The sequence below is a fragment of the Microbacterium sp. LRZ72 genome (assembly GCF_033792225.1).
Lineage (GTDB): Bacteria > Actinomycetota > Actinomycetes > Actinomycetales > Microbacteriaceae > Microbacterium.
This window is the reverse complement of sequence record NZ_JANGEX010000010.1, coordinates 1-57124: the sequence shown is the minus strand read 5'-3', so window position 1 is coordinate 57124 and position 57124 is coordinate 1. Positions and strand designations below refer to the sequence as shown.

At 70.9% G+C, this 57124-nt stretch carries 53 protein-coding genes and 1 tRNA gene (1 of these 54 cut by a window edge); 13 read left to right on the top strand and 41 right to left on the bottom strand.

Features of this window, described 5'->3' with window-relative positions:
• Positions 1–646 carry the end of an alanine/glycine:cation symporter family protein gene (locus M4I32_RS11335; RefSeq protein ID WP_319034577.1) on the top strand. 851 nt of this gene lie to the left of the window's left edge, so only the last 646 of its 1497 coding nucleotides appear in the window; its start codon lies off the left edge, out of view; its stop codon occupies positions 644–646.
• A gap of 24 nt (positions 647–670) precedes the next feature.
• Complete coding sequence (locus M4I32_RS11330) at positions 671–1477, top strand: DUF1206 domain-containing protein (protein ID WP_319034576.1); 807 nt, start codon at positions 671–673, stop codon at positions 1475–1477.
• Between the two features lies 1 nt (position 1478).
• Here the strand turns inward: M4I32_RS11330 and M4I32_RS11325 are convergent, their stop codons facing one another.
• The 5 genes from M4I32_RS11325 to M4I32_RS11305 all read right to left on the bottom strand — a co-directional run bounded on the left by M4I32_RS11325 (position 1479) and on the right by M4I32_RS11305 (position 7847).
• On the bottom strand, positions 1479–3320 hold the full coding sequence (locus M4I32_RS11325; protein ID WP_319034575.1) for a lipase family protein: 1842 nt from the start codon (positions 3318–3320) through the stop codon (positions 1479–1481).
• 76 nt (positions 3321–3396) lie between these two features.
• A complete protein-coding gene (locus tag M4I32_RS11320) occupies positions 3397–5163 on the bottom strand; it encodes a proline--tRNA ligase (RefSeq protein ID WP_319034574.1) in 1767 nt (588 codons plus the stop codon).
• A 25-nt stretch (positions 5164–5188) separates the two neighbouring features.
• On the bottom strand, positions 5189–6172 hold the full coding sequence (locus M4I32_RS11315; RefSeq protein ID WP_319034573.1) for a hypothetical protein: 984 nt from the start codon (positions 6170–6172) through the stop codon (positions 5189–5191).
• Positions 6173–6346: 174 nt separating this feature from the next.
• Positions 6347–7477 carry a flavodoxin-dependent (E)-4-hydroxy-3-methylbut-2-enyl-diphosphate synthase gene (gene ispG / locus M4I32_RS11310; RefSeq protein WP_319034641.1) on the bottom strand — a complete coding sequence of 377 codons (1131 nt, stop codon included), beginning with the start codon at positions 7475–7477 and terminating at the stop codon, positions 6347–6349.
• Positions 7478–7544: 67 nt separating this feature from the next.
• Positions 7545–7847, bottom strand: a complete 303-nt coding sequence (locus M4I32_RS11305; RefSeq protein ID WP_319034572.1) for a 2TM domain-containing protein — start codon at positions 7845–7847, stop codon at positions 7545–7547.
• Positions 7848–8027: 180 nt separating this feature from the next.
• Here M4I32_RS11305 and M4I32_RS11300 point away from each other — a divergent pair, with 180 nt between their 5' ends.
• Positions 8028–9938, top strand: coding sequence for an anthranilate synthase family protein (locus M4I32_RS11300; protein WP_319034571.1), 1911 nt, complete (start codon positions 8028–8030; stop codon positions 9936–9938).
• A gap of 13 nt (positions 9939–9951) precedes the next feature.
• On the opposite strand, the gene M4I32_RS11295 is transcribed toward M4I32_RS11300, so the two are convergent.
• Positions 9952–11268, bottom strand: a complete 1317-nt coding sequence (locus tag M4I32_RS11295; RefSeq protein WP_319034570.1) for a M50 family metallopeptidase — start codon at positions 11266–11268, stop codon at positions 9952–9954.
• Between the two features lie 90 nt (positions 11269–11358).
• Between M4I32_RS11295 and M4I32_RS11290 the strand changes: the two genes are divergently transcribed.
• The 3 genes from M4I32_RS11290 to M4I32_RS11280 all read left to right on the top strand — a co-directional run bounded on the left by M4I32_RS11290 (position 11359) and on the right by M4I32_RS11280 (position 14564).
• On the top strand, positions 11359–11994 hold the full coding sequence (locus tag M4I32_RS11290; RefSeq protein ID WP_319034569.1) for a hypothetical protein: 636 nt from the start codon (positions 11359–11361) through the stop codon (positions 11992–11994).
• An 84-nt stretch (positions 11995–12078) separates the two neighbouring features.
• Complete coding sequence (locus M4I32_RS11285) at positions 12079–12804, top strand: YcnI family protein (protein ID WP_319034568.1); 726 nt, start codon at positions 12079–12081, stop codon at positions 12802–12804.
• A gap of 167 nt (positions 12805–12971) precedes the next feature.
• Complete coding sequence (locus tag M4I32_RS11280) at positions 12972–14564, top strand: UDP-N-acetylmuramoyl-L-alanyl-D-glutamate--2,6-diaminopimelate ligase (RefSeq protein WP_319034640.1); 1593 nt, start codon at positions 12972–12974, stop codon at positions 14562–14564.
• Here the strand turns inward: M4I32_RS11280 and dxr are convergent.
• Both dxr and M4I32_RS11270 read right to left on the bottom strand, forming a co-directional pair.
• Entirely contained in the window at positions 14552–15640 is a 1089-nt protein-coding gene (gene dxr, locus M4I32_RS11275) for a 1-deoxy-D-xylulose-5-phosphate reductoisomerase (RefSeq protein ID WP_319034567.1), read from the bottom strand. The two genes, M4I32_RS11280 and dxr, sit on opposite strands and share 13 nt — an antisense overlap.
• Before the next feature lie 42 nt (positions 15641–15682).
• Positions 15683–16633, bottom strand: coding sequence for an FKBP-type peptidyl-prolyl cis-trans isomerase (locus M4I32_RS11270; protein WP_319034566.1), 951 nt, complete (start codon positions 16631–16633; stop codon positions 15683–15685).
• 187 nt (positions 16634–16820) lie between these two features.
• Between M4I32_RS11270 and M4I32_RS11265 the strand changes: the two genes are divergently transcribed.
• On the top strand, positions 16821–17537 hold the full coding sequence (locus M4I32_RS11265) for a lysophospholipid acyltransferase family protein (RefSeq protein WP_319034639.1): 717 nt from the start codon (positions 16821–16823) through the stop codon (positions 17535–17537).
• A 51-nt stretch (positions 17538–17588) separates the two neighbouring features.
• A complete protein-coding gene (locus M4I32_RS11260; RefSeq protein WP_319034565.1) occupies positions 17589–18578 on the top strand; it encodes an asparaginase in 990 nt (329 codons plus the stop codon).
• Between the two features lie 11 nt (positions 18579–18589).
• On the opposite strand, the gene M4I32_RS11255 is transcribed toward M4I32_RS11260, so the two are convergent.
• The 4 genes from M4I32_RS11255 to M4I32_RS11240 all read right to left on the bottom strand — a co-directional run bounded on the left by M4I32_RS11255 (position 18590) and on the right by M4I32_RS11240 (position 24187).
• Entirely contained in the window at positions 18590–21439 is a 2850-nt protein-coding gene (locus M4I32_RS11255; protein ID WP_319034564.1) for an FtsK/SpoIIIE domain-containing protein, read from the bottom strand.
• A gap of 104 nt (positions 21440–21543) precedes the next feature.
• Positions 21544–22371 carry a PP2C family protein-serine/threonine phosphatase gene (locus M4I32_RS11250; RefSeq protein WP_413466819.1) on the bottom strand — a complete coding sequence of 276 codons (828 nt, stop codon included), beginning with the start codon at positions 22369–22371 and terminating at the stop codon, positions 21544–21546.
• A gap of 226 nt (positions 22372–22597) precedes the next feature.
• Positions 22598–23581 carry an aldo/keto reductase gene (locus M4I32_RS11245; RefSeq protein ID WP_319034562.1) on the bottom strand — a complete coding sequence of 328 codons (984 nt, stop codon included), beginning with the start codon at positions 23579–23581 and terminating at the stop codon, positions 22598–22600.
• Positions 23582–23650: 69 nt separating this feature from the next.
• On the bottom strand, positions 23651–24187 hold the full coding sequence (locus M4I32_RS11240; protein WP_319034561.1) for a DUF5684 domain-containing protein: 537 nt from the start codon (positions 24185–24187) through the stop codon (positions 23651–23653).
• 208 nt (positions 24188–24395) lie between these two features.
• On the opposite strand from M4I32_RS11240, the gene M4I32_RS11235 reads away from it, so the two are divergent.
• Positions 24396–24860, top strand: a complete 465-nt coding sequence (locus tag M4I32_RS11235; RefSeq protein ID WP_319034560.1) for a DUF4282 domain-containing protein — start codon at positions 24396–24398, stop codon at positions 24858–24860.
• A gap of 29 nt (positions 24861–24889) precedes the next feature.
• Here M4I32_RS11235 and M4I32_RS11230 read toward each other — a convergent pair whose 3' ends face one another.
• The 13 genes from M4I32_RS11230 to prmC all read right to left on the bottom strand — a co-directional run bounded on the left by M4I32_RS11230 (position 24890) and on the right by prmC (position 36141).
• A complete protein-coding gene (locus M4I32_RS11230) occupies positions 24890–25645 on the bottom strand; it encodes a YaaA family protein (protein WP_319034559.1) in 756 nt (251 codons plus the stop codon).
• Between the two features lie 105 nt (positions 25646–25750).
• Positions 25751–26011 (bottom strand): F0F1 ATP synthase subunit epsilon, encoded by a 261-nt coding sequence (locus tag M4I32_RS11225; protein ID WP_319034558.1) that lies wholly within the window; start codon positions 26009–26011, stop codon positions 25751–25753.
• 2 nt (positions 26012–26013) lie between these two features.
• The gene (gene atpD, locus M4I32_RS11220) at positions 26014–27465 is read right to left on the bottom strand and encodes a F0F1 ATP synthase subunit beta (protein ID WP_319034557.1); all 1452 of its coding nucleotides are present in this window, start codon (positions 27463–27465) and stop codon (positions 26014–26016) included.
• Positions 27466–27488: 23 nt separating this feature from the next.
• Positions 27489–28388, bottom strand: coding sequence for a F0F1 ATP synthase subunit gamma (locus M4I32_RS11215; protein ID WP_319034556.1), 900 nt, complete (start codon positions 28386–28388; stop codon positions 27489–27491).
• Positions 28389–28408: 20 nt separating this feature from the next.
• Entirely contained in the window at positions 28409–30049 is a 1641-nt protein-coding gene (gene atpA / locus M4I32_RS11210) for a F0F1 ATP synthase subunit alpha (RefSeq protein ID WP_319034555.1), read from the bottom strand.
• Between the two features lie 81 nt (positions 30050–30130).
• A complete protein-coding gene (locus M4I32_RS11205; protein WP_319034554.1) occupies positions 30131–30922 on the bottom strand; it encodes a F0F1 ATP synthase subunit delta in 792 nt (263 codons plus the stop codon).
• Positions 30922–31488 (bottom strand): F0F1 ATP synthase subunit B, encoded by a 567-nt coding sequence (locus M4I32_RS11200; protein ID WP_319034553.1) that lies wholly within the window; start codon positions 31486–31488, stop codon positions 30922–30924. Before M4I32_RS11200 ends, M4I32_RS11205 begins: the two co-directional genes overlap by 1 nt.
• Positions 31489–31516: 28 nt before the next feature.
• Entirely contained in the window at positions 31517–31753 is a 237-nt protein-coding gene (atpE, locus tag M4I32_RS11195; protein ID WP_319034552.1) for a F0F1 ATP synthase subunit C, read from the bottom strand.
• Positions 31754–31799: 46 nt separating this feature from the next.
• Entirely contained in the window at positions 31800–32588 is a 789-nt protein-coding gene (atpB, locus tag M4I32_RS11190) for a F0F1 ATP synthase subunit A (RefSeq protein ID WP_319034551.1), read from the bottom strand.
• A gap of 274 nt (positions 32589–32862) precedes the next feature.
• Positions 32863–33363 carry a hypothetical protein gene (locus tag M4I32_RS11185; protein ID WP_319034550.1) on the bottom strand — a complete coding sequence of 167 codons (501 nt, stop codon included), beginning with the start codon at positions 33361–33363 and terminating at the stop codon, positions 32863–32865.
• A complete protein-coding gene (locus M4I32_RS11180) occupies positions 33360–34520 on the bottom strand; it encodes an MraY family glycosyltransferase (RefSeq protein ID WP_319034549.1) in 1161 nt (386 codons plus the stop codon). The genes M4I32_RS11185 and M4I32_RS11180 overlap by 4 nt, the downstream gene beginning before the upstream one ends.
• Positions 34517–35194: an L-threonylcarbamoyladenylate synthase gene (locus tag M4I32_RS11175; protein ID WP_319034548.1), complete on the bottom strand. Its 678-nt coding sequence runs from the start codon at positions 35192–35194 to the stop codon at positions 34517–34519. The genes M4I32_RS11180 and M4I32_RS11175 overlap by 4 nt, the downstream gene beginning before the upstream one ends.
• A 50-nt stretch (positions 35195–35244) precedes the next feature.
• A complete protein-coding gene (gene prmC / locus M4I32_RS11170) occupies positions 35245–36141 on the bottom strand; it encodes a peptide chain release factor N(5)-glutamine methyltransferase (protein WP_319034547.1) in 897 nt (298 codons plus the stop codon).
• A gap of 176 nt (positions 36142–36317) precedes the next feature.
• Here prmC and cysK point away from each other — a divergent pair, with 176 nt between their 5' ends.
• Positions 36318–37256 (top strand): cysteine synthase A, encoded by a 939-nt coding sequence (cysK, locus tag M4I32_RS11165; RefSeq protein WP_319034546.1) that lies wholly within the window; start codon positions 36318–36320, stop codon positions 37254–37256.
• 2 nt (positions 37257–37258) lie between these two features.
• Entirely contained in the window at positions 37259–37837 is a 579-nt protein-coding gene (gene epsC, locus M4I32_RS11160; protein ID WP_319034545.1) for a serine O-acetyltransferase EpsC, read from the top strand.
• Between the two features lie 15 nt (positions 37838–37852).
• On the opposite strand, the gene M4I32_RS11155 is transcribed toward epsC, so the two are convergent.
• The 12 genes from M4I32_RS11155 to M4I32_RS11100 all read right to left on the bottom strand — a co-directional run bounded on the left by M4I32_RS11155 (position 37853) and on the right by M4I32_RS11100 (position 52545).
• Complete coding sequence (locus M4I32_RS11155) at positions 37853–38614, bottom strand: hypothetical protein (RefSeq protein WP_319034544.1); 762 nt, start codon at positions 38612–38614, stop codon at positions 37853–37855.
• Positions 38615–38725: 111 nt separating this feature from the next.
• The gene (locus tag M4I32_RS11150; protein WP_319034543.1) at positions 38726–39151 is read right to left on the bottom strand and encodes a phage holin family protein; all 426 of its coding nucleotides are present in this window, start codon (positions 39149–39151) and stop codon (positions 38726–38728) included.
• Between the two features lie 134 nt (positions 39152–39285).
• Positions 39286–40254, bottom strand: coding sequence for a hypothetical protein (locus M4I32_RS11145; protein ID WP_319034542.1), 969 nt, complete (start codon positions 40252–40254; stop codon positions 39286–39288).
• 325 nt (positions 40255–40579) lie between these two features.
• On the bottom strand, positions 40580–41659 hold the full coding sequence (prfA, locus tag M4I32_RS11140) for a peptide chain release factor 1 (protein WP_319034541.1): 1080 nt from the start codon (positions 41657–41659) through the stop codon (positions 40580–40582).
• Between the two features lie 18 nt (positions 41660–41677).
• Positions 41678–43951, bottom strand: a complete 2274-nt coding sequence (rho, locus tag M4I32_RS11135) for a transcription termination factor Rho (protein WP_319034540.1) — start codon at positions 43949–43951, stop codon at positions 41678–41680.
• 151 nt (positions 43952–44102) lie between these two features.
• A complete protein-coding gene (thrB, locus tag M4I32_RS11130) occupies positions 44103–45053 on the bottom strand; it encodes a homoserine kinase (RefSeq protein ID WP_319034638.1) in 951 nt (316 codons plus the stop codon).
• A gap of 2 nt (positions 45054–45055) precedes the next feature.
• Positions 45056–46144, bottom strand: coding sequence for a threonine synthase (gene thrC / locus M4I32_RS11125; RefSeq protein WP_319034539.1), 1089 nt, complete (start codon positions 46142–46144; stop codon positions 45056–45058).
• Position 46145: 1 nt separating this feature from the next.
• Entirely contained in the window at positions 46146–47456 is a 1311-nt protein-coding gene (locus M4I32_RS11120; protein WP_319034538.1) for a homoserine dehydrogenase, read from the bottom strand.
• A complete protein-coding gene (lysA, locus tag M4I32_RS11115; RefSeq protein ID WP_319034537.1) occupies positions 47453–48859 on the bottom strand; it encodes a diaminopimelate decarboxylase in 1407 nt (468 codons plus the stop codon). Before lysA ends, M4I32_RS11120 begins: the two co-directional genes overlap by 4 nt.
• A 129-nt stretch (positions 48860–48988) precedes the next feature.
• Positions 48989–49825: a DUF2993 domain-containing protein gene (locus tag M4I32_RS11110; RefSeq protein ID WP_319034536.1), complete on the bottom strand. Its 837-nt coding sequence runs from the start codon at positions 49823–49825 to the stop codon at positions 48989–48991.
• A gap of 2 nt (positions 49826–49827) precedes the next feature.
• A complete protein-coding gene (argS, locus tag M4I32_RS11105; protein ID WP_319034535.1) occupies positions 49828–51510 on the bottom strand; it encodes an arginine--tRNA ligase in 1683 nt (560 codons plus the stop codon).
• 192 nt (positions 51511–51702) lie between these two features.
• Complete coding sequence (locus M4I32_RS11100) at positions 51703–52545, bottom strand: transglutaminase family protein (RefSeq protein ID WP_319034534.1); 843 nt, start codon at positions 52543–52545, stop codon at positions 51703–51705.
• Between the two features lie 72 nt (positions 52546–52617).
• Here M4I32_RS11100 and M4I32_RS11095 point away from each other — a divergent pair, with 72 nt between their 5' ends.
• Both M4I32_RS11095 and M4I32_RS11090 read left to right on the top strand, forming a co-directional pair.
• The gene (locus M4I32_RS11095; protein ID WP_319034533.1) at positions 52618–53403 is read left to right on the top strand and encodes an SGNH/GDSL hydrolase family protein; all 786 of its coding nucleotides are present in this window, start codon (positions 52618–52620) and stop codon (positions 53401–53403) included.
• A 63-nt stretch (positions 53404–53466) separates the two neighbouring features.
• Positions 53467–53539: transfer RNA gene (locus M4I32_RS11090), tRNA-Arg, on the top strand.
• A gap of 42 nt (positions 53540–53581) precedes the next feature.
• Here the strand turns inward: M4I32_RS11090 and M4I32_RS11085 are convergent.
• The 4 genes from M4I32_RS11085 to M4I32_RS11070 form a co-directional block, all read right to left on the bottom strand.
• Complete coding sequence (locus M4I32_RS11085; protein ID WP_319034532.1) at positions 53582–53995, bottom strand: SRPBCC family protein; 414 nt, start codon at positions 53993–53995, stop codon at positions 53582–53584.
• A gap of 85 nt (positions 53996–54080) precedes the next feature.
• Entirely contained in the window at positions 54081–55115 is a 1035-nt protein-coding gene (locus M4I32_RS11080; RefSeq protein ID WP_319034531.1) for a hypothetical protein, read from the bottom strand.
• The gene (locus tag M4I32_RS11075) at positions 55112–56257 is read right to left on the bottom strand and encodes a hypothetical protein (protein ID WP_319034530.1); all 1146 of its coding nucleotides are present in this window, start codon (positions 56255–56257) and stop codon (positions 55112–55114) included. Before M4I32_RS11075 ends, M4I32_RS11080 begins: the two co-directional genes overlap by 4 nt.
• Before the next feature lie 10 nt (positions 56258–56267).
• A complete protein-coding gene (locus tag M4I32_RS11070) occupies positions 56268–56903 on the bottom strand; it encodes a response regulator transcription factor (protein ID WP_319034529.1) in 636 nt (211 codons plus the stop codon).
• Between the last annotated feature and the right edge of the window lie 221 nt (positions 56904–57124).

Here is a 57124-nt window from a genome sequence, read left to right as displayed (position 1 = left end):
GGCGCCGAACGCCGGCGCGAGCGCCGCGGTCACCCACCCCGTCAAGCAGGGCCTCGTGCAGACGCTCGGCGTGTACTTCGACACGTTCCTGGTGTGCACGATCACCGCGTTCATCATCCTCGTCTCGGCGCCCGATCTCACGGCGGCCGAGCGCGGCATCGGCCTGACGCAGGGGGCTCTCGTCACGTCGCTCGGCGGATGGGCGAACGTCGTGCTCAGCATCGTCATCTTCCTGCTCGCCTTCAGCTCGATCCTCGGCAACTACTACTACGGCGAATCGAACATCGAGTTCATCTCGTCGCGGCACGCGGTTCTGGTGGGCTATCGCATCCTGGTCGTTCTCGCCGTGCTCGCCGGATCCGTCGCAGCCGCCGAGCTCGTGTGGAACTTCGCCGACGGCGTGATGGGGCTGATGGCGCTGACGAACCTGATCGCGATCGGACTGCTGTCGGGCCTGGCTTTCCGGCTGCTCAAGGACTACACGCGCCAGCGACGCGAGGGCCGCAACCCGGTGTTCACCCGATCCCTGATGCCCGACGTCGACGGGATCGAGTGCTGGGAGGATGAGCTCTCGGTCACCGGCCCTCTCGACGTGGTCACCGGCACGCGCGAGTCGCGAAAGCACCGCGACCACCTGCGCAGCTGACACACCGACGAGGACGATGACCCCATGAGCAGTCCCTCCCCGCGCCGGGGCGCCCGCAAGGCCGCCCAGAGCCGAGGCTTCCGCGTCCTCGCCCGCATCGGGTACGTCGCGCTCGGTGCCGTGCACGTGCTGATCGGCGGACTCATGCTCGTCGTGGCGGGCGGCGGCTCGGGCGAGACCGACCAGAACGGCGCGATGCGCGTGATCGCGGACGCCCCCGCCGGTTTCGCGGCGCTGTGGGCGGTGGCCGCGGGTCTGTGGGCGCTGGCGGCGTGGAAGATCGTGGAGGGCACGCTCGTCTGGGCACGGTCCGGCGCCAAGAAGTGGGGGCGGCGGGTCAGCCGGTGGGCGCAGGCCGTCGCCTATGCCGCGATCGGCGGGGTCGCCGCATCCGTCGCCCTGGGCTCACGCTCGGACGGGGACACGACGACCGAGAACGCCAGCAGCGGTCTGCTCGCCCCGCCGGGCGGAGTGTTCGTGCTCGGGGCTATCGGGCTCGGCGTCGTCGGCATCGGGGTGGGCTTCGTCATACTGGGCGCGAAGCGGTCGTTCCGCAGCAAGATCGCGGCTCCCGCCGGACTCGTCGGCGCCGCGGTCGACGTGATCGGCACGGTCGGGTACATCGCCAAGGGCATCGCTCTCGGAATCGTCGGGGGCCTTCTCGTCACGGCGGCGGTCCGGCATGACGGCGACGCCGCCGGCGGCCTCGACGAGGCTCTGCACACCCTGCTGGGCGTGGCGTTCGGACCGTGGCTCGTCGCGTTCGTCGGCGTGGGTTTCATCGCCTACGGCGCCTTCTGCGGATTCCGCGCGCGCTACGCCCGCTTCTGATTCACGGGTCGAGCCGGGCGCAGTCGTCGCCGCGCGTCGGCTCGCCGTCGAAGCGCTCCTGGGTCCAGGCGATCAGGGTGGGCAGGAACGGCGAGCCCGGCAGCATCACGCCGGTGTGATCGACACCGTGGTAGTCGTACCACTCGAGCGTGGCGCCCGCGGCGCACTGCTCCGCGATGTACTGCTCGTAGAGGCGCTCCGGGATCACCTCGTCATCGCTGCCCCACGCGATCATCACCGGAGAGTCCCACGGACCGCGGGCGGCATTCTGCGCCAGCCGCTCGCCGAGCGGGCCGGTGCCCAGGTTGGCGTCGTACAGGGGCCGATCGGCCGAGACACCCAGCGCGGCGAGCACCGACACCACGACGCCGGGTTCCGTCGGACACCGCTGGGTCATCTCCCGCACGATCGATCGCCCGCCGGGTGCGACATAGTCGTCGATCACGACATCCGGGTAGGTGTCGGCGTAGGGCACGAGAACCCACGAGATCAGCACCGAGAGCATGGCCGATCCGCGCGGCCCGCTCAGCTCCTCCGCGAGCGCGAGCGGATCGGCCGCCGGCGAGATGGCCGCCGTGCCCAGGATGTCGTACTCCGGCGCGTACTCCGCAGCGATCTGGGTCGTCCACAGCGCCGCGTGCCCGCCTTGGGAGTGTCCCCAGACGACCACGTCGTCGCCCAGCCACAGATCATCGATCTGGTCGGCGGCGCGCAGGGCGTCCAGAGACGAGCGCGCTTCGCCCTCGCCGATCAGGTAGGGGAACACGCCCTCGGCGCCCTGCCCCGTGTAGTCCGAGGCCACGACGGCCCATCCGCGCGCGATCGCCTCGTTGACATCCGGAATCGCCCACCGGGTGGCGTAGCTGTCGGTCAGGCTCGGGGCGCATCCGCGGGCGACGCCGGTCGTGCCGTGATTCCAGAGCACGACCGGGAGCGCCGCCAGGGGCCGGTCCTCCGGATAGATGACGAGGCCGCTCGCCGTCGCCCGCCGTCCGAACGAGTCCGTCGTGGAGTAGAGGATGCGGCGCACCTGCGCGCCCTCGGGGATGCGGCCGGTGTAGGCGTCATCGCGCAGCAGGGTGCCCGGCGCCTGGGGCGCGACATCCGGTGCGTCGTAGAACGCGTCGATGACGGGCGCCCCGTCCTGCAGCCACGAACTCGCCGCCCACGACCCTCCCGCGGCGACCAGCAGCAGCACGGCGAGGGCGAACCGCGCGGCATCCGCCCCCGCTCTCCGACGCCGCGTGGCCCCCTCGCCGAGGCGCTCTGGACGACCCCGGACGCGCCGCGACGAGCGCAGCACGATCGTGGCGCCGAAGATGATCGTGCGCACTCCGAAGAACACCGCGACGACGAGCAGCGTGACATCGGGCCAGACGAGAGCGAGCGTGCCGAAGACGATCTGGGCCACGCCGGATGCCGCTGCGAGCACACGCTCGCTGAGGCGCCCGCGCACGATGCCGCCGAAGGATGCGAGACCGCCGACCACGAGCAGCGCGGCGATGATGTCAGGCAGCAGGTCGAGGTTGCCGCCGACGAACACGAGCACGACGAGACCGCCGACGATCCACACCCAGGCGGCGACGCGGGTGAACCATCGCGGCGCACCCCGCGGAGCGGCGAGCTCGATCGCGCCCGAGGCGATCGCGCTGAGTCCGACGTACAGGGCGAGCACCCAGAGCGAGGTCAGCGGACGCGTGACGATGAAGATGCCGAGCAGCATCAGGGCAGCGCCGACCCCGATGCCGACACCCGCCGGAGCCCGCTCGATGAGCCGGCGCACGGCGCCGCGGCGCGGAAGCGCCGTCGTCCGCGGAGGGCGGGACGGCGGCGGGGCGTTCACGCGCGCCATGCTAGATCGTCTTCCCGTCAGGCGGCCGTATGCCGGGCCCGACACTCGCGGGGCGCCGCGGCCGCGGCTACGTCGACAGCGCCTCGATGGCGTCGGCGACGGCCATCGTCTCCCGCTCGCCCGTGCGTCTGTCCCAGAGCTCGACGAGACCGTCGGCTGCACCCCGGCCGACGACGAGGATGCGCGGGATGCCGACGAGCTCCGCATCGCCGAACTTCACTCCGGGCGACACCTTGGGCCGGTCGTCGTACAGCACGTCGAGGCCGGCGGTCTCGAGCTCGGCACTGACGCGCGCGGCGAGCTCGAACGCGGCGGCATCCCGGCCCGCTGCCACGACATGCACGTCGAACGGCGCGACCGTGGCGGGCCAGATCAGCCCCTTGTCGTCGTTGCCGAGCTCGGCGAGGATCGCGAGGATGCGGGTGACGCCGATGCCGTACGAGCCCATCGTCACGGTGACGAGCTTGCCGTTCTCGTCGAGCACCTTCAGCCCCAGCGCGTCGGCGTACTTGCGACCGAGCTGGAACACGTGGCCGATCTCCATGCCGCGCGCCAGCGCCACCGGACCAGAACCATCGGGCGACGGGTCGCCGTCGCGCACGTCCGCGACCTCGACGATCCCGTCGGCGGTGAAATCTCGCCCCGCGATGAGGCCACGCACGTGCTTCTCGTGCACGTTCGCCCCGGTGATCCACGCGGTGCCGTCCACGACACGGGGATCGACCAGGTAGCGGATGCCGCTCGCCGACTCCTCACCGAGCACCGCGCCCTCCGCGGACCAGGGGCCGATGTACCCCTTCACGAGCAGCGGGTGACGGGCGAAGTCCTCTTCCGTCGCCGCGGTGACCTCGGCCGGGGCGAACGCCACCTCGGCGCGCTTGTCGTCGATGTCGCGGTCACCCGGGATGCCGACGACCACGAGCTCGCGGGCGCCGTCGAGATGCGTCAGCGCGAGCACCACGTTCTTGAGGGTGTGCGCTGCGCTCCACACGCCTTCGGCGGGCGCCGGCAGATGCTCGTTGGCGTGCGCGACGAGCGTGGCGATCGTGGGGGTGCCCGGTGAGTCGTAGATCACCGGCGCGGGGGCGTCGTCGAACGGGATCGGCTCGGGCGCGGGCGTCGTGTAGGCCTCGACATTGGCGGCGTAGCCGCCTTCGGAGCGCACGAAGGTGTCCTCGCCCACCGGGGTGGGATGCAGGAACTCCTCGCTGCGCGATCCGCCCATCGCTCCGGCATCCGCGTGCACGATGGCGTACTCCAGACCGAGTCGGGTGAAGATGCGCTCGTACGCGTCACGCTGCGCCTGATAGGACGCCTCGAGACCCATATCCGTGTAGTCGAAGGAGTAGGCGTCCTTCATCGTGAATTCCCGTCCGCGCAGGAGCCCGGCGCGGGGACGCGCCTCGTCGCGGTACTTGTCCTGGATCTGATAGATCGTCAGGGGCAGGTCCTTGTACGACGAGTAGAGGTCCTTCACCAGCAGCGTGAAGACCTCCTCGTGGGTCGGCGCCAGGAGGTAGTCGGCGCCTTTGCGATCCTGCAGGCGGAACAGCGCGTCGCCGTACTCCTCCCACCGGCCGGTGATCTCGTAGGGCTCACGCGGCAGGAGCGCGGGAAAATGCACCTCGTAGGCCCCGGCGGCCGCCATCTCGTCGCGGATGATCGCCTCGATCTTCCCCTTCACGCGCAGTCCGAGCGGCAGCCAGGCGAAGACTCCGGGGGCCTGGCGCCGGATGTAACCGGCCCGGACGAGGAGCCGGTGGCTGGTGACCTCGGCGTCGGCCGGGTCTTCGCGGAGTGTGCGGAGGAAGTAGTGCGACAGACGGGTGACCACGAGGGTCAAGTCTAGGCGCCTGCGCTCAGCGCAGAGCCACCAGGAGCCGGGCCGCCATCTCCTCCAACGGCACCGGAGCCTCCTGAACGGTCACGATGTTCGTCCCATCGCTCGCGACGAGCACCGATGTTCCGTACTGATCGATGTACGCCGCCGCGCTCGCCCCGTCGACCTCCGCAACGGATGCCGCTGATGCTTCGACCCCATCCCACTGGAAGCCGGCACCGGGGTAGGCGTTCAGCCATATCCCCCCACGCTCGTAGGAGTACCAGGGGCACCACGCGACGACCCCTTCCTCCTCGAGGAACGTCGACACCGGGTGCGGCGCGAAGCCCGTGGGATACCCCTCGTAGAACTCCGCCCCGTCGAAGAGCCCGGCGACGTCGGCGTCTGATCCGAGCTGCGCGCAGTCCACGTCCCACCACGCGGCAGAGCGTGACGCCGCGTTCGGCACCGGTGACGAAGACGCGTTCCCGAGAGCCTCGGCGAGAGCGGGAGCCAGGTGCGGATCCTCGCTTCGCTCGTCGATCGCCGAGGTCGTGACGATGATCCACGTGCCTTCGGCGGCGCCGGCCAGATGACAGTCGATCGTGTCGTACGACGGCTCGCAGGTGACATCCGTGTAGGCCTGGGCGAGGTCGGCGGGCACGGCCGCCTCGGGAAAAGCGTAGACAGACAGGACGTGTCCTCCCCCCGCGCTGTCGTTCCAGCCGCACGAGATCCCCCCGAGCGTCGTCACGCCCGACGGAGGAAAGCGGGGGCTCGCCTGGGCTCCCGGAAGATAGAGCGCCGGATCTGCGAAGACGTTGTCGCAGTCGTCCCCGAACGCGACGACCGCGACCTCCGGATCGGAGGCGGGATCGGATGCCGGATCGGCGGTCTCGGCGACGGCGGTGCCGGATGGCGAGGCCGCGGGCGAAGCGGCCGCGGCGCATCCGCTGAGCGAGAGGGCGATGCCCAGCGCGAGCGCCGCCAGCGACATCCGGTCACCGCGGATCCGTGGTCGCATGCACGAATGCTATCGGCGGGGCGACCTCGTGGGTAGGCCGACTTGTCGAGGACGCGCAGGTCACCTCCTGCCCGCGTCCGGCGTCGGGGATGAGCCGAGCGTCGGTCGAGACCGCGCGTCGGTTCCGACGTCGGGCACGTTTCCGACCCTCGAGGCGGCCGCTGCCCCGTTCGGCTAGGCCGTGACGACCTGCGCGGTGCCGGGGGCCGCATCGGGACCCATCTCGTCGGCGATGCGGTTGGCCTCTTCGATCAGCGTCGCGACGATCTCGGACTCCGGGACGGTCTTCACGACCTGCCCCTTGACGAAGATCTGGCCCTTGCCGTTGCCCGAGGCCACGCCGAGGTCGGCGTCGCGGGCCTCGCCGGGGCCGTTGACGACGCAGCCCATCACGGCGACGCGCAGCGGGACGGTCATCTCTTTGAGACCCTCGGTGACCGAGTCTGCCAGGGAGTAGACGTCCACCTGCGCCCGCCCGCACGAGGGGCACGACACGATCTCGAGCTTGCGCTCGCGCAGGTTCAGGGACTGGAGGATCTGATGGCCGACCTTGACCTCCTCGGCCGGCGGGGCCGAGAGCGAGACGCGGATCGTGTCGCCGATGCCCTCGCCGAGCAGGATGCCGAACGCCGTCGCGGACTTGATCGTGCCCTGGAAGGCCGGTCCCGCCTCTGTCACGCCCAGGTGCAGCGGCCAGTCCCCCCGCTCGGCGAGAAGCCGGTAGGCCTGCACCATCACGACGGGGTCGTTGTGCTTGACCGAGATCTTGAAGTCGTGGAAGTCGTGCTCCTCGAACAGCGACGCCTCCCACACGGCGCTCTCCATGAGCGCCTCCGGTGTGGCCTTGCCGTACTTCTCGAGCAGGCGCTTGTCGAGCGAGCCGGCGTTCACGCCGATGCGCAGCGACACGTCCGCGGCCTTGGCCCGCCGCGCGATCTCGCCCACCTGGTCGTCGAACTTGCGGATGTTGCCCGGGTTCACACGAACGGCGGCGCAGCCGGCATCGATCGCCTGATAGACGTACTTGGGCTGGAAGTGGATGTCGGCGATCACCGGGATCTGGCTCTTCGCCGCGATGATGTGCAGCACGTCCGCGTCGTCCTGCGACGGCACGGCGACGCGCACGATCTCGCATCCGGATGCCGTCAGCTCGGCGATCTGCTGCAGCGTGGCATTGATGTTCGTCGTGGGAGTCGTGGTCATCGACTGCACGCTCACGGGCGCATCACCGCCGACGAGCACCTTGCCCACCTTGATCTGGCGACTCTTGCGGCGCGGGGCGAGGGTTTCGGGGACCTTCGGCATCCCGATGTTCACAGCTGGCACGTACGTCAGCCTACGCGAGGCGCGGCGGACCGGGCCCGCGCGGCGGTCACTCGGACAGCCTCTTCATCTCGGCCTGGATCTGACCCTCGGTGGGTCCGCCGGCGCCCTTGCCGAACGTGCGGAACGCCGTGACGACGACCCCGAGCCCGATGCCGAGGATCGGCCAGATGGGCCAGAAGCCGTCGATGCCATCGGTCGTCCCGCCCGAGACGGCCCAGATGATGATGAAGAAGACCGCCAGGGCGATCCAGATGAAGAACAGCTGCCAGAAGTGGCTCCGGGCCTTCAGCCGAGAGATCGCCCGGGCCCGCACATCGTCGCCCATCGCACCCATGCCGTCGTCGCTCATGGCCCCATGCTAGGGCAGGCATGCGGGCGCGCATATGGTAGTTTCGCGCCATGCCCGCGAACCGCACTTGGTGGCCCGTCTGACCAGACGGTGAGTTCGCGTTCGACGCATCCAGACCGTCCCCCGGGGCGGTCTTCTTCATTCGGACACCTCGGGGCCGACCCCGAAGAAGGATCCACGATGACCGGGCAAGCCCCCGACCCTGACACAGACGGCGTGCGTCTGTTGCGTAGCCTGTCCGCAGGTACGGAGCCCCTCGTGCTGATCGCCCGAGAGGGCGGTGACGTCGAGGTCATGACCGGCGAGGTCGTCGATGTCGACGCCCTCGCGGACATCCCGCTGCACGCGACGGACGGGACCCCCCAGCAGGTTCTCGCACTGGTGCCGTTCCGCCAGGTGCGCGAGCGAGGCTTCGTCTGCCACGACGACGACGTGCCCCTGCGCTGCGTCATCGTCCGCCAGTCGGGACGCGTCGCGCGCGACGAGGTGCTGCGCTCGCTGCCAGCGGAGCCCGTCCCCCTCGAGGACGCCGGGTTCGACATCGCCGACGAGGATTACGCTCAGACGGTCCGCCGGGTGATCGACGACGAGATCGGCCGGGGCGAAGGCGCCAACTTCGTCATCCGGCGGGACTTCGTCGCGCGTGTGGATGCCGATCCCCGGCTCGCCGCCCTGACCTGGTTCCGCGCCCTGCTGGAGCACGAGCGCGGCGCGTACTGGACGTTCGCGGTGATCACCGACGGGCACGTCGCGGTGGGGGCGAGCCCCGAGGCGCACGTCAGCGCTCAGGGCGGCGTCGTCACGATGAACCCCATCTCGGGAACCTTCCGTCATCCGGCGGGCGGGGCGACGGCGCCTTCGCTGACCGAGTTCCTCGAGAACACCAAAGAGACCGAAGAGCTGTTCATGGTGGTCGACGAGGAGCTCAAGATGATGAGCGCCGTCTGCTCCGACGGCGGGCGGATCACCGGGCCGCATCTCAAGGAGATGTCGCGTCTGACGCACACCGAGTACATGCTGCGCGGCCGCAGCACTCTCGACCCCCGCGACATCCTGCGCGAGACGATGTTCGCTCCCACCGTGACGGGGTCGCCCATGCAGAACGCGTGCGCCGTCATCGCCCGGCACGAGACCACGCCGCGCGGGTACTACTCCGGCGTCGCCGCGCTGTTCACCCCCGCGCCGGGCCCGGGTGCGTCGCACGATCTGGACGCGCCGATCCTCATCCGCACCGCCTACCTGCGCGACGGCGGCCTGCGCGTCCCCGTCGGAGCGACCCTCGTGCGTCACTCCGACCCGTACGGGGAGGTCAGCGAGACGCACGGCAAGGCCGCCGGCGTGCTCGGAGCGATCGGGGCGATCCCGCGCGACGCGCGCGTCGATTCGGACGCCCCGAGCGGCGAGCGGCGACCACTCGCGGACGATCCGGACATCGCCAGCCTGCTGAGTTCGCGCAATGCCCGTCTGGCTCCCTTCTGGCTCGAGCCCCAGGGCACCGAGGAGGGACCGCTCTCGGGGCGGCGTGCGATCGTCGTCGACGCGGAGGATCGCTTCACGACGATGCTCGCCCACCAGCTGCGCCACCTCGGCCTCGACGCCCGGATCATGGCCTGGAACGAGGTGCAGGACGACGACATCGATGCCGCCGAGCTGCTCGTCGCCGGGCCGGGACCCGGTGATCCGCTCGCGGCGCTGAACCCCCGCATGAGCCGGATGCGGCAGATCGTCGCTCGTCGGCGCGCTTCCGGCCTGCCCCTGCTGGCCGTCTGCCTGAGCCATCAGGTGCTCGCCGCCGAACTCGGGATCCCCCTCGTGCCCCTGCCGCACCCCCATCAGGGCGTGCAGCTCGATGTCGACCTGTTCGGCGAACGCGCGTCGATCGGTTTCTACAACACCTTCACCGGGCACGTCGAGCCCGGGACCGAGCGCATCGGCGGCGCCGAGGTGGCCGCCGACCCTCGCAGCGGCGACGTCTACGCCCTGCGGGGACCGCGGTACGCCTCGGTGCAGGGCCACCTCGAGTCGATCCTGTCGCGCGACGGCATCCGCACCCTGCACCGGCTCGTGACGCACGCCCTGGCGCCGGCCTGACGCGCACGCCGGTTCAGGGCAGCAGCTGGATCGGGTTGACCAGGTCGGCGATGATCAGCAGCGCCGCCATGCCGACCAGCAGCACCACGACGACGAACGTCACCGGCACCAGCTTTGTCGCATCGACGGGTTTCGGCGGTGGTCGGTGCAGCAGCTTCGCGCCTCGCCGTTTGATGCCGTCCCAGAGCGCCACGGCGATGTGGCCGCCGTCGAGGGGCAGCAGCGGAATCAGGTTGAACACGAACAGCGCGATGTTGAGCGACCCGAGGAGGCCGATGATGGCCACCGCGCGGTTCAGGATCGGCGCCTCCACCGCCGCGACCTCGCCGGCCAGACGCCCCACGCCGACGACCGAGAGCGGCCCGTTGGGGTCGCGCTCGGCCCCGCTCACGAGCGAGGCCGCGGTGTCGTACAGCTTCGCCGGCAGCTGACCGATGATGCCGACCACCGCGCCGACGTTCTCGGCCGCCGCCGCGGGTCCGGCCCAGATGGGCTGTCGCACGTAGTCGCTGGTGGGCGAGAACCCCACGAACCCGACCTCCTGCGTCACGGTCTCGCCGTCGTCTTCCACGACGGGCCGCTCGGCGAGCATCGGCGTGACGCGCAGGTTCTGGATGCTGTCGTCGCGCTCGACCTCGAGGTCCAGGCTGCGACCGGGGCTGTCGCGGATGATGGCCGACGCCTCGTCGAAGTCGGCGACCGGCGTCCCGTCGATCGAGAGGATGACGTCGCCGGGTTGCAGTCCCGCCTCGGCGGCGGGACTGGTGGGATCGGCGGCGGTGCATTCGGACTGCGTCGAGGAGGCGGGCACGACGCACTCACTGATCGACGAGACCGTCGTCGTGGCCTGCTGGACGCCGATGCCGCTGAAGAGCAGGCTGAACAGGACGATCGCCAGCAGCAGGTTCATGATCGGCCCGCCGAGCATGATCACGACGCGTTTCCACACGGGCAGGCGCCAGAAGACGCGACGGTCGTCCTCGCCCACCATGGTGTCGGCGTTCGCAGCCCGGGCATCCTGCACCATCGTCGCGAAGAAGCGCCCGCGCACGCGGGCCTCAGCGCGGCGGTCGTATCCGCCGTCCTCGCTCGCGGGGGGATACATGCCCGCCATCGAGATGTATCCGCCGAGAGGGACGGCCTTGACCCCGTACTCGGTCTCGCCGCGGCGACGGGACCACAGTGTGGGACCGAAGCCCACCATGTACTGCCCGACCCGCACGCCGAACTTCTTGGCGGGCACGAGGTGACCGATCTCGTGGAGGGCGATCGAGACCGCCAGGCCCACCACCATGATGAGGATGCCGATGACGAATGCGAGCGCGGTCACCCGCCCCACGCTACCCGGGTGATTCTTTGTAGCGGCCGGGAACGCGCGGCGGCACAGACGGGTAGATTTGTCCTCGGCGAAGGAGGGCCCGTGACCGCACGTTCGACGCGCGCTGCGCGCGGTGCCGGTGCGACGGCGGTCGCGGTGATCCTCGGGTCCGTCTCGCACACGATCGGGGGCGGGGTGGCTCCCTCTCCCCTGCTGATGCTCGCCGTCGCCATCCTCGCGTGGCCGCTGGCCACCGCCCTGATGGGAACCGGCGCACGTCCCAGCGATACGATGCGACGGTTCTTGCGCACCATCGGCCTGGCGGCGAGCGTTCTGCTCGCTCAGCTGCTGCTGCACGTCGTGTTCGCCCTCGTCGGAACCGGAACGGGAACCGGCGGCGCAACCACCTTCGGCCACGTCCACGGCGCCCCACTTCTTCTGCCGGATCCCGCCCCGCTCACCGCCGCGCCCTCGGTGGATGCCGCGATGCTCGCCTGCCACCTCGCCGCTGCCGCCATCGCCTTCGCGCTGCTCAGCCGCGGCGAGGCGGTGCTCACGCGCATCGGCGCGTGGGTTCTGGCCGTCGCATCGCGCGCGCTCGCGGGAGACGCGCGTCCGCGAATCGGCGCCGGCGTCACCCCCGGCGCGCCGGCCGCGCTGGCCCCGCTCGTCGTCGCCCTCTCCAGTCTGTCCCGTCGCGGCCCACCGCGGCTCTCTCGCGGCGCACGCGCCGCATGATCCTGCGCCCGGCCGACTGTCCGGGCGTCTTCACCGGATGGCGCGCGCCGGCGATCGCCCGCGCGCGGGAATGAGAGAGAACCGATGAGCTTCACCCCTGACACCACGCCCTCCCCCGCCCGTGCCCCTCGGCGGCGCCGCGGCGGCCGCCTGCTGGCGGGATCCGTCCTGGCGGCCGGCCTCGTGCTAGCCGCGCCGTTGGCCGCCCAGGCGCACGTGACGGTGTCGCCCGACCAGACCGCGACCGCCGGCAGCTACGGCGTGCTGACGTTCGCCTTCAGCCACGGATGCGACGGCTCCCCGACCACCGCACTCGAGATCGAGATCCCCGACGGACTCGCCTCGGTCACCCCCACGATCGAACCCGGGTGGCAGCTCGAGATCGAACGCGACGGAGAAGACGGCCCCGTCTCTCGTGTGGTCTACACCGCGGACGAGCCGGTCGAGAGCGGACTGCGGGCCACCGTCGAGCTCGGCGTGCAGTACGCGGAAGACGCGGCGGGCCAGACTCTCGCCTTCCCCGTGAACCAGGTCTGCGAGGTCGGCAACACCTCGTGGAGCGAGCTCGCGGAGGAGGGCGAGGACGCGCACGAACTCGATGCGCCCGCTCCGCTGGTGACGGTGTCGGATGCGGCGGCCGCCGATGACGCGCACCACGATGACAGCGGCACCGCGGCCGACACGGCGGATGCGGCATCCGCCGACGACACCGCGGCCCCGGTGGCCGGAATCGTGCTGGGCGCCGCGGGGGCGGTGCTGGGCGCGGTCGCACTGGTGGTCGCCATCCTGGCACTGCGTCGGCGCAGCTGACAGACGCTCAGCTGACCCACGCTCAGCTGATGCCCGCCACGCCTCGGCGTAACGGCCGGTCGCACATCGCGCCGCTGCCGTGCGCCGAGGCGCGGTTCTGGTTGAATGGACGAGCCATGGCCCCGTCCGTTCCCGAGCCCCCGCGGCCCGCCGCGTCCGCGTCGCGGATGCCGCCCGTGCTGCGCCCCGAGCGCCCGCCCGCGCGTGCCCTGGCCGAGCTGGCCGAGCGCTTCGCGCGCGACGTCGTGGGCGAGATCGGGACCGCCCGGGTGTCGGGAGTCACACTCGCGACCTCCGATCTGCGGCCGGGCGAGGTCTTCGTCGCCATCCGCGGCGTCAACCGTCACGGCGCGGAACTGGCCGCCGACGCCGCCGCACGCGGAGCCGTGGCGGTGATCACCGATGCCGACGGCGCGCAGCTGGCTCGCGGGTGCGGGCTCCCCATCCTCGTCGTCGACGATCCCCGCGCGGTGCTGGGCGACGTGTCCGCATGGGTCTACGGCACCGGTCGCGAGGACGACCTGCCCCTCCTGCTGGGGACGACGGGCACGAACGGCAAGACCAGCACGTCGCACCTGCTCGCGGGCATCCTCGATCAGCTCGGGGTCACGACCGGCCTCAGCTCCACGGCGGAGCGGCACATCGCCGGTGAGGTGATCGTGTCGCGGCTGACGACCCCCGAGGCATCCGAGTTCCACGCCCTGCTCGCGCTCATGCGCGAGCGCGGGGTCGAGGCCGTCGCCGTCGAGGTCAGCGCCCAGGCGCTCAGCCGCCACCGCGTCGACGGGCTCGTCTTCGATGTGGCGTCGTTCACCAATCTCAGCCACGACCACCTCGACGACTACGCCGACATGCGCGAATACCTCGAGGCCAAACTGCCCCTCTTCCAGCCGGACCGGGCGCGGCGCGCGGTCGTCGCCCTCGACTCGTCCGCGGCCCACGAGGTCGTCGCCCGCGCCGGTGTGCCCGTCGTCACCATCGGCACTCCCGCCATGGCGACCGACCCGGATGCCGCGGCCGCCGCGGATTGGGTCGTCGACATCCACGACGAGACCCAGACCGGCACCGCGTTCACTCTGCGCGGACCCGCGGGACGGCTGACCACCGTGGTGCCCGTCATCGGGCCGCACATGGCCGCGAACGCCGGCCTCGCGATCGTGATGCTCCTCGAGGCCGGGTACGACTGGGATCGGATACGCTCCGCGCTCGAACGCGACGGCGGCATCCACGCCTACCTTCCGGGGCGCACCGAGCGGGTCTCTGGCGATCACGGTCCCGCCGTCTACGTCGACTTCGGGCACTCCCCCGATGCCTTCGCCAAGACCCTGGCAGCCGTGCGCCGTGTCACGCCCGGCACCGTCGTGATGCTGTTCGGTGCCGACGGCGACCGCGATGCGACCAAGCGCCACGACATGGGGGCGATGGCCGTGCTCGGCAGCGACATCCTGATCGTGACCGATCACCACCCTCGTTTCGAGGACCCGGATGCGATCCGCGCGACCCTCATCGAGGGGGCTCGCCGCGCCCGGCCGGACGCGCAGATCCACGAGTCCTCACCGCCCGAGCGCGCGATCGTCGAAGCGGTCGCGATGGTCGGCGACGGCGACGCCATCCTCTGGGCGGGTCCCGGACATCAGGACTATCGCGACATCCGCGGGGAGCGCACGCCCTACTCGGCGCGCGAGCTCGCCCGACGGGCGCTGCGCGATGCCGGCTGGCCGGTGCCGGAGCCGCACTGGCCGGTGCCCTATCCGGACTGACCCGCGATCGTCCGGTCGGCGCGGTCGCGCGCCCACGCTTCGGCCTCGGCCAGGTTCTCGCGCGTCAGCCGCGTCGGCGCGTCGTGCGCATCGACCACGCGCGCGACGGTGTCGGTGATGCCGGTGAACGGCAGTCGCCCCTCATGGAACGCATCGACGGCCTGCTCGTTGGCCGCGTTGAACACGGCGGGATAGGTCGCACCCGCCCGGCCGACGTGCTTGGCGAGGTCCACGGCGGGGAAGGCGTCGGCGTCGAGGGGCTCGAACGTCCACGAGGACGCCCGGGTCCAATCCAGCGGCGCTCCGACGCCGGCCACGCGCTCGGGCCAGGCCAGACCCAGCGAGATGGGCAGACGCATGTCGGGGGGCGAGGCCTGCGCGAGCGTCGAGCCGTCGGCGAACTCGACCATGGAGTGGATGATCGACTGGGGATGGACGACGACGTCGATCCGGTCGTATCCGACGCCGAAGAGCAGGTGCGCCTCGATGACCTCGAGGCCCTTGTTCACGAGGGTGGCGGAGTTCGTCGTGACGACGCGGCCCATGTCCCACGTCGGATGGGCGAGCGCCTCTTCGGGCGTCACACCGGCGAGCTGAGCGCGCGATCGCCCACGGAAGGGGCCGCCGGAAGCCGTCAGCACCAGTCGGTCGACCTCGTCCGCGCTTCCGCCGCGCAGGCACTGGGCGATGGCGGAGTGCTCCGAATCGACGGGGACGATCTGCCCCGGCGCCGCGAGGGCCGTGACCAGCTCTCCCCCGACGATGAGGGATTCCTTGTTCGCCAGGGCCAGCGTGCGCCCGGCCTCGAGCGCGGCAAGCGTCGCGCCGAGACCCACCGATCCCGTGATCGCATTGAGCACGACGTCGGCCGGCACATCGCGCACGAGCTGTTCGGCCTCCGCCGCGCCCACGGCGGTGTGCTCGACGCCGAACCTCTCGGCCTGGGCCCGCAGCGTCGCGCGGTCGCGTCCGACGGCGAGTGCCACGACCTCGAAGCGGTCGGGCGCCGCTGCGATCACCTCCAGCGCCTGCGTCCCGATGGAGCCGCTGGAGCCGAGGATGATGACGCGTCGCACCCCGCCAGCCTATCGATCCGGCCGATCGGGGCGCCCCGCAGCCTACTCGGTCGGCACGTGCTGGGTGCCCAGGATGTCGACGACGAAGACCAGGGTCTCGTCCTGCAGCTCGTGATCCTCGACGTCGCCGTAGCCGAACTCCGGCGGCACGACGACGAGCACCTGCGAGCCCACGGTGTGACCCTCGAGAGCCTGGCGGAAGCCGTCCACGACTCCGGTCGTCGCGAATGCGGCGGCCGCCCCGCTCTCCCAGCTCGAGTCGAAGACCTCGCCGTCGGACCAGGTCACGCCCGTGTACTGCACGAGCACGTTGTCACCGGGCTCGACCTCGGCCCCGTCACCGACCTTGAGCTCCGCCACCTGCACCTCGTCCGGCGCCTCGGCGTCGGGGATGGTGATCGTGGGCGAGCCGTCCTCGGCGAGCTCGACGGTCGGCATCCCTTCGACCGGCGGCTGATCCTCGCCCCAGGCCTGGGTGGGCGCGACGTCGAGGACGTCGACGATGTAGACCTCGGCGCCGGCGGATTCGGATGCGGGGAAGGTGACGACCATTCGCGATCCGACCGATGCGCAGCCCATGATCTGCCCCAGACTCGTCTCGGCCGACACGGCGGCGGGCAGCACCTCGCCCTCGACGTAGCCGATGTCGCCGACCTTCTCGGCGCTGTCGGCCGAGAAGGCGGTGAGCGCGTACTCCACATAGTCGCCCTCGGCCAGCGCCTCGCCGTCGCCCTCGGTGATCACGGTGCGCTGCAGCTCCTCGACCTCGAGGCCGGCGTCGAACGAGGCGGTGGAGGCCTCACCCACCTCGCCGTCGACCGTGACGGCCTCGGAGGCGGCGCCCGACGGCGCCGCGGCCGCGCAGAGACCCTCGTCGGTCGCGGCGCTGCCGTCGGGCTCGCCCGATCCCGTGCAGCCGGCGAGCGCGAGCGCGGACAGGGTGAGGGCGGACAGGGCTATCAGGGGGCGGGCGATGAGCGGGCGGGTGCGCACGGAAGAACCTCGATGTGTCGAAAGCGGAACCACTATCGTGGCGGATTTTCCTTTGTTCCGCCTGTGTGCCGCGCCCGCGCCCATAGCCGACCGCGCATGGGTCGGGCGATACCCTCGGGGGATGAGTGCAGAGGGGGCACAGCCGGCCCGGGACGCGACGTCCGCGCAGGCCCAGAGCGCCTCGTCGATGCGCTGGGCCTACGGTGTCGGCCGCTTCCTGATCACCCCCCTGGCCCGGGCGATCTACCGGCCGATCGTCGAGGGGCGGGACCTGGTTCCCCGCAAGGGCCCGGTCATCTTCGCCAGCAACCATCTGTCGTTCATCGACTCGATCGCCATCCCCGTCGCCGCCCCACGTCCGGTGCACTTTCTCGCGAAGTCCTCCTACTTCGAGGGCACCGGCGTCTCCGGGTGGGTCTCGAAGCGGTTCTTCACCTCGATCGGAGCGATCCCCGTGCGCCGCGGCGCCGGACAGGCCGCGCTCGATGCGCTCGAGCAGCAACGCGCGCTGCTCGAATCGGGCAGCGCCGTGGCGCTCTACCCGGAGGGCACTCGCTCCCTCGACGGGCGGCTGTACCGCGGTCGCACCGGGGCCGCGTTCCTCGCCCTCCAGACGGGTGCGCCGGTGGTGCCGGTCGGCCTCTCGGGCACGGATGAGGTGATGCCGGTGGGCGCGCGGATGCCGGCTGTGAACAAGCGCATCCGCGTGCGCTTCGGCGATCCGATCGATCTCTCCGCGCACGGCGCCGCCCCCTCGGGCCGCGCGCGCCGGGCAGCCACCGACGAGATCATGGCGGCGATCCACGCGCTGACGGGGCAGGAGCTGGCGCACGCGTTCAACGAGTCCCCCGCCCACGGCACGGTCGACCGCATCCGACAGGCGCTGCCGCACGAGCGACTCTGACTCGTGCGCTCGCCCGCGGCCGTCGCGCCGGCGCCCGAGTAGGCTGTTGCGGTGCCGCAGACGTTTTCCGCCTCCGACGCCGTCGAGCTCGCCGTCGTCGAACGCGATGGTTTCATCGAGTCCCGTCACACGGGCAGTGCGATCGTGCTGGCCCCGGACGGATCCGTGCACGCGTCCTTCGGCGCCCCCGACGCGCTCATCCTCCCGCGCTCGGCGCTCAAGCCCCTGCAGGCGGTCGGGCTGCTCTCGGCGGGGGCGAGGCTGGCGGGTGTGCACCTCGCGCTGGCATCGGCGAGCCACTCCGGCACGAACCCGCACGTCGCGGCCGTGAGCGAGATGCTCGCCGGCGCCGGTCTGACCGAGGATGCGCTCGCGTGCCCCGCGGCGTGGCCCACCGATGCCGCGACCCGGCGCGAGATGATCCGGGACGACCGGCCCGATGCGCGGGTGTGTCACAACTGCTCCGGCAAGCACGCCGGCATGCTCGCCGCGTGCGTGCAGAACGGCTGGCCGACCGAGGGATACACCGATCTCGATCACCCCCTGCAGGTGCACCTGCGTGAGGTGATCGAACGGTTGACGGGCGAGAAAGTCGCGATCAGCGTCGCGGACGGCTGCAGCGCACCCGCACACGCCCTGTCGCTCGCCGCCCTGGCGCGCGGGGTCCACCGCATCGGCACGGCGTCCGAACGTTCGCCGTTCGCTCTGCACCGCCACGCCGCCGCGGTGCGCCTCGCCGCGCTCGCGGAGCCCTGGGCGATCGCCGGTCCCGGCGCGTCCGACACGGTGCTCCTGGAGCGCGCCGGGGTGTTCGCAAAGCTGGGCGCCGAGGGCGTGCAGGTCGCCGCGGCGCCCGACGGCACCGTCGCGGCGGTCAAGGTGCTCGACGGGGGCGGTCGCGCGGCGCCCGTCGTCGCGCTGCGTCTGCTCGTCGCCGCGGGCGCGATCTCGCCGGCGGCGTACGGCGACGCGGCGAGCGAGCTCGATCTGGAGGTGCGCGGTGGCGACGCGGTGGTCGGCCGCGTGCGCGCGACCGTCTGAGTGCGGGGCCGTCAGACCGCTCCCGGCACCAGCCGTACGCGGCGCGGTGGGCGTCCGGGCTCGCACCACCACGCCCGCCCGAGACCGGCGTGGACGTACGGCGCGATCGCGCGGTGACCCGCCAGGACGCGCAGCTCGCTCGGGCAGTCGGCGTCGATCACGAGGGTGCCGTGCGTGCGCAGCCGACTGAGGGTCGACCACGCCGCCTGCCAGGCATCGCCGTCACCGACGACGATCCGCGCGGCATCCGGACCCGCCTCGGTGTCTCGGCCCCGAGGCTCCTCCGGGAGTTCCACGACGACCGCACCGTCGGCGAAGCAGGCGCGGAGCGCACGGGCGACCCTGCGCGGGTCGCGGGTGATGACGCCGACCGCATCGCCCGCTTGGACACTCCACTCCGGCGCGGGGTGCGGCTGCGGTCGGTTGCCCGCGGCACCGGCGGTCCCTGCCGCGAGGGCGAACTGCACCTCGCAGCCCTCGATGCGCCCGCGCCCGGGCACACCGTGCGCGCGATGATCGCTCGTCTCTCCCCCGGCCGCCACGTGCGCGAGACGGCTGGGATACCCCAGCATCGCCCGCCGCGCAAAGCGCTCGGCGACGCGCGCCAGCATCCCCTGAGCATGCTGCGCCGTCAGCACCACTCCGGTTCGTCCCGACGCGTCCCGCACGATCTCATCGATGAGGCCCGCCATGTGCGCCGCCTGCTCGCCGGGGTAGCACGAGAGCAGCACGTCGACGTCGTCGATGAGCACCCAGTCCGGTGCGTGCCCGCGCAGGGCGTGGATCATGTCCCACGCCTGCTCGGCGTCGCGAGGCACCACGGCGGCCCCGGGGCATTGCCTCTGGATGGCCGCGAGGATGCTGGAGCGGCCCGATCCCGGTCCACCCATGACCAGCAGACCCCGATCCTCGCGATCGAGCGTGACGACGCTGCGGCGCTGCCGATCGGGGTCGTCCGCGAGGCCCAGCACGACCTCGGCATCCGGGGCCTGCGCCCGCAGCGAGTCGAGGGTGACGAGCTGCGGCAGCTCCGGCAGCCACGGCGGCTCGGGACGCCGTTGATCGCGCGCCCGCGCCACGACGACGTCCACGTCGGCCGGGCTCGTCACGGCGACCCGGAACGGCAGGGGCACCGCATCGGCCGCACGCCGCACGTACGCTCGCCCCCGGCCGGCCAGTCCGCCGGGCAGCGACGCGGCCGACTCCGACCCGACGAGCAGGCGGCTCTCGCCCGCGTCCGCCACACGGAGCGCGATGCGCAGGGGGATGTTCGCCAGGAGCTCGTCGCGCACGGTGCCGCTCGTGCGCTGCGTGCCGAGGATCAGGTGGATGCCCAGAGCACGGCCTCGCGCCGCGATGTCGGTGAACACCCGCTGCAGTTCGGCGTGCTCGCCGGCGAGCGCGGCGAATTCGTCGACGACGACGACCAGCCGCGCCAGCTCCACGTCGGCGTCGCCGATGTGGCGGGCCCCGCAGCGCGCCAGCTCCGCTTCCCGGCGACGCATCTCGGCCCGCAGGCTCGCGATCGCTCGCGCGGCCGAGACGGCATCCAGGTCGGTGATGACACCGGTCACGTGCGGAAGAGCCCTCAGCGGTTCGAACGAGACCCCGCCCTTGAAGTCCGCCAGCAGCAGGGCGAGCTGCGACGTCGTGTGGGCGGCGCACAGCGCCGTCACCCAGGTCACGAGCAGCTCGGACTTGCCCATGCCGGTGACGCCGGCCACGAGCGCGTGGGGACCGTCCGCGACGAGATCCACCGCCACCGCGCCGGCCGTGCCGCCGCCGATGACCGCTCGCAGTGTGCTGCGGTCCACCGCCGGCACAGCCGGCTCGAGCTGGGACACGCCCAGCACGGCGCCGGTGTCGGTGTCGGAGGGTCCGTACACGTCGGCAGCCCTCCGCGCCAGTGCCCGCGCCGCAGCCTCTGCCTGGGTGCGGCTGATCGCCTCGACGCGCACGGGTCGGCTGCTCTCGTCGGTGACCAGCGAGCCGGCGGGCACCTCGGACACCTCGATCAGATGACGACAGCGGGGCGCCGGAGCAGAGTCCGACGTGTTCCACGCGAGCACCACGTCCACGCCGTCGGCCACCGCGACCATGCCCGGTCCCTGCACACCGAGGCGCACCGCGTCACCCGCCGCAGACGCCGACCCAGGGGTGACCGCGCCGCCGTCTGGGCCCCCGAGGCCGCAGCGGTGGGGCAGCACGTCGAGCCACTCCCACCCGATGGGCAGGGGCCCGACCAGCCGCAGGCGATCCGGCGGATGCGTCAGAAACAGCTGCACGAGCAGCGCACGCAGCACCGGCACCGCCGCAAGCGGAGCGCCGTGCACCGCGATGCCCTCGCGCCAGCCGACGGTCACGGGCACGTCGGTCAGCATGGCGGCGGCGCTGCGTACCTGTTCGGCGTCTGCACGCCCGCGCGCGTGTCCGCCCACGGAGAGCCTGCTGGGGCGCGATCCCCAGCCGACGACGAGCTGCGACGCCCGTTCACCGGTTGCACGCCATATGTCGCCCTGTCGCTCCCACAGCGCAGCGGCATCCGGATGCTGACGGGCCAGCACCTCGCGCTCGTGGCGGTGTGCGGTGGCCACGTCTTCCCGCAGGGCCGCGAGCGCTGCGGTGTACCGACGCTCGCCCTCGCGGCGATCGCGCCTGCGCGTGCGGACGCCGTCGAGCAGCGCTGCGACGGCGACGACCGGGCCGAGCGCCGCGAACCACAGCGCGTATGCCGAGCCGGTGACGACCCACAGTCCGATTCCGCCGAGCACGGGCGCCAGCATGGCGATCAGCGGGAATGCGGCCCGACGCGGCTCTTCCGGCTGTGCGGGCAGAGCGAGTGGCTCCGCGGAGGGTGTCATCGCGCCAGTCAACAGGGGCGCGCCACCGCACTGCGTCCCCCGGGGCGTCTGCTCGGGATGCCCTGCGACGTGAGCAGTTGGGGAGGACGACTGGTGGTCGACCGCTAGGACCCTGCGGGGCCCTCCCCGCCGGCGGCGCCCGAGGCGACCTCGTCGAGACCGGCGCCTCCCGTGCGGCTGACGTCCAGCACGATGATCGTGACGTTGTCGCGTCCGCCGTTGTCGAGGCTCGCCGCCAGCATCCCCTCGACGGCGGCCGCGGGATCGGCGTTCTCGTCGAGAAAATGGCGGATGCCGTAGTCGGTCAGCTCTTTCGTGAGCCCGTCGGAGCAGATCACGAAACGGTCCCCGTCCACGACGTCGAGTCGCACGTAGTCGGGCTCGACGCTCTCACTGGGGCCGACGGCCCGCGTGATCACGTTGCCGTAGGGGTGGTTCTCGGCCTCCTCCGGACTCAGGCGACCGGAGGCGACCAGTTCTTGCACGACGGAGTGGTCGGTGGTCACCTGCACCAGGCGTTCGTCGCGCAGCACGTACACCCGGGAATCGCCGATGTTGAAACTGACCCACGTCGGCTCGTCGGCATCGACGTCGAGGAAGACCCCCGTCACGGTGGTCCCGGTGCCGTCGTCGGTGGCCTGCGGGTGCGCGAGGATGTCCTTCACCGCACGCCCCAGCGCACGTTCGATCTGCGCGGTGGAGACATCGCCGTCCTGGGCGAGCGCCGCGAGGCGCTCCACGGCGCTGGCGCTGGCGATCTCACCGCCGAGGTGCCCGCCCATGCCGTCGGCGACGACGAAGAGCGGGTAGGCGGTCAACACCGCATCCTGGTTCAGATCGCGCCGCATGCCACGGTGCGTCGCCGCAGCCCATGAGAGAGCGAGCGTCCCTCCCCCGACATCGACACGGCGCTCATCGACCGTCACAGCGATGTCAGCGTCGGGCACGCGGTCACCTCCGGCCGTGCGGCGTCGTCTCCGGCGCAGGAGCGCCGCGCCGCGCGGAATGCGCAGCGGTCACAGCCTACTCGACGCCCGGCGTAGCGCCGTTCCCGCACCCGGCCGCCCCGCGATGCGAGCCGAGGGCCCGTGCTGCCGCCTCGGGCCCGCCGTTCGCTCAGAGCGAACGGCGCTCACGGCGGCGCTTCGTCGTCCGGGCTCAACCCGCCGCAGGATCGCGCGGCAGCGGCAGCAGGCGGTCGATCTCGGCGATGTCGTCCGGTGAGGGCGTCCACGAACTCGCGGCCGCATTCGTGCGCACCTGTTCGGGCGTGGTCGCGCCGGCGATGACGCTCGCGAGCGCCGGTCGCGCCAGCAGCCAGCCGAAGGTCGCCTGCAGCATGGTGATGTCCCGGGCATCACAGAACGCCTGGTAGGCCTCGAGCGCGTCCCAGGGGGCGTCTCGCCAGACGTTCGGCCGCTGCCGCATGATGCGGGAGTCCTCCGGTCCGCCGTCGCGGCGGAACTTGCCGGTGAGCAGGCCGTTGTGCAGCGGAAAGTACGGCAGGAACCCGACCCCGAAGCGCTCGGCCGCCGGAAGCACCTCTCGCTCCGAAGCGCGAGCGAGCAGGCTGTACTGGTTCTGCGCCGAGACGAACCGCTCGGCACCCCGGGCCCGGGCGACGGCATCGGCCTCGGCGAGTTGCCAGCCGCTCAGATTCGAGTGCCCGATGTAGCGCACCTTTCCCTCGCGGACGAGCTCGGTCAGCGCGTCGAGCGTCTCGGCGATCGGCGTCTGGGGGTCCGGCGTGTGCAGCTGGTAGAGGTCGATCCAGTCGGTCTGCAGTCGGCGCAGGGAGGCCTCCACCGCTCGCCGGATGTAGCCCCGCGAGCCCTTCGCCCCCGTCGAGGGGACGTCGGCCGGCATCTGCGCGTGCCCGAACTTCGTCGCCAGCACGACGGAGTCGCGTCGGCCCTGGATCGCCTCGCCCATGAGCGTCTCGGACAGCCCGGGGCGCGCACCGTAGACGTCGGCGGTGTCGAACAGCGTGACGCCCGCGTCGATGGCGGCATCCACCACAGCCCGCGTGCCCGCGAGGGTCTCGGTCGGGGTTCCGGGTCGGCCGAAGTTGTTGCAGCCGAGCCCGGTGGCGCTGACCAGGAGTCCAGAGGCGCCGACGCGACGCGCAGAAGGTGTGCTCATCCCGGCAGGTTACCGCCCGGGATACGCCAACGGCCCCCGTCCACGCGGACGAGGGCCGTTGCGATGCGCTCAGGCGGCAGGGGGTGCCGGGGGCGCGCCCGGCGAGGCGGGCTGTGCCGGGATGCCGTTCCAGTTCGTGCGATCGGCGAGGAAGCCGTTACCGGCCCACGGGGCGGGCTGGATGGCGGTGTTCCAGCGGGACTTGTCGAACGCGTTGATGCCGAGCCAGACGATCGAGAGGAAGAAGTACAGGATGAGCCAGATGGGCTCCTTCTGCAGCTTCAGCCCGACCCGCCACGCTGCGAGCAGGGTGACCACGAAGGCCGCGAGACCGATCAGCTGTCCGATGACGGGGATCCAGCCCAGCAGGATCGACGCGCCCGCGGCGATCAGCAGCAGCCAGGGGTTCAGATCGCCGAGCTTGGTGAAGATCATGGCGTTGTAGACGGGCACCCAGGCGCGCCATTTGCCCTCGACGCCGGCCTTCTCGAAGATCTTCATCAGGAACCAGGACGTGAGCACGTAGCCCACGAGAAGGAAGAAGAGCCCGAAGAGCGCGAAGGCGACGAAGAATCCCGCGCCTGCGAAGCTGTCGTAGTTGTACACGGGGAAGAACCTCCACGGTTGTGTTGGGGGCCGCAAGCCGTAGCGGCGCGGGATTATCCATCCCGCAGCACTCATGCTAGCGATCACGGGCGCCTCTCGCAGGAAAGTCCCAGGTTCGCGTGTCGCGCCGCGGATCTGTCGTTCCGCCATCGGGCACCGCTACCCTGGCCGGGACGCCGCTCTCGGCGTTCTCTCAGGAAGGACAGACATGAGCGATCAGACCCCTCCCCCGCCGCCACCACCCCCGGCGGGTCCGCCGCCCCGCGAGCCGGAGCCCGATCACCCGCAGCCGACGACATCCGCGCAGCACGCCGGCGCGTCGACCGGGATGTCGGGAAGCTCGTTCTCCTCCGGCTTCTTCAAGGCCCTGTTCGATGTGAGCTTCCGCTCATTCATCACTCGCAGGCTCGCGACGGTCTTCTACATCGCCGGCCTCGTCGTGATCGCGCTCGGGTTCCTGCTGTACTTCTTCGGCGGGCTCATCACCGCGTTCGCATCGATGCGGTTCGATGTGGGCTCCGGCATCCTGCTGCTGCTGGGCACCCTGATCATCACGCCGATCGTGACGTTCCTCGCCGTGATCGTGCTGCGCTTCTGGATCGAGGCGATCGTCGCGCTCATCGCGATCGCGGAGAACACCCAGCGCACGGCCGAGCACACACGCCGGCCCTGACGGCCCGCACGAGGGCGGGTGGGGCGCGCTCAGACGAGCAGGTGCGCCTCACCCGCCTCGTGCTCCGCCGGCGTCAGCCGGATGCCGGCGCGCTCCGCCCAGCGGTAGAGGTCCGCGGGCTCCGCAAGCTCGGGACGCTGCCGGGCGAGCGCCCTCGTCAGATGTCCCTTCGCCGCCTTGTTGAAGTGGTTCAGCGCGCGCCGCCGCCCCGCCCCGTCCTCCGCAAGCACCCGGACGTACACCGACGACACATCGGCCGGCACAGGGCCCAGAGCGACGTAGGCCTCGGAGCGCAGGTCGACGACGAGCGTGGGCCCGTGGGCGCGGAACGCCGTCGTCACCGCATCCGCCCACAGGCGGCGCGGAGTCGGCAGCGTCGGCAGTCGCACGCCCGGACCGAGCCGGTAGTCGGGGATCGGGTCGCACGCCCGGACAGGCCCGAGACACGCCGTGTGAATCAGCACATGCTCGTCGAGGAACGAACTCGCCGCGTCGTCGAGGGATGCCGCATCCAGCGCATCGTAGAGGACGCCCGTGTAGCGCAGCACAGCGGGTCGGGTCGCCGCCGAGAGCACCTCCGCATTCACCCGGACCTGACCGCGCTGCCGCGCACCCAGCTTGAGTGTGCGGATGGCGTTCTCCTCGTCACGCGAGAGATCGCGGATCGCCCGCAGCACACCGTGTCGCACCGGCGTGAGCGACGGCAGCGCGAGGCGGTCGAGGTCCACGGGGGGACCTTCACCACCGGGAGTCTTCGACTCCGAGGGCGGAAGCAGCAGCAGCATCGACGGGACCCCAGACGAGTGGCGGCGGGCGGGACAGGCTGACATGACGAGGGGAGGGGGTCCGTTGCCGGTCCCCCTCCCCTCGTTCCGTGTGTTCGTGCGGCCTCAGCCGACCAATGCGGCGTTGCCCGCCACGATCGTCAACACATCGTTCTCCATCGACAAGAACCCGTCCTGGGCGCTGGCGACCACCTTCGCCCCGTCCGTGCCGGTGATCCGAACCTGCCCCTCCGCGAGGATGGCGAGTACCGGCTCATGACCGGGCATGAAGCCGATCTCACCCTCGACGGTCTTGGCGATGACGAGGGATGCTTCACCCGTCCACACCTCGGCATCGGCCGACACCACACTGACGTTGAGCGGCATGATCAGCCGTTCTCCTTCTGGATCTGGGCCCAGCGCTCTTCGACGTCGCCGATGCCACCCACGTTGAAGAACGCCTGCTCGGCCACGTGGTCGAAGTCGCCCTTCACGATCGCGTCGAACGACTCGATCGTGTCCTTGAGCGGGACGGTTGAGCCCTCGACGCCCGTGAACTTCTTGGCCATGTAGGTGTTCTGCGAGAGGAACTGCTGGATGCGGCGGGCGCGCGAGACGACCACCTTGTCCTCTTCGGAGAGCTCGTCGACACCGAGGATCGCGATGATCTCCTGCAGTTCCTTGTTCTTCTGCAGGATCTGCTTCACGGCGGTCGCCACGCGGTAGTGGTCGTCGCCGATGTAGCGCGGGTCGAGGATACGGCTCGTCGACGTCAGGGGGTCCACAGCCGGGTAGAGGCCCTTCGATGCGATCTCACGAGAGAGCTCGGTCGTCGCGTCGAGGTGCGCGAACGTCGTCGCCGGCGCCGGGTCGGTGTAGTCGTCGGCGGGCACGTAGATCGCCTGCAGCGAGGTGATCGAGTGACCGCGAGTCGAGGTGATGCGCTCCTGGAGCACACCCATCTCGTCCGCCAGGTTCGGCTGGTAGCCCACCGCGGAGGGCATCCGGCCGAGCAGCGTGGACACCTCGGAACCGGCCTGGGTGAAGCGGAAGATGTTGTCGATGAACAACAGCACGTCCTGCTTCTGCACGTCGCGGAAGTACTCCGCCATCGTCAGAGCCGACAGCGCGACGCGAAGTCGCGTCCCCGGCGGCTCGTCCATCTGACCGAACACCAGTGCGGTCTTGTCGAACACGCCGGCCTCGTCCATCTCGTGGATGAGGTCGTTTCCCTCACGCGTGCGCTCGCCGACGCCCGCGAAGACCGAGACGCCGCCGTGGTCCTGCGCGACGCGCTGGATCATCTCCTGGATCAGGACGGTCTTGCCCACTCCCGCGCCGCCGAAGAGGCCGATCTTTCCACCCAGCACGTACGGCGTCAGCAGGTCGATGACCTTGATGCCGGTCTCGAACATCTGGGTCTTGGACTCGAGCTGGTCGAAGTTCGGCGCCTTGCGGTGGATGCCCCACCGCTCGGTGATCTCGATCTTCTCCCCCGGCTCGGCGTTCAGCACCTCGCCGGTGACGTCGAACACACGACCCTTGGTCACGTCTCCCACGGGGACGGTGATGGGGCCGCCGGTGTTGCGCACCTCCTGCCCGCGCACGACGCCGTCGGTCGGCTTCAGGGCGATGGCACGGACGAGGTCGTCGCCCAGGTGCTGCGCGACCTCGAGGGTGATCTCGGTCGACTGGTCGCCGATGGTGATCGTGGTCTTGAGAGCGTTGTAGATGTCGGGGATCGCGTCGTGCGGGAACTCGATGTCGACGACGGGACCGGTGACGCGCGCGACGCGCCCGACGACCGCGGTCTCCGTCGATTCGGGAGCGGTGAGGGTCATGGTCTTCTTCTCTTTCGTGTGGGCTATTTGCTCGAGGCGAGGGCGTCAGCGCCGCCGACGATCTCGGCGATCTGCTGCGTGATCTCGGCCTGACGGGCGTTGTTGCGCAGCCGGGTGTAGTCGGTGATGAGCTTGTCCGCGTTGTCGCTGGCCGACTTCATGGCCTTCTGCGTCGCCGCGTGCTTCGCCGCGGACGACTGCAGCATGGCGTTGAACACGCGGCTCTGGATGTAGACCGGAAGCAGGGAGTCGAGCACGGTCTCGGCCTCCGGCTCGAATTCGTACAGCGGGTAGACCGCCTCGTTCGAGGCAGCCTGGTCGGCTTCGACGATCTCGAGCGGCAGCAGGCGCACGGATTCCGGCGTCTGCGTCATCATGCTCACGAAGCGGTTGTAGACGAGGTGGATCTCATCGACCCCGTCGTTCTCGCCGCCGCGTTCGAAAGCCGACAGCAGTTCGGTGCTGATCTCCTGCGCCGTGCGGAAGTGCGGGGTGTCGGTGTCCCCGGTCCACTGCTCGACGCTGGCGATCTTGCGGAATGCGAAGTACGCGACGGCCTTGCGGCCGACGAGGTAGAACGCCACCTCACGCCCCTCCGAACGCAGGAGCTGGGCCAGCTCGACGCCCTCCCGCAGCACCTGCGAGTTGAAGGCGCCGGCGAGGCCTCGGTCGGAGCTGAAGATGACCACCGCCGAACGACGGATCACCTCGGGCTCCCGCGTGAGCGGGTGGTCGACGTTCGAGTGCGTCGCGACCGCCGAGACCGCACGGGTCACGGCGCGTGCGAACGGCGAGGCGGCGCGCACGCGCCCCATCGCCTTCTGGATTCGCGAGGCCGCGATGAGCTCCATCGCCTTGGTGATCTTCTTGGTCGTCTGGGCAGAAGAGATCTTCTGCTTGTAGACCCGCAGTTGTGCGCCCATGGTGTCGGTGTCGCGTCTCCCTAGCCTCGGCGGCCCTTGACGATCTGCTCCTGGTTGACGTCGGTCGCCTCGGCGGCCTCCACGTCTTCGCGGCCGGGGGCCACCAGGCTCTGACCCTCGCCCGCCTGGAACTCGAGGGCGAACGCGTCGACCTGCTTGTCGAGTTCGGCGACGGTGTCGTCGTCGAGCACGTTGGTCTCGCGCAGCGTGTCGAGGATCTTCGTGTTGCGCCGCAGGTGGTCCAGCAGCTCACTCTCGAACCGCAGCACGTCTTCGATGGCGACCTCGTCGAGCTTGCCCTTGGTCCCCGCCCAGATCGAGACGACCTGCTCCTCGACCGGGTACGGCGAGTACTGCGGCTGCTTCAGCAGCTCTGTCAGCCGCGCGCCGCGGGCGAGCTGACGACGCGAGGTGGCGTCGAGGTCGCTCGCGAACATCGCGAAGGCCTCGAGCGCGCGGTACTGCGCCAGCTCGAGCTTGAGCGTTCCCGAGACCTTCTTGATCGACTTCACCTGGGCGTCACCACCGACACGCGAGACCGAGATGCCGACGTCGACCGCCGGGCGCTGGTTCGCGTTGAACAGGTCGGACTGCAGGAAGATCTGGCCGTCGGTGATCGAGATCACGTTGGTCGGGATGTACGCCGAGACGTCGTTCGCCTTCGTCTCGATGATCGGCAGACCCGTCATCGAGCCCGCACCCAGCTCGTCCGAGAGCTTCGCACAACGCTCGAGCAGACGGGAGTGCAGGTAGAAGACGTCACCCGGGTAGGCCTCACGACCCGGCGGGCGACGCAGCAGCAGCGAGACGGCGCGGTAGGCCTCAGCCTGCTTCGACAGGTCGTCGAAGATGATCAGCACGTGCTTGCCGCTGTACATCCAGTGCTGGCCGATGGCCGAGCCGGTGTAGGGGGCGAGGTACTTGAAGCCGGCCGGGTCGGATGCCGGAGCTGCGACGATCGTCGTGTACTCCATCGCTCCCGCGTCCTCGAGGGCACCACGCACCGAGGCGATGGTCGAGCCCTTCTGACCGATCGCGACGTAGATGCAGCGCACCTGCTTGTCGGGATCCCCGGAGGCCCAGTTGTCCTTCTGGTTGATGATCGTGTCGATCGCGATCGCGGTCTTGCCGGTCTGCCGGTCGCCGATGATCAGCTGACGCTGACCGCGGCCGACGGGGATCATCGCGTCGATGGCCTTGATGCCGGTCTGCATCGGCTCGTGCACGCTCTTTCGCTGCATGACGCCCGGCGCCTGGAGCTCGAGTGCACGACGACCCTCGGTCTGGACGGAACCCAGTCCGTCGATCGCGTTGCCGAGCGGGTCCACGACACGACCCAGGTATCCGTCGCCGACCGGAACCGACAGCACATCGCCCGTGCGGGTGACCTGCTGGCCGGCCTCGATGCCGGAGAACTCGCCCAGGACGACGACACCGACCTGATGCTCGTCGAGGTTCAGGGCCAGGCCCTGCGTTCCGTCCGCGAAGGTGATGAGCTCGTTCGCCATCACACCCGGCAGTCCCTCGACGTGGGCGATGCCGTCTGCGGCATCGACGACCGTGCCGACCTCGGTCGCCGCGGCGCCCGTGGGCTCGTACGCCGCGACGAAGTCCTTCAGCGCGTCACGGATGACGTCGGGGCTGATCGATAGTTCTGCCATTGTCTTCCTCTGTCTTAGGAGTGCTGTCTGTGGGGGAACCAGGGGTTCCGGTGGTGCCGCACCCTGTGCGGCCGTCGGGCCTCAGCCCGCGAGTCGGTGCCGCACGTCGACGAGACGCGAGGCGACGGATGCGTCGATGACGTCGTCGGCGACCTGCACGCGCAGTCCCCCGACGACCTGGGGGTCGATGACGGTGTTCAGCGACACCGCACGCCCGTACTTCTTCGACAGCAGCGTCCGCAGCCGTTCAGCGTGCGCCTCCTGCAGGGGCACCGCCGAGGTGACCGTCGCGACCGTCCGGTCGTTCTGGTCGGAGACGATGTGCATGGCCCGCGAGAGCAGCTGACGCACGCGGCGCTCACCCGGCTGCTGCACCATCGACGACACGATGAGCGCCGTCGTGTCGCTGACGCGCCCACGCACCAGCTTGTCGACCAGATCGCCCTTCGCCGAGGGCTCTCCGAGGCGGCTGCCCAGGGCGAGCTCCAGCTCGGGATTGGCTGCCACCATGCGGCTGAACCAGAACAGCTCACCCTCGATGTCCGTCGACCCGCCGGCGAGAGCCGCGCACCGGATGGCGAGCTCTTCGATCCCGTCCACGAACTCCGAGGCACGAGACCACCGTTGAGCGGAAGCCGCACGCACGAGCGCAATGGCCGGTTCGGAGATCGCACCGCCGAAGACGCTCGTGACGACGTCTTCGCGTGCGGCGACCGGAGCGGCCGGGTCGGCAAGCGCACCGCTCAGCTGCGACGAGGTGCCGATCAGCCGGGCCACCGAGAAGAGGTCGCTCGCGACCCGCAGGTCGACGCCCTCCCTCTGCGCGAGGTCCCGTGTCGTCGCCCGCAGTGCCTGAGTGGTCGCGCTGCCCATTACCGGCCCTTCCCCGTGGCGGCCTGCTCGGAGGACTCGAGGTCGGCGAGGAAGCGATCGACCACGGCCTGGGCCTTCCGGTCATCGGAGAGGGTCTCCCCGATCACGTCGCCGGCCAGGTCCAGCGCGAGACTCCCGACCTCGGCACGCAGCGAGACGAGGGCGCTCTGCCGCTCGGCCTCGATCTGCGCGTGCGCGGATGCGGTCAGACGCGCGGCATCCGCGGATGCCGTCTGCTTGGCCTCGCCGATGATCTTCTTGCCGTCCTCACGGGCGGCTTCGCGGATCTCACCAGCTTCCTTGCGCGCCTCGGCGAGCTGTGCGGTGTACTCCTCCAGCGCGGCCTCGGCCTTTCGCTGGGCCTCGTCTGCCTTGGCGATGTTGCCCTCGATCGCGGCGGCGCGTTCGTCGAGCAGCGCCTTCATGCGCGGCAGGACGACGCGCCAGAAGACCGCGAGGATGACGACGAAGCACACCAACGACCAGATGATGTCGTACGCCGCTGGGAGCAGCGGGTTCGGTGCTTCGCCTTCTTCCGCGGCGAGTGTGACAAGAGCGCTCAGCATCCTGTCTCCTTACGTCGTGAGAGCGGAATCAGAAGCCGAAGATGAAGCCGGTGGCGATACCGATGAACGCCAGCGCCTCGGTGAAGGCGATACCGATGAACATCAGCACCTGGAGGCGGCCGGCGAGTTCGGGCTGGCGAGCGACGCCCTCGATCGTCTTGCCGACGACGATGCCCACGCCGATCGCGGGGCCGATGGCGGCGAGGCCGTAGCCGACGGTCGCCACGGAACCGGTCAGCTGGGCGAGAACCGTAGTTGCGTCCACGGGGTGTGTTTCCTTTCGGTTGGTGGGGCGGCGGCTGCCGACCCGATCAGTGCTCTTCCGCAACCGCGAGCTGGATGTAGACCGCGGTGAGGATTGCGAAGACGTAGGCCTGGAGGAAGGCCACCAGGATTTCGAAGAGGGTGAAGACGAAGCCGAAGGCGAGCGTGCCGACTCCCAGAGGAGCCCACCATCCGCCCAGGCCGAAGAAGAAGAACTGGGTCGCCGCGAAGAACAGCACCAGCATGAGGTGGCCGACCATCATGTTCATCAGCAGACGCAGCGTCAGCGTGACGGGCCGGATGATGAAGGTCGAGAGGAACTCGAGCGGCACGATGATGATGTACAGCGGCCACGGCACCCCCGAGGGGAACAGCGAGTTCTTGAAGAAGTTCACCGGACTCTTGCGGATGCCCGCGTAGATGAACACGACGTACGAGACGACCGCGAGAAGCAGCGGCACGGCGATGACGCTCGTGCCCGCGATGTTCAGGAACGGGATCACGCCGGTGAGGTTCATGAACAGGATCATGAAGAACAGCGTCGTCAGGATCGGCAGGAACCGGTCGCCGTCCTTGCGGCCGAGCAGATCGTGCGCGATGTTGACCCGGACGAAGTCCAGTCCCATCTCGACGATGCTCTGGAACCGGCCCGGGACGACCTTCATGCGATGGGTGCCGATGATGAACACCAGCACGAGCACGACGGTCGCGAGGATCTGGATCAGATTGATCCGCGTGATCGCGAACAGGGTTCCTTCGAAGAGGACCGCATCCGGGAAGAACTCGAAGATCGAGGGCGGATGGAATTCCTCATCCGTGGAGGCGGTCGCGATCAATGTCGCAGCTTTGGTAAACAGCGCTGGCTCCGGCTTCGGGGCACCGACGAACGGTGCGACGATGGTTGGTGAGCGTCATCCACGGCGTGCACGTCACTGTGTGTACTCAAACGAGGTGTGCTCAGACGAGGTGTGCTCAGACGATCTTCGTGCGGGGTGATCCTGACGGATCCTCCCGCTCTCTGACGCTGTCTGTTCGACTGTGTCTGTCACGAACCGCAGGTACGTGCTCGGCCCAGGGGAACGTCCTCACTCTATCAAGGATCGGGGGTGCTCACGAATCGGCGCCGGTCGCGCGCCCCCTCTCGTCGTCGTCGCCGGGCAGCGACACGTCGCTGACGTACGGCAGTCGCATCTTCGCGAGGACCACCACGTCGACGGTCAGTGCGGCGACGATGGCGGCGACGAGCGCGACGAAGAACACCGGCGGCTCGAGCCACGGGGCACCGCGCACCACGAGCATCAGCACGATGAAGAACACGAGCTTGATCAGCCATCCGCCGAGCACGATGCCGAAGAAGATCGGCACGTAGAGGGGGTCGCCGAACCAGCGGTTCGCAATGAGGATGCTGATCGCGGTGATCGCGAGGAACACGGCCGCCAGCACGACACCCGCGAGCGCGGAGAAGAGTCCTTCGACGCCCGAGACGAGATAGCCGACGGCGCCGGCGACGACGACGAGCCCCAGGGTGACGAGGGCGCCCCATCTGAGGATCGCCGCGAAGATCGGCGTGCTGGACACGCGGCGCGGCGCCGGTGAGGGGGAATCGGTCATGGCAGGTCCTCCACGGGGGTGCGGGAATCGTCCGCGAACGGAGCGGGGCGACGGGTGCGTCGCGAGGGCAAGAGGGTGATGACGAGGCACGCTGCGGCGCCGATGATCCCGAAGGCGATGCCGATGCCGTATGCACGCGGGAACAGGAACATCAGCAGCACCGCGAACCCGATCACCGAGGTCCAGGCGTAGAAGATGATGACGGCGCCGAGATCGCTGTGCCCCATGTCCAGCATCCGATGGTGCAGGTGCTTGCGATCCGGCGAGAACGGCGACTTGCCGGCGCGCATGCGTCGGATGACCGCGAGTCCGAAATCGACCAGGGGCAGCATCACGACCACGACGGGGAGCAGGATCGGGATGAAGGCTCCGAGGAGCTGGGACCGGCCGATGTCCTCGGGGTCCAGCGCGACCGGATCCAGTGCGCCCGTGATGGCGATCGCCGACGTCGCCATGAGCAGCCCCACCATCAGGGCGCCCGAGTCACCCATGAACAGCTTCGCGGGGCTCCAGTTCAACGGCAGGAATCCGGCGCACGCGCCGACGAGTGCGGCGGCGAGGAACGTGGCGAGCGAGAAGTTGCTCGTCGCGAACTCCCGCAGCAGCAGATACGAGTAGACGAAGAAGATGCCGTTGGCGATGAGCGAGACACCGGCGACGAGCCCGTCGAGCCCGTCGATGAAGTTCACGGCGTTCATCACCACGACGATCGCGAACACGGTGAGGGTGAAACTGGCCCAGCTCGACCCGACCGTGAGCCCGCCGATCGGGAGGGAGTAGATCTGCAGTTCCCCGACCCCGGCGATGATCCCCGCGGCGAGGAACTGCGCGCCGAGCTTGATCATCCAGTCGAGATCCCACAGGTCGTCCGCGACGCCGACGAGCACGATGAGGAGCATCGCGCCCATGATGGCGAGCACCTGGTGCGGCTCGGCCCAGAAAGCGTCGAAGTAGTCGTTCGCCTTCGACACGACGAGCGCCGCGAGGACGCCGACGAACATGGCGATCCCGCCCAGGCGGGGCGTGGGCGTCGTGTGCACATCGCGCACCCGGATGCCGGGGTAGAGCTTGAAGCGCATGCTCAGGCGCCAGACCGCCCACGAGAGCGCCAGCGTGACGATTCCCGCGAAGAGGATGGTGAACACGTACTGCTTCACGCGGAGGCATCCGCCTCGAGCAGATCGCCGAGGACGTCCCGCAGGCGGTCCACCGAGACCGCGCCCTCACGCAGCACGCGCACGCGCGGCTCGACGGAACCCGCAGTCAGCCCCGTGGCATCGACGATCGTGGACGCCACGCCGGTCCGGGACGGCCCGTCGTCGAGGTACACCGCGACCGACTCGCGGAGCATGTCGTGCGCCTCGAGCATCGAGGTGGCCGCCGCGCGCCCCGTGAGGTTCGCGCTCGAGACCGCGAGCGGACCGGTGTCGTGCAGCATCTCGAGGGCCACCCGATGGTCGGGCATGCGCACCGCGACGGTGCCGTGCGTCTCGCCCAGATCCCACGCCAGGGACGGCTGACTCGGCAGGACGATGGTCAACCCGCCCGGCCAGAAGCGCTCCACCAGTTCATCCACCTCGACCGGCACGTCGGCTACGAGCGCGCGCAGCATCCCCGCGGACGACACGAGCACCGGCGGCGGCGACTGTCTGCCGCGCCCCTTGGCCTCGAGCAGACGCGTCACCGCGCGGGCCGAGAACGCGTCCGCCGCGACGCCGTAGACGGTGTCGGTGGGCAGGACCACGAGCTCCCCGCGTCCGACGGCGCGCCGCGCCTCGCGCAAACCGCCCAGCAGTTGCGCATCGTCTCGGCAGTCGAACATCGCGGACATAGCGGCTCAAGTCTAGAGTGCCGCTCGTCGCGGCCCGCCGCCGCGCGCGCTCAGGGCGCGACCGCGGTCGTGGCGCGGTCGCGCATCGTGAGGTCGCGGTGGGTCGCCGCCGCGCGCCAGCCGTCGCCGGCGAGCAGCTCGCGCACCGCGCCGCCCTGCCACTCGCCGTGCTCGATGACGACGGTGCCGCCGGAGCGCAGCAGGCGTCGGGCCGTGCGACTGACGGCGCGGACCACGTCGAGGCCGTCGGCACCGCCGTACAGCGCCCCCGGCGGGTCGAACAGGCGCACCTCTGGATCGCGGGGAACGGCGTCGTCGGGCACGTAAGGGGGGTTGGACACGACGACGTCCACGCTCCCGTCCATCTCCGGCAGGGCGTCCGCGAGGTCGATGAACACGAACCGGACGTTCTCGACGCCCAGGTGCGCGGCGTTCTCCCTCGCCCAGATGAACGCCTCGACCGCGCGCTCCACGCCCACGACCCGTGCATGCGGCACCTCGGTGGCCAGCGCGAGTGCGAGGGCACCCGTGCCGGTGCCCAGGTCGACCGCGGTGGGCGCAGGCGAGGGCGACGCGGCGAGCGTGTCGATCGCGAGCTGGGCCACCATCTCGGTCTCGGGGCGCGGGACGAAGGCCCCGGGCCCCACGCGCAGCACGAGTTGACGGAAGGGCGCGAGCCCCGTGATGTGCTGCAGCGGCTCACGGGCGGCCCGGCGATCGATGACCCTGCCGTACGCCTCGGCATGCGGCAGGGAGAGCGCGTCACCTCGGATCGCGCCGGCCTGCACACCGCCGCGGCTGGTCCCGAGCACGTGGGCGGCGAGCAGCTGCGCGTCCACCTCGGGATCGGGCACGTGTGCCGCGGCGAGCCGCTCGACGGCGCCGCGCAGGGCCTCGGCGAGGGACGGATCCGCGGCCGAGAGGAGAGGGGGGTCGGGTGCACGCATGGCGGCACTACTGTAAGCCGCCCTGGTCGACGCGCGAGGCCGCGTGCGCCAACCCGATACCCGATCGTCACAATCCCCGCCCGCGCGGACACATTCACCCCTGACACTCCCCGACTCGCCTAGGCTTTTGCGGGGCCCCGCGGTGGGCGCCCATCCACTTCGGCGAAAGGCAGGCCATGCCCGGCATCCACTCCGACATCACCTCGGCGTTCGGCGACACTCCACTGGTGCGACTCAACCGTGTGACCGAGGGCGTCGGCGGGACCGTTCTCGCCAAGCTCGAGTTCTACAGCCCGGTCTCGAGCGTGAAGGACCGCATCGGCATCGCGATCGTCGACGCCGCGGAGGCGTCGGGCGAGCTCACGCCGGGCGGCACCATCGTCGAATCGACCAGCGGCAACACCGGCATCGCCCTCGCGATGGTCGGCGCGGCGCGCGGGTACAAGGTGATCCTGACGATGCCCGCCTCCATGTCGAAGGAGCGCCGCCTGCTGCTGAAGGCCTTCGGCGCGGAGCTCGTGCTGACCGACCCCACGAAGGGCATGTCCGGGGCCGTCGACGTCGCCAAGCAGATCGTGGCCGACACCCCGGGCGCCGTCTGGGCCAAGCAGTTCGCCAACGAGGCGAACCCCGCCATCCACCGCAAGACCACGGCCGAGGAGATCATCCGCGACACCGACGGCAAGGTCGACTACTTCGTCGCCGGCATCGGCACGGGCGGCACGATCACCGGGGTGGGCCAGGTGCTCAAGGAGCGGGTGCCCGACGCCAAGATCATCGCTGTCGAGCCGGCGGACTCCCCCATCCTGACCGAGGGGCACCCCGGGCCCCACAAGATCCAGGGCATCGGCCCCAACTTCGTGCCCGAGATCCTGGACCGCTCGGTGATCGACGAGGTCATCGACGTCTCCTTCGAGGACACCCTCGAGGTTGCCCGCAAGGTGGCGACCGACGAGGGCATCCTCGTCGGGATGTCCAGCGGTGCGGCCATCTGGGCGGCGCTGCAGATCGCCGCACGGCCCGAGGCCGCGGGCAAGAACATCGTGGTGATCGTCCCCTCGGCCGGCGAGCGGTACCTCTCCACGGCGCTCTACGAGCACCTGCGCGAGGACTGAGCATGGGATTGGCCCGGGTCGCCCGCTGCGTGCGCGAGGACGTCGCCGCCGCGCGCCTGCGCGACCCCGCGGCGCGCGGGGGCGCCGAGATCGCCCTGCTCTACCCCGGCCTTCACGCCGTGTGGGCGCACCGCGCGAATCACTGGCTGTGGATGCACGGGGCGAGATTCGCGGCCCGCGCCGGCTCTCAGATGGCCCGCTGGCTCACGGGCATCGAGATCCACCCGGGCGCACGCCTCGGGCGACGCTTCTTCATCGACCACGGGATGGGCGTCGTGATCGGCGAGACGGTCGAGACCGGCGATGATGTGATGCTCTACCACGGCGTCACCCTCGGGGGCCGCCAGCGCGAGGGCGGCAAGCGCCACCCCACGCTGGGAGACGGCGTCACCGTCGGGGCCGGGGCGAAGATCCTCGGGCCCGTGACGATCGGAGCGGGTTCCGTCGTCGGCGCCAATGCGGTCGTGACCCGCGACGCGCCCGATGAGTCGGTGCTCACCGGCATCCCCGCGAAGCCACGCCCTCTGCGCAAGGGCGAAGACACCCGTGGCCTGCTGCGGGCGCCCGACTATCAGATCTGACCCAGTCCGCCGGCGTCACCGAAGGACGACGCCGAAGGGTGCGCCGCGCATCTCCTCGCGAAGGTGACGCAGCACGGCGGCGAGCATCACGACGAGTCCGGCGACCTCCAGCGTCTCCTCGACGCCGGCGAGCACCCAGACGATCGTGTCGTCCGCGTCGCGTTCGAGCGACTCCACCTGTGCGCCGATTCCCGCCCCCAGTATCTCGATCCCGAGCGCTCCGCCGACGTACAGCACCGCGGCCACGAGCATCAGCATCCGCGTGACGGGTGTCAGCCGCAGGGCGAACCAGAGCAGCAGGGGGGACACGAGTGCCAGCGCGATGCCGACCGGGATCACCCACGCGTACCAGAGCGGACCGCCCGTGATGCCGAGCGCATTCCGTGTGGCGTACATGAGACTCTCGTGCAGGGCCGCTCCCTCGTCGAGCGAGAGGTAGAGGAACCCCGCACCGAGCGCGTACCAGGGCAGTCGGCCCCGGCCGGCGTCCCGCAGCCGGCCCGCAGCCAGGAGCGCGACGCCGATGAGCGCGAGCAGGACGGTCGAATACCACGTGGGGATGCTCACCTCGGCATCCATGTCGAACGCCCCGGCGACGCGCCCGTGATGGGTGATCACCCCCGCCGTGGCGAGCGCGTGCACGCCGAAGTGCGCGGCCGAGAGTGCCGCTCCGACAAGCGCGGTGGCGACGATGAAGGCCGTAACCGGCATCCGCACGGCGATGGATGCCGCGGGGATATGTGACACCGACTGCTCGACACCTGCGATGCGCGCCATCAATGCCCCCAGTCCCCTGCCACGGCGACGTTCCCCACGAACGCACGGAAGCCGTTCACCTCCGCGTCACCAGACGGCCACCTTACCCGGATAGGCGGCGCGCCGGGGCGGTCACCGGGAGTTCGAGCGCTTGTCCCGTCCCGCGTCTTTGTCGTCGAGGCGGCGCTTGAGGAAGATCAACGGCAGCAGCACGGTGGCCAGGGCGGTGATGATCCACACGATCAGCGGCGCCAGGACCCAGGTCACGGCATCGGTGATCCGGATGCCGCCGATCGGCAGCAGCACGACGATGAGGAGGGCGGCGAGTGTCGAGATGATGCCGATGCCCCCCAGAAGCACCGGGGCGTAGCGGCGCGCCATCGTCGCGATCCACGGCGAGAGGACGCTCTGCAGGACGGCGAAGATGAGCACGCAGAGCACGAAGCCCCACCAGTCGCTCCACACGATCTCGAACCCGGGCAGGATCAGGTCTGCGGCGATGAGGCCGAGCGCCGCCGAGAGCACGAACACGAGCGTGCGGTACAAGAAGATGAGCACGGCCCGACCCTACCGTTCCCGCGTCCCGCGCGTGGGGCGGCGCATGCCGCGGCGCGTCGGGCGGCGCCCGCCCCTCGCCTGCCGCATATCGACGTGCTCGTCGAGGCTCGGGAGCGTTCTGTGACAGCAGAGGGTCACCCGCGGGCCCGCAACGCCTCGCGCACCCTCTCGACGAGTTCGTGGGGACGGGCGAAGAGCACCGTTCGGCTGACGCGGATGACGCGCCATCCGGCCGCCTGCAGCGCATCGTGTTTCTCCATGTCGCGGTTCCAGGCGGCCGGGTCGGTGCGGTGATGATCGCCCTCGTACTCGATCGCGATCTTCAACTCGGGGTAGGCGAGGTCGACGCAGCCGATGAAACGCCCGTCGTCGTCGTAGACGTCGTGATCGAGCACCGGCTCCGGCAGACCGGCGTCGCAGAGGGTGAGCCTCGTCCACGACTCGGGTCGGGATGCCGCGCCGAGTCGCACGCGCGGAAGAGCTTCGCGCAGAGCCCGCGCACCGACCCGGCGCCCCGCGGCGATGGCCGCTTCCAGATCGCGGACGTGCGCCAGAGGCGGCGGCATCTCGCGGTGCCACGGTCCCGGCATCCGCTGCACCCGGACGAAGGAGTCGCCCGCCGCGACGAGATCGTAGGGATGCCGCAGCTGCGCGCCGAGGGCCGCCCAGGTGGTGGCGGGGCTGGTCAGCCGCAGCCCGGTCTCGGCGTGCAGCACGACCCGCGTGAGGTGCGGGCGCGCCTGATGGCCGCGGACTCCCCGGGCCCGCGGAAGCCGCCGCGGACCGAGGACGCTGACGTGCAGAAGGTCGGCGTCCACCAGCGGCAGAGCCGCATCCCAGATCATCGCCGCCGTGGAGTGGCTGAAGAACTCAAAGGGCGACATGCGCTGCGAGTACTCCTGGGCGCTGCGGATGAGCTGTGCACGCCGAAGCTCAGCCGCGGATGCGCCGTCCTCGACGTCGAGCGCGGCCCGTGAACGCACCCCGTGGAACGGCCTGCGAAGGTCACTCCCCCGCAGTCGCCCCTCGCCGACACCGGCGGAGCGCGCGAGAGCCACGGGGAAGGCGGGCGGAAGGTCGTCGGGGAGCGGGGTACGCGGCATCCGCCCACTCTGCAGCGCGGCACCGCTGCGGGAGCGGATCTCCCCGTCAAATGTGGACGGATGGCGGCGGAGACCGCGTGGGGAGGCGGGTTGTGTCGGCCGTCACTGCCGACATCCGCCGCGCTGGCCTGTCGCACATCGACCGCGGGGCGGCGGCACCGGATCGATCTGCGACAGCGGAACTGTGCGGCGCCGTCGCACCGGCCGGTTCCGCTGTCACATATCGACCGCAGGACCGCTCCACCGGATCGATCTGCGACAGCGGAGCATGGAGGCGGAGCGGGAGCGGCGGAGCAGCGGAGCGGGAGCGGCGGAAGTCGCGGCGTCAGATGTCGCCGGCCAGCGCGGCCAGGCGTGCTTCCTCGTCGGCCGAGATGCAGGACTCGATGACGGGCGTGAGCGCTCCGTCCATGACCTGATCGAGGTTGTAGGCCTTGTACCCCGTACGGTGATCCGCGATCCGGTTCTCCGGGAAGTTGTACGTGCGGATCCGCTCGGAGCGGTCCATGCCGCGGATCTGCGACTTGCGGGCGTCGGATGCCGCGGCATCCAGCTCCTCCTGCTGCTTCGCGAGGATCCGGGCGCGCAGCACGCGCATGCCCGCCTCGCGGTTCTGCAGCTGGGACTTCTCGTTCTGCATCGACACGACGATCCCCGTCGGCAGATGGGTGATGCGCACGGCGGAGTCGGTCGTGTTCACGGACTGGCCGCCCGGACCCGAGGAGCGGAAGACATCGATCTTGAGGTCGTTGGGGCTGATCTGCACCTCGTCGGGCTCGTCGACCTCGGGAAAGACGAGCACGCCGGTCGTCGACGTGTGGATGCGGCCCTGGGACTCGGTGGCGGGGACCCGCTGCACACGGTGCACGCCGCCCTCGTACTTCAGGTGCGCCCACACCCCCTGCGCGGGATCCGCGGACGAGCCCTTGATCGCGACCTGCACGTTCTTGTATCCGCCCAGGTCCGACTCATCACGCTCGAGCATCTCGGTCTTCCACCCCTGCGCTGCGGCGAACTGCAGGTACATGCGCAGCAGATCGGCGGCGAACAGGGCGCTCTCGGCGCCGCCCTCCCCCGCCTTGATCTCCATGATCACGTCGCGTGCGTCGTCAGGATCGCGCGGGATCAGCAGCCGGCGCAGACGTTCCTGCGCCTGCTCGAGGCTCTGCTCGAGGGTCGGCACCTCGTCAGCGAAGGCCTCGTCCTCGCGTGCCAGCTCGCGCGCGGCGGCGAGGTCATCGGATGCCGCGAGCCACGCGTCATGCGCGGCGACGACGCGACTGAGCTCGGCGTAGCGCCGGTTCGCGCGCTTGGCGCGCGCGGCGTCGGCGTGCACCGCGGGGTCCGAGAGCTCCTCTTGGACCGCGCGGTGCTCGTCGAGCAGAGACTTCACCGACTCGAACACGTGCCTGCTCCTGGGAGATCAGCGGATGCCGTTGTCGTGCCCGTGTCCGTGCCCGTTCTGGGTCGGCGCGGGAATCGACTTCTGCATCTGAACGAGGAACTCGACGTTGGACTGCGTCTCTTTGAGCTTGCCCAGCACGACCTCGAGAGCCTGCTGCGGGTCGAGACCGGCGAGCGCACGGCGCAGCTTCCAGGTGATCTTCACCTCGTCCGGCGACATCAGCATCTCTTCACGCCGCGTGGATGACGCGTTGACGTCGACCGCGGGGAAGATGCGCTTGTCGGCGAGTGAGCGGTTCAGCCGCAGCTCGCTGTTGCCCGTGCCCTTGAACTCCTCGAAGATCACGTCGTCCATCTTGGAGCCGGTCTCGACGAGAGCCGTGGCCAGGATCGTCAGGGAGCCGCCGTTCTCGATGTTGCGCGCGGCGCCGAAGAAGCGCTTGGGCGGGTAGAGCGCCGACGCGTCGACGCCGCCCGAGAGAACCCGACCCGACGTCGGTGCCGAGACGTTGTACGCCCGGCCCAGACGAGTGATCGAGTCGAGCAGCACGACCACGTCGCGGCCCAGTTCGACCAGGCGCTTGGCACGCTCGATGGCGAGCTCGGCGACCATCGTGTGGTCTTCTGCGGGCCGGTCGAACGTCGATGCGATGACTTCGCCGCGCACGGTGCGCTGCATGTCGGTGACCTCTTCGGGCCGTTCGTCGACCAGCACCACCATGAGGTGCACCTCGGGGTTGTTCTGCGCGATCGCATTCGCGATCTGCTGCAGCACGATCGTCTTGCCGGCCTTGGGCGGGGCGACGACGAGACCACGCTGGCCCTTGCCGATCGGGGCGACGAGATCGATGATGCGCTGAGTCAGCTTCTCGGGTGCCGTCTCGAGGCGCAGGCGGTCCTGTGGGTAGAGCGGCGTCAGCTTGCCGAACTCGACACGGTCGACGGCGTCGTCCGGTGCGAGGCCGTTGACCGAGTCGACCTTGACGAGCGCGTTGTACTTCTGGCGGCCGGACTGCTCGCCCTCGCGCGGCTGCTTGATGGCGCCCACGACCGCGTCGCCCTTGCGCAGGTTGTACTTCTTGACCTGCCCGAGCGAGACGTACACGTCGCTCGGCCCCGGAAGATAGCCGGTCGTGCGCACGAAGGCGTAGTTGTCGAGCACGTCGAGGATGCCGGCGATCGGGATCAGCACGTCGTCGTCGCCGATCTCGGTGTCGAACTCGTCGACCTGGCCGCCGCCGCGCTTGTTGCGGCCGCGGCCGCGGCCGCGGCCCTGCTGACCGTCGTCGTCGCCCTGGTCGTCCCGGGACTGGTTGCGGTCCGAACCCTGGTTCTTGTCCTGGTTCTGGGCCTTGCCGCCCTGGTTCTTGTTGCCGCCCTGGTTGGCGCCCTGGTTGGCGCCCTGGCCCTTGCCGTCCTGGCCTTTGCCGTCCTGCGGCGCGTCGCCCTGGCCCTCGCCCTGGCCGTTCTGGTTCTGTCCGCCCCGGTTGCGGTTGCGGTTGCGGTTGCGGGACCGGCGGCTGCCGGAGGATCCTTCACCCTCGGCCTGGTCGCCCTGCGCCTGGTCGCCCTGGGTTCGGTCGCCCTGCGCCTGGTCGCCCTGGGTTCGGTCGCCCTGTGCCTGGTCGTTCTGCGCCTGGTCGTCCTGGGCCCGGTCGCCCTGCTTCTCGTTCCGCGAGGCGGAACGGCTGCGTCCGCCCCGTTCGGCGCGCCTGTCGTCAGCGCGCTCACCTTCGGCGCTCGATCCTTCGGTGCGCTCGCCCTCGGCACGATCGTCGGCGCTGGTCTCGGCCGCTGCGGAAGCCTCGGCGGGAGCCGGTGCAGCCTCCGTCGTGTCGACGACGGCGTCCGGCTCCGCAGAGGCGGAGTCGGCCTGGGTTCCCGCGGCCTGGTCACCCGAGAGAGCGGCGGTGATCTTCTCGGCGACATCCGCGTCGACCGCGGACTGCGACGTCTTGAGGGTCGTCCCGAGCTCGGCGGCCACGGCGATCACGCGCTTGGCGTCGACACCGAGGTCGGCGGCGAGCTCACGCACACGCTGACGGCGCGGCGCGCGCCGGGAGGCGCGGGCACGAGGCGCCGCGGGCGCCTCGGCGTCAGCCGCGGTCGTGTCGGCCGACGCCTGCGGCTCGGCGGCAGATGCCTGACCGGCATCGGCATCGGCCTCGGCGGGGACGCTCGTCTCGGCGCTCTGGCGAGCGGACTCGTCCGGCGTCTGGTCGTTCGCGACGGTCTCGTCGCGGTTTTCGGCACCGGAGTCGGTGTCGGTGTTGGTCTCGGAGAAGGACTCCACGAGTACTCCCTTGCAGGTGTGGATGACGGGGACTGCATCGAAGCCGAGAGAAAGCGGCACCCGCCTGCACCGGAAAACGCCTCCGACAGACGGAGCCGATGGTGCGGGATGGGGATGCAGTGGTTCGCAGATCTGCGATCGAAGACAGTGCTCACGCGAGTGGTGGCAGTACCTCCGGGTGTTCTTTCACTGTAGCACCCCGCACGTCGACGGCGAGCATTCGCGCCTCCCAGGGGGTGTCGGCGGCGTTCTCGGCGATGCGGGCCGCCTCGAGTCGCCCCCCGGGCCCGTCCGCCAGAACGAGCACGCTGGGTCCCGCGCCCGAGACCACCGCGGCGAAGCCCGCAAGCCGCAGGGCCCGCACGAGGCGCAGGGTCTCGGGCATCGCCTCGGCGCGGTAGTCCTGGTGCAGCTTGTCCTCTGTCGCCGCGAGCATCAGCTCCGGGCTCTGGGTCAGCGCGGCCACGAGCAGCGCGGAACGCGAGACGTTGAAGACGGCATCCTCGCGCGGCACGTGCAGCGGCTGCAGACTGCGCGCGAGAGACGTCGACATGGTGAAACCGGGCACCAGCACGAGAGGCGCGACCCCGCGGTGCACGAGGAGCTTCTTGTGCTGCGGCCCCCGGTCCGTGATCCACGCGATCGTCAGCCCGCCGAACAGCGCCGGCGCGACGTTGTCGGGATGCCCCTCCATCTCGGTGGCCATCCGCAGCATGTCGTCGTCGCTGAACTCGGCCACGCCCTCGAGAAGCCCGCGCGCGGCGGTGAGGCCTGCGACGACGGCCGCACCCGATGAGCCCATTCCGCGACTGTGCGGGATGCCGTTGCGCGCGTGCAGCCGCAGCCCCGGCATCGCGATGCCCGCGGCGGCGAAGCCGTGCGCGATCGCGCGCACGACCAGGTTCGAGGCGTCGCGGGGAACATCCGCCGCGCCTTCACCCTCGACCTCGACGCGCAGTTCGTCACTGCCGTCGACCTCCACCGTCAGCTCGTCATAGACGCCGAGCGCCAGGCCGAGCGTGTCGAAGCCCGGTCCCAGGTTCGCGCTGGTCGCCGGCACACGCACCTCGATCGTGCGCGGGGGCACGCCCGGCGCGGGCATGCTCACGCGGGGGCGTCCACGGGCGCGAGCCCGAGGACGTCGGCGACATCGGTCGTCGTGGCATCCACGACCGTCGGCTCGACCTGCGACCCGTCCGGGGCACGCAGCGCCCACTGCGGGTCCTTGAGCCCGTGCCCCGTCACCGTGAGGACGACGCGAGAGCCCGCGGGGATCACTCCGGCGTCGACGCGGTCGAGGAGTCCCGCGACGCTGATCGCCGATGCGGGCTCGACGAAGATGCCCACCTCGCCGGCGAGCAGCTTCTGCGCGGCGAGGATGCGGTCGTCCTCGATCGCGCCGAAGTACCCGTCCGTCGCCTCCCGGGCATCGAGCGCCAACTGCCACGACGCAGGGTTTCCGATGCGAATCGCGCTCGCGACCGTCTCGGGATGCCGCACGACGCTGCCCGTCACCAGCGGCGCGCTGCCGGCGGCCTGGAACCCGAACATGCGCGGGATGCGGGTGGAGACGCCGCGCTCGGCCTCCTCGCGGTACCCGCGCGTGTAGGCGGTGTAGTTGCCGGCGTTGCCGACGGGGATGAAGTGGAAGTCGGGGGCGTCGCCCAGCTGTTCCACGATCTCGTATGCCGCGGTCTTCTGCCCGTCGATGCGATCGGGGTTGACCGAGTTGACCAGGTGCACGGGGTAGTGGTTCGCGAGCTCGCGGGCGATCTCGAGGCAGTCGTCGAAGTTGCCGCGGATCTGGATGAGCTCGCCGTTGTGCGCGACCGCCTGGCTGAGCTTGCCCATCGCGATCTTGCCCTCGGGAACGAGCACGGCCGCCGTGATCCCCGCGTGCGCGGCATACGCTGCGGCCGAGGCCGACGTATTGCCGGTGGAGGCGCAGATGACGGCCTTCGCGCCATGCTCGACCGCGCGTGAGAGTGCCACCGTCATGCCCCGGTCCTTGAAGGAGCCGGTGGGGTTCATGCCCTCGTACTTGACCCACACGTCGACCCCCGTGCGCCGGGAGAGCGCGGGCGCGGGCAGCAGCGGCGTGCCGCCCTCGCCGAGGGTGACGACCGTCGAGGCGTCGGTGACACCCAGCCGGTCGGCGTATTCGCGCAGCACTCCGCGCCAGACATGTGCCATCTCAGTCTCCTTCCACTCGCAGCACCGACACGACCCGCTCCACGACGCCGCTGTCCGCGAGTCGTCGAACGGTGTCGGAGAGGTCCTGCTCCACTGCCTTGTGCGTGCCGATCACCAGTCGGGCGACACCACCGTCCTCGATCACCGTCTGGTCGACGGTCGCGATCGAGACACGCCCCTCGCTCAGGATGCCGGCCACGGTGGCCAGCACCCCGGTGCGGTCATCGATCTCGAGGGTGATCTGGTACTTGGTCGTCACCCGCCCGATCGGCACGATGGGCAGGTTCGCCCGGGTGGACTCCCCCACCCCGAGGCCCCCGGCCATGTGCCGCCGCGCCGCGGACACGACGTCGCCCATCACGGCGGAGGCGGTCTGGATGCCGCCGGCGCCGGCGCCGTAGAACATCAGGTCTCCCGCGGCCTCCGCCTCGACGAACACGGCGTTGTTCGCGCCGTGGACCGCCGCAAGGGGGTGCTCACGCGGGACCAGTGCGGGGTAGACCCGCACGGAGATCGCCTCTCCCGTCGGCGAATCGGACGCGTCGAGGCGCTCGCAGACCGCGAGCAGCTTGATGACGTAGCCGGCGTGCCGCGCCGCATCCACCATCGCGGGGTCGATGTGGGTGATGCCCTCGCGGTGCACGCGCTCGAGCGGCACGGACGTGTGGAACGCCAGGCTCGCCAGCAGCGCCGCCTTCTGCGCCGCGTCGAACCCCTCGACGTCCGCCGTCGGGTCGGACTCGGCGTAGCCGAGCTGCTTCGCCTCGGTGAGCATCGCGGCGAACTCCGCGCCCTCGGTGTCCATGCGGTCGAGGATGTAGTTGGTCGTGCCGTTGACGATGCCCATGATGCGGCGCACCCGGTCTCCGGCGAGCGAGTCGCGCAGCGGCCGGATGATCGGGATCGCGCCGGCGGCGGCGGCCTCGTAGTACACCGAGGCGCCCACCTGGTCTGCCGCGTCGAAGATCTCGGCCCCGTAGGTCGCCAGCAGCGCCTTGTTTGCGGTGACGACGTCGGCGCCCGATCCCAGGGCCTCGAGCACGAGACGATACGCGGGCTCGAGGCCCCCGATCAGCTCGATGACGATGTCCGACCCGACGATCAGCGATTCCGCGTCGGTCGTGAACAGTTCCTGGGGCAGGTCGACGTCACGCTCGGCGTCGGGATCGCGCACGGCGATCCCGGCGAGCTCGAGCCTGGCGCCGGCGCGATCGGCGAGCTCGTCACCGTGCCTGAGCAGCAGCCCCGCGACCTGCGAGCCCACGGCACCGGCACCCAGCAACGCCACCCTCAACGTGCGGTAGTCGGTCATTCATCTCCCCTCGATGGAGCGAGCCCGGCGTCGCGGGCCAGCAGGTCGGCGATGCTCTCGCCCCGGACGATGACGCGGGCGGCGCCGTCGCGCACCGCGACCACCGGGGGCCGCGGCACATGGTTGTAGTTGCTCGAGAGCGCGTGGCAGTACGCGCCGGTCGCCGCCACGGCGACGAGGTCGCCGGGAGCGACATCCGCCGGAAGATACTCGGCGTCGACGACGATGTCGCCGGACTCGCAGTGCTTGCCCACGACGCGCACGAGCTCGGGGGCATCGGACGAGGCGCGCGAGGCGATCCGCGCCGAATACTGCGCGTCGTAGAGCGCGGGGCGGGGGTTGTCGCTCATGCCGCCGTCGACGCTGACGTAGCGGCGGTTCGCGGTGCCCTGCTCCGTGTCGACGGTGACGTCCTTGACCGTGCCGACCTCGTACAGAGTCACGCCCGCGGGTCCGATGATGCTGCGGCCGGGCTCGAAGGCGACGACGGGCAGCGGGATGCCGCGCGCCGCGCACTCCGCAGCGACGACATCGAGGATGCCGTCGGCGAGCTCCTCGATGGGGGTGGCACGGTCGGCCGAGGTGTAGGCGATTCCGAAACCGCCCCCGAGATTGAGGACGGGCACGTCACCGCCGATCTGGGCGACTACCTGCAGCAGCCGGGCGGCGGACTCGCGGAAGCCGTCCGTGCCGAAGATCTGCGAGCCGATGTGGCAGTGCAGACCCTCGAGCTCGAGGTGATCGGCCTCGCGCACGCGCGCGACGATGTGGGGGGCCTGCCCCAGCGAGAAGCCGAACTTCTGATCCTCGTGCGCGGTCGCGAGAAAGTCGTGGGTCTCGGCATGCACGCCGGTGTTCACGCGGATGAGGACGCGCTGAGTGCGTCCCTGCCGTGCGGCGACCGCAGCCAGTCGTTCCACCTCGATCTCCGAGTCGATGATGATGGATCCGACACCCACCTCGACGGCGCGCTCGATCTCGGTCACCGACTTGTTGTTCCCGTGGAACCCGAGCAGCGCCGCCGGGACGTCGGCGGCGAGGGCGACCTCGAGCTCGCCGAGCGTCGAGACGTCGATGCGCAGACCCTCCTGCCGCATCCACCTCGCGACCTCGACCGAGAGGAACGCCTTGCCCGCGTAGTAGATGCGCACGCCGGTGCCGTGGCGTGCGGCCGCGCTCTCGAATGCCGTGCGCGTACGGGCGGCGCGCGCACGCGCGACACCCTCGTCGAGCACCATCACGGGCGTGCCGAACCGCTCCGCGAGCGCGGTCGCTCCGACGCCCCCGATCGCGACCACGCCGGATTCGTCACGGTGCGCGCCCTCGGGCCACACGGCGGGGGCGAGCGCGTTCGGATCGGCAGGCGGGACGAGCCAGCCAGGGGCGAGCGGCGAGGCGGACACGGACGACCAATCGGAGCTGACGGTGAAATATCGCGGTCGACGGGCGACACAAGTCGCGGAATGGGCACGCGACCCGACGATTCCTGAAAGTCTACGGTACGGCGGTACGGCGCCCGTCGCGGGTTCGAGTCAGGAGCACGTCCCCGGCTCGAGCAGCGCTTCGTCGTGCAGGATCCCCGGTGCGATATCGAGGTCGACGACCGTGTCACCCTCGGCGTCGACCGCGACGGAGCTGACCGTCACCCCGGCCGGCAGGTCCTCGGCGATGCACACCGGCCACGAGCGCAGCACGGCATCCGCGAAGCCGCCGAACTGCGCCCGCAGGTCGTCCGCGCTGATCGTGGCACCCGCGAGCCGGAGCGACGACGGTGCGAGCAGCAGCTGCCCGTCCGCCGCGCTCGGCTCGAGGCCGACGCCGATCGGCACGGTCGCGCCGAAGAAGCTCAGCTCCACCGTCATCGTCACCTCCCCGTCCTGCACGGCGACGGTGTCGGCGGGAAAATCCTCGATCGTCGTCAGCAGGTCGCGCAGCTGCTGCTCGTCGAGCGTGACGCGCGCACGGGCCTCGTCGAGGTCGGCGTCTCCGCGCACCGGGACGCCCTGGGCGTGGATCTCGATGTCGGCCGTGAGGGAGTCGAGGGTCGCATCCTGCGCGACGATGCTCACCTCGTCGAGCGTGCCGCCGATCAGCTGCGGCAGCACCGCTCCGGACACCTCGACGGCGACCTGGTCGGCCGTGGCGACACCCAGCTGATCCACGACCTGCGTGCGGATGCCGCGTTCGACGAGATCGCGGGCGAGCAGCTCCGCCACGAACCACGCCGTGACGAGCACCACCGCGGCCACGGCCGCGGCCAGGATCCAGGGCCACGCCCGGCGACGTCGCCGCTGAGGCTCCGGCGTGCCGAGCACCCACTGCTGCGCGGGATCGGGCAGCGGCTGGGTGGGGTGCTCGGATCCGCTCACGGCTACATCCGCTCGGGTGCGTCGACGCCCAGCAGGTCGAGTCCGTTGCGCAGCACCTGACCGGTGGCGTCGTTGAGCCACAGCCTCGTGTGATGCACGTCCTCGACGGGGGCGTCGCCGAGCGGGATGACCCGGCAGTTGTCGTACCACCGGTGGTACAGCCCGGCCAGCTCCTCGAGGTAGCGCGCGACGCGGTGCGGTTCGCGCAGGCCCGCGGCGAACCCGACGATCCGGGGGAACTCCTGCAGTGCCCCGAGCAGCGCGGCCTCGGTCTCGTGCGACAGCAGCTCCGGGGCGAAGATGCGGCGATCGACGCCGGATGCCGCCGCGTGACGCGCCACGTTGTGGGTGCGGGCATGCGCATACTGCACGTAGAAGACCGGATTGTCGTTGGTGCGCTTGCGCAGCAGCTCGGGATCGAGGGTCAGCGGCGAATCCGCCGGGTAGCGCGCGAGCGAATAGCGCAGCGCATCGGTGCCGAGCCACTCGCGCAGGTCGTCCATCTCGATGATGTTGCCCGCCCGCTTGCTCAGCCGTGCCCCGTTGACCGAGACGAGCTGACCGATCAGCACCTCGATGTCGGCCTCGGGATCGTCCCCGGCCGCGCCCGCCAGCGCCTTCAGCCGGTGCACGTAGCCGTGGTGGTCGGCGCCCAGCAGATAGATCTTGTGCGCGAAGCCGCGGTCGCCCTTGTTGAGGTAATAGGCGGCATCCGCGGCGAAGTAGGTGTACTCGCCATTCGAGCGACGGATGACGCGGTCCTTGTCATCGCCGAAGTCCGTCGTGCGCACCCAGACGGCGTCGTCGGCATCGAAGACGTGTCCCTGCTCGCGCAGGCGCTCGACCGCCTGGTCGATCAGGCTCGGCCGGTCGCCCATGGCCGGGCCGTGCAGCACCCGCTCCGAGAACCACACGTCGAAGTCGACGTTGAACTTCTCGAGCGATGTCTGGATCTCGCCCAGCTGCAGCACGTACGCCAGTTCGGTCGTGAAGGCGAGCTGCTCTTCGCGCGAGACCTGCAGCACTCCCCCGGGCACGCCCGCGAAGGGCGCCTCGCGCACCTGGTCGGCCAGCGTCTGGATGTACGCGCCGGCGTAGCCGTCCTCGGGAACGGGCTCGCCGAGGACGGCGGCGAGCACCGAGCGGCCGAAGCGCTCCATCTGGGCGCCGGCGTCGTTGATGTAGAACTCCCGGGCCACCGTCGCGCCGCTGGCCAGCAGCAGCCGGGCGATGGAGTCGCCGAGCGCGGCCCAGCGGGTGTGGCCGATGTGCAGCGGCCCGGTGGGGTTCGCGCTGACGAACTCGAGGTTGATGGTGCTGCCGCGCTGCGACTCGTTGGAGCCGAACTGCGCCCCCGCCTCGACGATCTGGCGCGCGAGCACGCCGGCGGCCGCGGCATCCAGGCGGATGTTCACGAATCCGGGGCCCGCGACCTCGACGCTGGCGATGCCCTCGACGTCCGCGAGCCCAGCCGCGATCTCGGTCGCGAGCTCGCGCGGGTTCGCGCCCACCCGCTTCGCGAGCTTGAGCGCCGCGTTGGAGGCCCAGTCCCCGTGGTCGCGGTTCTTCGGGCGCTCCAGCGGCAGGTCGGCGGCGGTCAGACCTTCGCTCGCCCCGGGCCGTCGGGCCTCCGCGAGCGGGGTGACGACGGTGAGCAGCGCGGCGGAGAGGTCCTCGGGGTTCATAGCCTGCCCAGTCTAGTTCGCGGCGCCGGTTTCCCTCGGTCCCCGCTCACCCCCGCCTGCGGCTGCACTTTTCGGCCGTGGCGCCAGCCTTTCGTGCAGCCGCGGCCGAAAAGTGCAGCCGCGGCGGAAGCGGGGCCCCGAAAGTGCAGCCGCAACCGCGAAGTGCAGCCGCAACGCGGGGTGGCAGCGCGCTCAGGGCAGCGCGACGAGCGCGGCGGACGAATCGGGCGCGGATGCCGGAGAGTCGACGCCCTCCGCATCCGCCGGTGGATCGGCGGCGTCCCGGATCAGCGCCGCATCCACGTGCAGCCGCTCGAGCGCCACGTGCGCGCCGTGGAAGCTCAGGAACGCGCAATCGGCGGCATCCCGCCCCGTGGCGATCCGCACGAGCGTGCGGCGGTCGGCCAGGCCGGTGGCGTCGATGACGTACCAGCCGCCCTCGAGGAACACCTCGGCCACCGCGTGGAAGTCCATCGGCACGAGCCCGGGGGCGTAGCAGGCGGCATACCGCGCGGGCACGTCCATCGCCCGCAGCAGGGCGATCACGACGTGGGCGTAGTCGCGGCACACGCCGCGCCCGGTCGCCAGGGTCGTGGCGGCGGTGTCGGTGCCGCGGCTGAGGCCGGGCGAATAGGTGATGCTGCGCTCGGCGTACTGCGCGACCGCACGCACGAGCTCGCGCCCGGAGAGGCCGTGGAAGTGGGCGCGCGCGTGCGCGAACACCTCGTCCGAGGGGCAGTACCGGCTGGGCCGCAGATACGCGAGCGTGTCGAGCTCGGTGACCTCGGGCGTGGATGTCGGCGGGGCGACGTCGGCCTCATAGCGCACACGCAGCACTCCCGGTGCGGCGGCCACGCGGTGCAGCCGGGTGCCGGACGCATCGCGGATGAGCCGGGGCGCGACCTCGCCGTCCGCGCCCTCGAACGAGAGCCGTTCGCGCTCCCGGCGCACGTGATCGGCGACGCTGATCGAGAAGACGAGGTCTGCGGGCCCGGACAGGTCCAGATCGATCTCAGCGGTGACGCGGCGAAGCACCGGGACATCCTCGCATGCCGACCGCCCTGCCCGGTTGCGTCCCCGGCCGCCGCCTCGTCTACTCTCGTCTGCATGCCCCGATCCCGCCCGCGCATCGGAGTGGTCGTCGGTCTGCTCGCCGTCGTCGCCACCGCCGTCGTGGTCGGCTACGCGCAGCAGGGCACCCGCGTGCCGGTCGCAGTGGATGCCGCAGCCGCAGAATCGGCGCCGGCTCCCCTCAGCGTCGCCGCCGACGCCCGCGTGCTGGTCTTCGGCGATTCCTGGACCTACGGCTCGGCGGCGGCTCCCCTCGACCGCGGCTACGCCTACGTGCTGGCGGAGCTGACCGGATGGAACACGATCGTCGACGGAGTCCGTGGCAGCGGCTACCTGCGGGCCGGGATCGACGGTCCCGACTACGGCTCGCGCATCGCCGCTCTCGACCCCGCGCTCGAGCCCGAGGTCATCGTCGTGCAGGGCTCCATCAACGACCGGCTGCTCGTGCCGGAGGGCTACCGGACCGCGGTGACGTCGGCCTGGGACGCCCTTGCGGCGCGGTACCCGACGGCATCCATCGTCGTGCTCGGTCCCGCCCCGCACGTGCTGCCCATCGATGACGGCACCGTCTTCATCGACACCGAGCTGGCGGCGTTGGCCGCAGAACGCGACTGGTGGTACATCTCGCCGCTGCAGGAATCGTGGATCACGGCCGCGAACTACCTGAGCGTCATCGACACGGGCGCCGGACGCAACCACCCCTCCACCGAGGGGCACGCGTACCTCGCCGACCGGCTCGCGCAGGCCCTGGGTGAGCGCACGGTCGTCACGGATGCCGTCGGCGACAGCGAGCCGGGCGACCCGGGCGACCCCCGGGGGTAGCGCCCCGGACGCGAACGGAGCGGTTCGGGACTCCCCTCCGGCGGTGGTAATCTCGACCGGTGCGCCTCCGTAGCTCAGGGGATAGAGCGCTGGTTTCCGGTACCAGAGGCCGTAGGTTCGAATCCTATCGGGGGCACGTACGACGAAATCCCGGGTTCCGCCCGGGGACCTGCGCGTTTCACTCCCCCGGCGCCGGGCTGCCCTCGACGACTTCCCGCAGGCGGGCCAGGTCCTGCCGCACGAGGCGGGCGTCGGCCTCGAAGTCCGCGGCATCCATGCCCGGCCTCTGGAACAGCGAGAACACGACCTCGCTGCCGCCGTCGTTGGCAAGCACGCGCAGGGCGTTGAACACGACGGTTCCGTCGGGCATCACCACCTCGTGATCGAGGATGCCGCGATCCACCGGGCCGATGAACCGCACCTCGACCTCGCCCATCGGCGATCGCGTGAGCCACCGGCCGTTGTCGTGGCGGATGCCGGCGCTGACGCCCGCCGCCCACAGCGGCAGCCGCGCGGGATCGCCGGCGAACGCAGCCACATCCTCCGGCGACGCCGCGACGGACTGCGAGAGGTGGCGTACGGGCCAGGTCATGGGGGGAACCTACGCCATCGCGAGCGTCACGGGGCGAGCGCGCGGCCCAGGGCGGCGTGATCGACCACGCGCACGTGCTCGATGATCATGCCCGCCTCGCCGGCTCCTGCGGATCGGGTGCCGCAGGGATGTCGACGCGCACGGGTCCCCCGGTTCCCGTTCCGCGGATCGTGGCCGCGGGGTCGCGGCCGGCCGGCAGGATGCGCACCACGATCTCGCCCGCGGCGTGGGCATCGAGGATCGACACCACCATCCGCTCCACGCGCGCCGCGGTGGCAGCGTCCATCGCGCCGGGGCCGCGGTCGTCGAGGAGTGTCACGTCGACGCCCCGCTCGCGCGCACGTCGTGCGGCCGCGAGCACGGTCGACGTCGACAGCGCGTCGGCTCGCAGCCAGTCGCGCAGCGTCGCCTCGAGCAGCCGGAACTCGCGGCGGGCGTCGTCGTCGATCGGCTCGTCCGAGGCCAGGTGCCGCAGCGCGGGTTCGGCGAGCGAGCGCAGCCGCTCGATGCGCGCCCGCTGCTCGTCGCGGGCCGCCCGCGTGGCCTCCTGATCGCGAGCGCGCGCCAGCTCGGTGCGCTGGAGCGCGCCGATCGCCGCCGCCGTGCGCCGAAGATAGAGCGCGAAAACCGTGCCGACGAGCAGCATCGCGGCGTGCCGGATGGTGAAGACCAGTCCGTCGAACGCGCTCCAGCCCGCTCCCACCGCCCAGACCACCGCGATGAGCATCATGACGGCCAGCCCCGCCCACGCCGCGATGATGCGGCCGCGGAAGGCCAGCACCATCAGCAGGACCGCCACGGCACCCCAGAACCACGCCGCCCAGCCGGGGCGCACGTCCTCCGGCAGGTTCCACGCCGCGAGCGAGACCAGCGTGGTGGCACCGAGCACGATCGCTGTGCGCGAGGCGGGATACGGCTCCGGCGCCGGCAGCAGCAGCAGCAGTCCCCCGGCGCTGACCAGCGCGAGCGCTGCGACGGCGACCGCGGGAGCCACGACCTCGTCGAGCGTCGCGAACGCGTTCACGGCGTTGGTGAGCGTGAACAGCGCGAAGACCATATACGCCGGCCACTCGGTCAGGCGCAGCAGCGCGGTCACCTCGACGCGGTCGGCGGCGCTCATCGATCCGCCCCCCGCGTCCACTCGAGCACGATCCGCGTGCCCGCGCCCGGCGCACTGTCCACGTGGGCGTCTCCCCCGGCCGCACGCATGCGCTCGATGATGCTGACGCGCACCCCGAGCCGGTCGGCCGCGACACGGCGCGGGACGAACCCGCGGCCGTCGTCGCCCACGACGACGCGCACGCCCGTCGACGAGACCACGATCTGCACACCACGCACGCGGGCCCCCGCATGTGCGACGCTGTTGCGCATCGCCTCCCCCGCCGCTTCGAGGATGGCCGCCGCCACCTCGCCGGGCACGCATGCGTCGGCCGCGACATCACTCCACCAGTCGAAGGCCTCGCCCTCGGCGCCGGCGCGCACGCGCGCGACCAGCTCGTCACCGGAGACATCCGCCCCGGAGTCGACGGGCGCGAACGCATGCAGCGTCGACGCGGCGGCCTCGCGCAGCTCATCGCGCGAGGGTCCGCTCTGGCGCGCCGCCGCGAACAGCAGCGAGAGCACCTGATCGTGGATCAACGCGTTCGTGCGCACTCGCTGCCGGCGAGCGCTCGCCTCGCCGGCCTCGCGGGCGACCTCGTCACGCGCCCGCATCCAGGCTCGATCGAGCCGGCGTCCGCTCGTGCGCGAGACCCGGATGATGGCCACGACGATCGCGCTCAGCGTCATCGCGAACAGCCCGTCCTGCACGGCGCTGACCCATCCGAGCTCCTGGGCGGCGGCGTAGCGGACGACGCCGGTGGCGACCGATGTGACCACCAGATAGGTCCACGCGGCCACCGGCGGCCAGGCGATCGCCGCAGCGCTGACCGCGATGGTCACGACTCCGAAGGTCCACGGCTGCGCGTGGTCGGGCAGGGTGGTCTGCGTCATCATCGGCACCCAGAACAGCACGGTCAGCGCGAACGCCGCGCAGTGGGCGCTGGCGATGACCGCGAGCACGCGCATCGGCGCGATCGGGCCGAGAAAAGCAAGCGAGACCGACAGCGCCGACGTGACGATGTAGTCGAGCGCGCCCCAGCCCGGCAGCAGCACCGCGAACTGGGCGCTGGCGTCTGCGACTCCGAGGAGCGTGTAGGCCAGCGCCGCGATGCCGAGCGATGTGTAGAGGATGCGGCGGATGCGCTCCTGCGCGCTCCTCATCCCCGCCCCCTCACCGGGCGCCCCGGAGCAGCCGGTCCTCGGCCGCGCGTCGGTAGAGGTCGACCTTCGTCGGTGCGGGTCGCCCCACCGCCGCGTACTTGCTGCGGATGCGGCTGATGTAGTTGGCCACGGTCGCCGTCGAGATGCCCATCGATGAGGCCACCGACTGCGCCTTCTCGCCCGCGGCGTAGAGCGCGAGCACCTCCCGCTCCCGGGGACTCAGAGCGGCGTCGGCGAGCTGCGGGTCGGCGTCGATCGCGGCGGCCCAGTCGATCGAGGTGACAGCTCGTCCCCGCACGGCGTCCACGAGCGCCGCGCGGACCTCGGCCTCCGGACGGGACTTGCGGACGATGCCCAGCACGTCGCAGCGCGCAGCCTCACGGACGAGGTCGGCGCTCTCTCCCGACGTGAGCACGAGCACGGGGTACCCGGCGCGGCGCAGCCCCTCGATGTTCTCGGTCACGGTGGACCCGTCGCCGAGGCGCAGATCGAGCACGACGAGGACATAGCCGTCGCCCATCGCCAGCAGGTCCGGCACGGTGGCGGCGCTGTCGACCTCGAATCCGTCCTGCCTCAGCAGTTCGATGACCCCGAGCGCGACGAGACGGTGGTCTTCGACCAGCCCCACCCGAGTCGCCGCCGTCACCGCAACCTCCCGTCGGACCGAACCGCCCGTGTAGTCATAAGTACACCTACCGGTCGACGACGGGGGTTGATTGACTCGAACTGCGCATCATGTGCGTAGTCCCGGCGGTCCATTCATCGACCGCCGGCGTGGGGGGGGGGGGGGGGGGGGGGGGGGGGCGCGCCCCCCCGCCCCCCCCCGGCCCCCCCCCCCCCCGCCCCGGGGGGGGGGGGGGGGCGGGC

What these genes read in the sequence shown, in the direction of transcription:
- M4I32_RS11330 (WP_319034576.1), top strand. Translation starts at nt 671, where the DNA reads ATGAGCAGTCCCTCCCCGCGCCGGGGCGCCCGCAAGGCCGCCCAGAGC.
- M4I32_RS11315 (WP_319034573.1), bottom strand. Translation starts at nt 6,172, where the DNA reads ATGCGACCACGGATCCGCGGTGACCGGATGTCGCTGGCGGCGCTCGCG.
- ispG (WP_319034641.1), bottom strand. Translation starts at nt 7,477, where the DNA reads ATGCCGAAGGTCCCCGAAACCCTCGCCCCGCGCCGCAAGAGTCGCCAG.
- M4I32_RS11305 (WP_319034572.1), bottom strand. Translation starts at nt 7,847, where the DNA reads ATGAGCGACGACGGCATGGGTGCGATGGGCGACGATGTGCGGGCCCGG.
- M4I32_RS11300 (WP_319034571.1), top strand. Translation starts at nt 8,028, where the DNA reads ATGACCGGGCAAGCCCCCGACCCTGACACAGACGGCGTGCGTCTGTTG.
- M4I32_RS11285 (WP_319034568.1), top strand. Translation starts at nt 12,079, where the DNA reads ATGAGCTTCACCCCTGACACCACGCCCTCCCCCGCCCGTGCCCCTCGG.
- M4I32_RS11280 (WP_319034640.1), top strand. Translation starts at nt 12,972, where the DNA reads ATGCCGCCCGTGCTGCGCCCCGAGCGCCCGCCCGCGCGTGCCCTGGCC.
- M4I32_RS11265 (WP_319034639.1), top strand. Translation starts at nt 16,821, where the DNA reads ATGCGCTGGGCCTACGGTGTCGGCCGCTTCCTGATCACCCCCCTGGCC.
- M4I32_RS11255 (WP_319034564.1), bottom strand. Translation starts at nt 21,439, where the DNA reads ATGACACCCTCCGCGGAGCCACTCGCTCTGCCCGCACAGCCGGAAGAG.
- M4I32_RS11245 (WP_319034562.1), bottom strand. Translation starts at nt 23,581, where the DNA reads ATGAGCACACCTTCTGCGCGTCGCGTCGGCGCCTCTGGACTCCTGGTC.
- M4I32_RS11235 (WP_319034560.1), top strand. Translation starts at nt 24,396, where the DNA reads ATGAGCGATCAGACCCCTCCCCCGCCGCCACCACCCCCGGCGGGTCCG.
- M4I32_RS11230 (WP_319034559.1), bottom strand. Translation starts at nt 25,645, where the DNA reads ATGCTGCTGCTGCTTCCGCCCTCGGAGTCGAAGACTCCCGGTGGTGAA.
- M4I32_RS11225 (WP_319034558.1), bottom strand. Translation starts at nt 26,011, where the DNA reads ATGCCGCTCAACGTCAGTGTGGTGTCGGCCGATGCCGAGGTGTGGACG.
- atpD (WP_319034557.1), bottom strand. Translation starts at nt 27,465, where the DNA reads ATGACCCTCACCGCTCCCGAATCGACGGAGACCGCGGTCGTCGGGCGC.
- M4I32_RS11215 (WP_319034556.1), bottom strand. Translation starts at nt 28,388, where the DNA reads ATGGGCGCACAACTGCGGGTCTACAAGCAGAAGATCTCTTCTGCCCAG.
- atpA (WP_319034555.1), bottom strand. Translation starts at nt 30,049, where the DNA reads ATGGCAGAACTATCGATCAGCCCCGACGTCATCCGTGACGCGCTGAAG.
- M4I32_RS11205 (WP_319034554.1), bottom strand. Translation starts at nt 30,922, where the DNA reads ATGGGCAGCGCGACCACTCAGGCACTGCGGGCGACGACACGGGACCTC.
- M4I32_RS11200 (WP_319034553.1), bottom strand. Translation starts at nt 31,488, where the DNA reads ATGCTGAGCGCTCTTGTCACACTCGCCGCGGAAGAAGGCGAAGCACCG.
- M4I32_RS11185 (WP_319034550.1), bottom strand. Translation starts at nt 33,363, where the DNA reads ATGACCGATTCCCCCTCACCGGCGCCGCGCCGCGTGTCCAGCACGCCG.
- M4I32_RS11175 (WP_319034548.1), bottom strand. Translation starts at nt 35,194, where the DNA reads ATGTCCGCGATGTTCGACTGCCGAGACGATGCGCAACTGCTGGGCGGT.
- prmC (WP_319034547.1), bottom strand. Translation starts at nt 36,141, where the DNA reads ATGCGTGCACCCGACCCCCCTCTCCTCTCGGCCGCGGATCCGTCCCTC.
- cysK (WP_319034546.1), top strand. Translation starts at nt 36,318, where the DNA reads ATGCCCGGCATCCACTCCGACATCACCTCGGCGTTCGGCGACACTCCA.
- epsC (WP_319034545.1), top strand. Translation starts at nt 37,259, where the DNA reads ATGGGATTGGCCCGGGTCGCCCGCTGCGTGCGCGAGGACGTCGCCGCC.
- M4I32_RS11155 (WP_319034544.1), bottom strand. Translation starts at nt 38,614, where the DNA reads ATGGCGCGCATCGCAGGTGTCGAGCAGTCGGTGTCACATATCCCCGCG.
- M4I32_RS11145 (WP_319034542.1), bottom strand. Translation starts at nt 40,254, where the DNA reads ATGCCGCGTACCCCGCTCCCCGACGACCTTCCGCCCGCCTTCCCCGTG.
- thrB (WP_319034638.1), bottom strand. Translation starts at nt 45,053, where the DNA reads ATGCCCGCGCCGGGCGTGCCCCCGCGCACGATCGAGGTGCGTGTGCCG.
- thrC (WP_319034539.1), bottom strand. Translation starts at nt 46,144, where the DNA reads ATGGCACATGTCTGGCGCGGAGTGCTGCGCGAATACGCCGACCGGCTG.
- M4I32_RS11120 (WP_319034538.1), bottom strand. Translation starts at nt 47,456, where the DNA reads ATGACCGACTACCGCACGTTGAGGGTGGCGTTGCTGGGTGCCGGTGCC.
- argS (WP_319034535.1), bottom strand. Translation starts at nt 51,510, where the DNA reads ATGAACCCCGAGGACCTCTCCGCCGCGCTGCTCACCGTCGTCACCCCG.
- M4I32_RS11095 (WP_319034533.1), top strand. Translation starts at nt 52,618, where the DNA reads ATGCCCCGATCCCGCCCGCGCATCGGAGTGGTCGTCGGTCTGCTCGCC.
- M4I32_RS11085 (WP_319034532.1), bottom strand. Translation starts at nt 53,995, where the DNA reads ATGACCTGGCCCGTACGCCACCTCTCGCAGTCCGTCGCGGCGTCGCCG.
- M4I32_RS11080 (WP_319034531.1), bottom strand. Translation starts at nt 55,115, where the DNA reads ATGAGCGCCGCCGACCGCGTCGAGGTGACCGCGCTGCTGCGCCTGACC.
- M4I32_RS11075 (WP_319034530.1), bottom strand. Translation starts at nt 56,257, where the DNA reads ATGAGGAGCGCGCAGGAGCGCATCCGCCGCATCCTCTACACATCGCTC.